The sequence below is a fragment of the Burkholderia sp. SRS-25 genome (assembly GCF_004343765.1).
Lineage (GTDB): Bacteria > Pseudomonadota > Gammaproteobacteria > Burkholderiales > Burkholderiaceae > Burkholderia > Burkholderia contaminans.
The window spans coordinates 282,011-339,681 of sequence record NZ_PTXM01000004.1 but is presented as its reverse complement, the minus strand read 5'-3'; the positions used below and the strand labels follow the sequence as shown (position 1 = coordinate 339,681).

At 67.2% G+C, this 57,671-nt stretch carries 44 protein-coding genes and 1 pseudogene (1 of these 45 cut by a window edge); 25 read left to right on the top strand and 20 right to left on the bottom strand.

Annotated elements, in window-relative coordinates:
- The first annotated feature begins 78 nt into the window (after window positions 1-78).
- From C5O79_RS06195 to C5O79_RS06185, 3 genes are all read left to right on the top strand, one after another.
- Window positions 79-1,887, top strand: coding sequence for a winged helix-turn-helix domain-containing protein (locus C5O79_RS06195; protein WP_131931256.1), 1,809 nt, complete (start codon window positions 79-81; stop codon window positions 1,885-1,887).
- Window positions 1,888-2,118: 231 nt separating this feature from the next.
- Window positions 2,119-2,532 carry a DoxX family protein gene (locus C5O79_RS06190; RefSeq protein WP_046546725.1) on the top strand — a complete coding sequence of 138 codons (414 nt, stop codon included), beginning with the start codon at window positions 2,119-2,121 and terminating at the stop codon, window positions 2,530-2,532.
- Between the two features lie 89 nt (window positions 2,533-2,621).
- Entirely contained in the window at window positions 2,622-4,115 is a 1,494-nt protein-coding gene (locus C5O79_RS06185) for a mechanosensitive ion channel family protein (protein WP_131931254.1), read from the top strand.
- Window positions 4,116-4,149: 34 nt separating this feature from the next.
- Here C5O79_RS06185 and C5O79_RS06180 read toward each other — a convergent pair whose 3' ends face one another.
- The gene (locus tag C5O79_RS06180) at window positions 4,150-5,058 is read right to left on the bottom strand and encodes a LysR family transcriptional regulator (RefSeq protein WP_131931252.1); all 909 of its coding nucleotides are present in this window, start codon (window positions 5,056-5,058) and stop codon (window positions 4,150-4,152) included.
- Between the two features lie 119 nt (window positions 5,059-5,177).
- Between C5O79_RS06180 and C5O79_RS06175 the strand changes: the two genes are divergently transcribed.
- Window positions 5,178-6,083 carry an AraC family transcriptional regulator gene (locus C5O79_RS06175; RefSeq protein ID WP_046546727.1) on the top strand — a complete coding sequence of 302 codons (906 nt, stop codon included), beginning with the start codon at window positions 5,178-5,180 and terminating at the stop codon, window positions 6,081-6,083.
- 124 nt (window positions 6,084-6,207) lie between these two features.
- On the opposite strand, the gene C5O79_RS06170 is transcribed toward C5O79_RS06175, so the two are convergent.
- The gene (locus C5O79_RS06170) at window positions 6,208-6,885 is read right to left on the bottom strand and encodes a hypothetical protein (protein WP_131931250.1); all 678 of its coding nucleotides are present in this window, start codon (window positions 6,883-6,885) and stop codon (window positions 6,208-6,210) included.
- Between the two features lie 106 nt (window positions 6,886-6,991).
- Between C5O79_RS06170 and C5O79_RS06165 the strand changes: the two genes are divergently transcribed.
- Window positions 6,992-8,155 (top strand): aldose epimerase family protein, encoded by a 1,164-nt coding sequence (locus tag C5O79_RS06165; protein ID WP_131931248.1) that lies wholly within the window; start codon window positions 6,992-6,994, stop codon window positions 8,153-8,155.
- 27 nt (window positions 8,156-8,182) lie between these two features.
- Here the strand turns inward: C5O79_RS06165 and C5O79_RS06160 are convergent, their stop codons facing one another.
- On the bottom strand, window positions 8,183-9,040 hold the full coding sequence (locus C5O79_RS06160) for a PhzF family phenazine biosynthesis protein (RefSeq protein ID WP_122477598.1): 858 nt from the start codon (window positions 9,038-9,040) through the stop codon (window positions 8,183-8,185).
- Window positions 9,041-9,271: 231 nt separating this feature from the next.
- Here C5O79_RS06160 and C5O79_RS06155 point away from each other — a divergent pair, with 231 nt between their 5' ends.
- Entirely contained in the window at window positions 9,272-9,943 is a 672-nt protein-coding gene (locus C5O79_RS06155; RefSeq protein ID WP_236862410.1) for a CoA pyrophosphatase, read from the top strand.
- A gap of 32 nt (window positions 9,944-9,975) precedes the next feature.
- Here the strand turns inward: C5O79_RS06155 and C5O79_RS06150 are convergent, their stop codons facing one another.
- Window positions 9,976-10,947, bottom strand: a complete 972-nt coding sequence (locus C5O79_RS06150) for an AraC family transcriptional regulator (protein ID WP_124472785.1) — start codon at window positions 10,945-10,947, stop codon at window positions 9,976-9,978.
- A 94-nt stretch (window positions 10,948-11,041) separates the two neighbouring features.
- Here C5O79_RS06150 and C5O79_RS06145 point away from each other — a divergent pair, with 94 nt between their 5' ends.
- Window positions 11,042-11,872 carry an oxidoreductase gene (locus C5O79_RS06145; RefSeq protein ID WP_122477602.1) on the top strand — a complete coding sequence of 277 codons (831 nt, stop codon included), beginning with the start codon at window positions 11,042-11,044 and terminating at the stop codon, window positions 11,870-11,872.
- Between the two features lie 159 nt (window positions 11,873-12,031).
- Window positions 12,032-12,868 (top strand): alpha/beta hydrolase, encoded by an 837-nt coding sequence (locus C5O79_RS06140; protein WP_046546734.1) that lies wholly within the window; start codon window positions 12,032-12,034, stop codon window positions 12,866-12,868.
- A 111-nt stretch (window positions 12,869-12,979) separates the two neighbouring features.
- On the opposite strand, the gene C5O79_RS06135 is transcribed toward C5O79_RS06140, so the two are convergent.
- The gene (locus C5O79_RS06135; protein ID WP_122477604.1) at window positions 12,980-13,900 is read right to left on the bottom strand and encodes a LysR substrate-binding domain-containing protein; all 921 of its coding nucleotides are present in this window, start codon (window positions 13,898-13,900) and stop codon (window positions 12,980-12,982) included.
- Between the two features lie 165 nt (window positions 13,901-14,065).
- Here C5O79_RS06135 and C5O79_RS06130 point away from each other — a divergent pair, with 165 nt between their 5' ends.
- Window positions 14,066-14,716, top strand: a complete 651-nt coding sequence (locus tag C5O79_RS06130; protein WP_047852752.1) for a LysE family translocator — start codon at window positions 14,066-14,068, stop codon at window positions 14,714-14,716.
- A gap of 28 nt (window positions 14,717-14,744) precedes the next feature.
- On the opposite strand, the gene C5O79_RS06125 is transcribed toward C5O79_RS06130, so the two are convergent.
- The 3 genes from C5O79_RS06125 to C5O79_RS06115 all read right to left on the bottom strand — a co-directional run bounded on the left by C5O79_RS06125 (window position 14,745) and on the right by C5O79_RS06115 (window position 19,240).
- The gene (locus C5O79_RS06125) at window positions 14,745-15,461 is read right to left on the bottom strand and encodes a DUF3142 domain-containing protein (RefSeq protein WP_122477606.1); all 717 of its coding nucleotides are present in this window, start codon (window positions 15,459-15,461) and stop codon (window positions 14,745-14,747) included.
- Window positions 15,462-15,468: 7 nt separating this feature from the next.
- Window positions 15,469-17,640 (bottom strand): hypothetical protein, encoded by a 2,172-nt coding sequence (locus C5O79_RS06120; RefSeq protein ID WP_122477608.1) that lies wholly within the window; start codon window positions 17,638-17,640, stop codon window positions 15,469-15,471.
- 187 nt (window positions 17,641-17,827) lie between these two features.
- Complete coding sequence (locus C5O79_RS06115) at window positions 17,828-19,240, bottom strand: 3-deoxy-D-arabino-heptulosonate 7-phosphate synthase (protein ID WP_122477610.1); 1,413 nt, start codon at window positions 19,238-19,240, stop codon at window positions 17,828-17,830.
- An 89-nt stretch (window positions 19,241-19,329) separates the two neighbouring features.
- On the opposite strand from C5O79_RS06115, the pseudogene C5O79_RS06110 reads away from it, so the two are divergent.
- Window positions 19,330-19,497, top strand: a pseudogene (locus C5O79_RS06110) (EamA/RhaT family transporter); the annotation flags it as partial.
- An 87-nt stretch (window positions 19,498-19,584) separates the two neighbouring features.
- Here C5O79_RS06110 and C5O79_RS06105 read toward each other — a convergent pair.
- Window positions 19,585-20,346, bottom strand: a complete 762-nt coding sequence (locus tag C5O79_RS06105; RefSeq protein ID WP_122477612.1) for a fumarylacetoacetate hydrolase family protein — start codon at window positions 20,344-20,346, stop codon at window positions 19,585-19,587.
- 295 nt (window positions 20,347-20,641) lie between these two features.
- On the opposite strand from C5O79_RS06105, the gene C5O79_RS06100 reads away from it, so the two are divergent.
- Together C5O79_RS06100 and C5O79_RS06095 are read left to right on the top strand one after the other, a co-directional pair.
- The gene (locus tag C5O79_RS06100) at window positions 20,642-21,121 is read left to right on the top strand and encodes a universal stress protein (RefSeq protein WP_122477613.1); all 480 of its coding nucleotides are present in this window, start codon (window positions 20,642-20,644) and stop codon (window positions 21,119-21,121) included.
- Between the two features lie 13 nt (window positions 21,122-21,134).
- Window positions 21,135-21,326, top strand: coding sequence for a DUF2964 family protein (locus C5O79_RS06095; protein WP_046546744.1), 192 nt, complete (start codon window positions 21,135-21,137; stop codon window positions 21,324-21,326).
- A gap of 126 nt (window positions 21,327-21,452) precedes the next feature.
- Here the strand turns inward: C5O79_RS06095 and C5O79_RS06090 are convergent, their stop codons facing one another.
- The gene (locus tag C5O79_RS06090; protein WP_122478940.1) at window positions 21,453-22,637 is read right to left on the bottom strand and encodes a tetratricopeptide repeat protein; all 1,185 of its coding nucleotides are present in this window, start codon (window positions 22,635-22,637) and stop codon (window positions 21,453-21,455) included.
- Between the two features lie 438 nt (window positions 22,638-23,075).
- Here C5O79_RS06090 and C5O79_RS06085 point away from each other — a divergent pair, with 438 nt between their 5' ends.
- From C5O79_RS06085 to C5O79_RS06040, 10 genes are all read left to right on the top strand, one after another.
- On the top strand, window positions 23,076-26,843 hold the full coding sequence (locus tag C5O79_RS06085; protein ID WP_122477615.1) for a nitrate reductase subunit alpha: 3,768 nt from the start codon (window positions 23,076-23,078) through the stop codon (window positions 26,841-26,843).
- Window positions 26,840-28,369, top strand: a complete 1,530-nt coding sequence (gene narH / locus C5O79_RS06080; RefSeq protein WP_122477617.1) for a nitrate reductase subunit beta — start codon at window positions 26,840-26,842, stop codon at window positions 28,367-28,369. Before C5O79_RS06085 ends, narH begins: the two co-directional genes overlap by 4 nt.
- The gene (gene narJ / locus C5O79_RS06075; protein ID WP_047853642.1) at window positions 28,369-29,076 is read left to right on the top strand and encodes a nitrate reductase molybdenum cofactor assembly chaperone; all 708 of its coding nucleotides are present in this window, start codon (window positions 28,369-28,371) and stop codon (window positions 29,074-29,076) included. The genes narH and narJ overlap by 1 nt, the downstream gene beginning before the upstream one ends.
- 26 nt (window positions 29,077-29,102) lie before the next feature.
- Complete coding sequence (gene narI, locus C5O79_RS06070) at window positions 29,103-29,786, top strand: respiratory nitrate reductase subunit gamma (RefSeq protein ID WP_122477619.1); 684 nt, start codon at window positions 29,103-29,105, stop codon at window positions 29,784-29,786.
- A gap of 9 nt (window positions 29,787-29,795) precedes the next feature.
- Entirely contained in the window at window positions 29,796-30,581 is a 786-nt protein-coding gene (locus C5O79_RS06065; RefSeq protein WP_122477621.1) for a peptidylprolyl isomerase, read from the top strand.
- A 14-nt stretch (window positions 30,582-30,595) separates the two neighbouring features.
- Window positions 30,596-31,864, top strand: a complete 1,269-nt coding sequence (locus tag C5O79_RS06060; RefSeq protein ID WP_122478942.1) for a nitrate/nitrite transporter — start codon at window positions 30,596-30,598, stop codon at window positions 31,862-31,864.
- A 131-nt stretch (window positions 31,865-31,995) separates the two neighbouring features.
- Window positions 31,996-33,729: a site-specific integrase gene (locus C5O79_RS06055; protein WP_122477623.1), complete on the top strand. Its 1,734-nt coding sequence runs from the start codon at window positions 31,996-31,998 to the stop codon at window positions 33,727-33,729.
- A gap of 344 nt (window positions 33,730-34,073) precedes the next feature.
- Window positions 34,074-34,397 (top strand): TfoX/Sxy family protein, encoded by a 324-nt coding sequence (locus C5O79_RS06050; protein WP_046546746.1) that lies wholly within the window; start codon window positions 34,074-34,076, stop codon window positions 34,395-34,397.
- 89 nt (window positions 34,398-34,486) lie between these two features.
- Window positions 34,487-35,398 (top strand): hypothetical protein, encoded by a 912-nt coding sequence (locus C5O79_RS06045; protein ID WP_122477625.1) that lies wholly within the window; start codon window positions 34,487-34,489, stop codon window positions 35,396-35,398.
- A gap of 454 nt (window positions 35,399-35,852) precedes the next feature.
- Entirely contained in the window at window positions 35,853-36,551 is a 699-nt protein-coding gene (locus tag C5O79_RS06040; protein ID WP_236862411.1) for a lysozyme inhibitor LprI family protein, read from the top strand.
- 53 nt (window positions 36,552-36,604) lie between these two features.
- Here the strand turns inward: C5O79_RS06040 and C5O79_RS06035 are convergent, their stop codons facing one another.
- The 5 genes from C5O79_RS06035 to C5O79_RS06015 all read right to left on the bottom strand — a co-directional run bounded on the left by C5O79_RS06035 (window position 36,605) and on the right by C5O79_RS06015 (window position 49,076).
- Window positions 36,605-37,951, bottom strand: a complete 1,347-nt coding sequence (locus tag C5O79_RS06035; RefSeq protein ID WP_122477629.1) for a hypothetical protein — start codon at window positions 37,949-37,951, stop codon at window positions 36,605-36,607.
- Complete coding sequence (locus C5O79_RS06030; RefSeq protein WP_122477631.1) at window positions 37,948-44,262, bottom strand: AAA domain-containing protein; 6,315 nt, start codon at window positions 44,260-44,262, stop codon at window positions 37,948-37,950. Before C5O79_RS06030 ends, C5O79_RS06035 begins: the two co-directional genes overlap by 4 nt.
- A gap of 17 nt (window positions 44,263-44,279) precedes the next feature.
- Complete coding sequence (locus C5O79_RS06025) at window positions 44,280-44,924, bottom strand: 4Fe-4S single cluster domain-containing protein (protein ID WP_122477633.1); 645 nt, start codon at window positions 44,922-44,924, stop codon at window positions 44,280-44,282.
- A gap of 3 nt (window positions 44,925-44,927) precedes the next feature.
- Complete coding sequence (locus C5O79_RS06020) at window positions 44,928-46,751, bottom strand: AAA family ATPase (RefSeq protein WP_131931246.1); 1,824 nt, start codon at window positions 46,749-46,751, stop codon at window positions 44,928-44,930.
- 147 nt (window positions 46,752-46,898) lie between these two features.
- A complete protein-coding gene (locus tag C5O79_RS06015) occupies window positions 46,899-49,076 on the bottom strand; it encodes a DUF4132 domain-containing protein (RefSeq protein WP_122477638.1) in 2,178 nt (725 codons plus the stop codon).
- A gap of 687 nt (window positions 49,077-49,763) precedes the next feature.
- Between C5O79_RS06015 and C5O79_RS06010 the strand changes: the two genes are divergently transcribed.
- Window positions 49,764-51,188: a PLP-dependent aminotransferase family protein gene (locus tag C5O79_RS06010; RefSeq protein ID WP_122477641.1), complete on the top strand. Its 1,425-nt coding sequence runs from the start codon at window positions 49,764-49,766 to the stop codon at window positions 51,186-51,188.
- A gap of 162 nt (window positions 51,189-51,350) precedes the next feature.
- Here C5O79_RS06010 and C5O79_RS06005 read toward each other — a convergent pair whose 3' ends face one another.
- The 5 genes from C5O79_RS06005 to fdhD form a co-directional block, all read right to left on the bottom strand.
- Window positions 51,351-51,608 (bottom strand): MoaD/ThiS family protein, encoded by a 258-nt coding sequence (locus C5O79_RS06005; protein ID WP_046546751.1) that lies wholly within the window; start codon window positions 51,606-51,608, stop codon window positions 51,351-51,353.
- A gap of 51 nt (window positions 51,609-51,659) precedes the next feature.
- Window positions 51,660-52,229: a molybdenum cofactor biosynthesis protein MoaE gene (locus C5O79_RS06000; protein ID WP_046546752.1), complete on the bottom strand. Its 570-nt coding sequence runs from the start codon at window positions 52,227-52,229 to the stop codon at window positions 51,660-51,662.
- Between the two features lie 46 nt (window positions 52,230-52,275).
- Window positions 52,276-53,400, bottom strand: coding sequence for a GTP 3',8-cyclase MoaA (moaA, locus tag C5O79_RS05995; RefSeq protein WP_122477643.1), 1,125 nt, complete (start codon window positions 53,398-53,400; stop codon window positions 52,276-52,278).
- Window positions 53,401-53,611: 211 nt separating this feature from the next.
- Window positions 53,612-54,826, bottom strand: a complete 1,215-nt coding sequence (gene glp / locus C5O79_RS05985; RefSeq protein ID WP_122477648.1) for a gephyrin-like molybdotransferase Glp — start codon at window positions 54,824-54,826, stop codon at window positions 53,612-53,614.
- Window positions 54,823-55,704: a formate dehydrogenase accessory sulfurtransferase FdhD gene (gene fdhD, locus C5O79_RS05980; RefSeq protein WP_122477650.1), complete on the bottom strand. Its 882-nt coding sequence runs from the start codon at window positions 55,702-55,704 to the stop codon at window positions 54,823-54,825. The genes glp and fdhD overlap by 4 nt, the downstream gene beginning before the upstream one ends.
- 428 nt (window positions 55,705-56,132) lie before the next feature.
- On the opposite strand from fdhD, the gene C5O79_RS05970 reads away from it, so the two are divergent.
- A complete protein-coding gene (locus tag C5O79_RS05970; RefSeq protein ID WP_122477652.1) occupies window positions 56,133-57,533 on the top strand; it encodes a cytochrome ubiquinol oxidase subunit I in 1,401 nt (466 codons plus the stop codon).
- A 3-nt stretch (window positions 57,534-57,536) separates the two neighbouring features.
- Window positions 57,537-57,671, top strand: the 5' end (the start) of a protein-coding gene (gene cydB / locus C5O79_RS05965; protein WP_122477654.1) for a cytochrome d ubiquinol oxidase subunit II. Its footprint extends 873 nt past the window's final position; only the first 135 of its 1,008 coding nucleotides appear in the window; it begins with the start codon at window positions 57,537-57,539; its stop codon lies beyond the right edge, outside the window.

The following is a 57,671-nucleotide window of genomic DNA, read 5'->3' as shown; positions in this document are numbered from 1 at the left end:
TAAATACCGTAGCATTGACGCGAAACCGGCGCGGGGTTTAAACCGTGCGCCGTTGAATGTCACCATCAAGAAATTGCGATGATCCGAATTGGAACACTTCACGTTTTTCTCGACAGACGTGAAATTCGTTCGAACGGCAAGCTGTTGCGCATCGGTAGTCGCGCATTCGAGATTCTCGAGCTGTTGATTCGGGCGAACGGCGCACTGGTATCGAAAGACGAAATCATGCAGCGCGTTTGGCCGCACACCGTGGTGGAAGAAAACAACCTGCAGGTGCACATCGCGTCGCTGCGCAAGGCGCTGGCCGACGACCGGAACCTGATCGTGACGGTGCCGGGCCGCGGCTATCGGCTCGTCATCGAGCAACATGACGACGACGGCGCGCCCGTGCGCCCCGCGATGTCGCGGCCGTCCATCGCGCCCGGCGCGCTGTTCGGCCGCGAGCGCATGGTCGACGAGGTGCTGGCCGCGTTGCAGGACGCACGCATCGTGACGCTGGTCGGCGCGGGCGGCATCGGCAAGACGCGAATCGCGATCGAAGCGGCAGCGCGCGCGGACGCGCGTTTTCCTGAAGGCACCGTGTTCGTGTCGCTCGCGACGGTCGCGTGCCCGCGCTTCGTGCCGGATGCGCTCGCGGGCGCGTTCGGCATCGCGCAACCGACCGGCGCGCTGACCCTCGAAGCGGTGCTCGCCGCGGTTGCGCGTCGCCGGATGCTGCTCGTGCTCGACAATTGCGAGCACCTGCTCGATGCCGCGGCGCGGATCGCGAGCGCGCTGACCGATGCGGACGACGGCCTGTGCGTGCTCGCGACGAGCCGTGAATCGCTGCGCATCCACGGCGAGCGCGTGTGCCCGGTGTTGCCGCTCGACGTGCCGGACGAAGGCGCGGCCGATCACGATGCGATGCGCGCGAGCGCCGTGCAGTTGTTCGCCGCACGCGCACGCGCGGCCGATCCGCGTTTTCCGCTCGATGCGCGCAGCCTGTCGCTGATGGCGTCGGTCTGCCGTCGGCTCGACGGCTTGCCGCTCGCGATCGAACTGGCCGCGGCGCGTGCCGCCGTGCTCGGCATCGACGTGCTGGCTGCCCATCTCGACGATCATTTCCGGCTGCTGACGGGCGGTTTTCGCACCGCGCTCCCGCGCCATCAGACGCTGCAGGCGATGTACGACTGGAGCGACCGGCTGCTGGGCGATGCCGAGCGTCTGCTGTTGCGATGGCTCGGCGTGTTCCGCGACGGTTTCTCGATCGAGGCCGTGCGCGCGGTGGTCGGTCCGAACAGGCTGGCCGGCGCCGACCTGCTCGATACGATCGCGGGCCTCGTGTCGAAATCGCTGCTGATCCTCGAGACCGCGCACGGCGCGCCGCGCTACCGGCTGCTGACGACCACGCGTGCGTACGCGCAGCAGCAGCTCGACGCGCATGGCGACGGCGCGGCGGCCGCGCGTGCGCACGCCGGCTATTACCTCGAGTTGTTCCTGCAAGCGGCGCATGGCGGTGGCGCGCGGGGCAGCGAGCACGGCGGCCTCGCGCGGCTCGATGCGGTGCGGCGTGAACTCGGCAACCTGCGTGCCGCGCTCGACTGGGCATTCTCGGCGAACGGCGATGCGGCGCTCGGCATCGCGCTCGCGGCCGTCGCAGTGCCTTGCCTGTTCGACCTGTCGCTCGTCGACGAATGCCGCGAACGGGCGCGCGTGGCGCTCGATGCGATGCGCGACACCGACACCACGGCAGAGGCCGCGGATGCGCGCGTGCGCTTGCTCGCCGCGTATGCAGCGGCGCTCGCGCATACGGCCGGATCGACGCAGGCGGTGCACGACGCGTGGTCGGAAGTGCACGCGCTCGGATTCGATGCGGCCGAGGCGGAGCTGCCGGCGCGCGAGGGCTGACGGCGGATGGGCGGGGTGCCTTCCGCGCTTCAGAACGTTTCAGCGCGGCGCAAGGACACGGGCACGCGGCACGCGTAGATTGCGAGCGTAAGGCGCGGCCATCGCGGCACGCTTGCGTGGCGATCCTGTGCGCGCGCCGAGATATCGCGACGCCATTCGCCAGGCGGGCGTCGCGACACGTGCGGCGCCTCCTGCGCCGCCGCGTGCCCGCCCAACCGGACGAACTGCCGCATGACACCTCCCGAATCCGACCTTTCCCGCCACGCGGCCGATCTCGGCCTGCTGTTCCTGCGCGTCACCGCCAGCGTGCTGCTGCTCGTGGTTCACGGCTTGCCCAAGGTCTTTCACTACACGTCGGAAGCCGCCGCGATCGAGGATCCGTTTCATCTCGGCCGCACGCTGTCGATCCTGTTTGCGATATTCGCGGAAGTGGTGTGCCCGGTCTTCATGATCGTCGGCGTATGGCCGCGGCTGGCCGCGCTGCCGGTGATGATCATCACGCTCGTCGCGCTGGTGTTCGTTCATCCGGACTGGTCGCTGCGCGATGCGCAGTTCGCGTGGATGCTGCTGATCCTGTTCGGCACGATCGCGATCGCCGGGGCCGGCCGCTATGCGTTGCCGGGCATGGTGCGCCGGCGCGAGTAGCGCGGCCGCGGGCACGCCCGCGCCCATCATCCCGCCGCAGCGGCGGCGAACCGACCGTCACGCTGCCGTCGCCATCGTTCCGTTCCGATATGCTGAATCTCTCCGACACGGCGCTCTACGGCGCGCCGATCGTGCTGGCCGATCTCGCCGCGTGGCGCCTGTTCGGGCGCGGCCGCGGCGCGACCCGGGCAGTGTGGCGCTGCGCGGCATTCGCCGCGCTGAGCGCCGTGCTGTTCGCGCACGGCGTGAGCCCGCTCGCCGTTCCCGCCTCGGCCGCCGGCCTCGACCGCGTCGCGCTCCAGGCCATCTGCATCGTGTGGTGGCTGCAATGCGCGATCGTCTTCAGCCTGCTGCTCGATCATCTGCTGCTGCCGCCCGCGTGGCGCAGCCAGCGGCTTTTTCACGACATCGCCGCGGGCGTCGTGTTCGGCGCGGCCGTGGTCGCCGCGCTGGGCTACGTGCTCGGCCTGCCGTTGAGCGGCGTCGTCGCGACGTCCGGCGCGGTGGCGGTGATCCTCGGCCTCGCGCTGCAGAACACGCTGAACGACGTATTCTCCGGGCTCGTGCTGAATACCACGCAGCCGTTTCGGCTGAACGACACCGTGTCGATCGGCGAAATCGAAGGGCGGATCGTCGAGAGCAACTGGCGGGCGACGAAGCTGATCGACAGCCTCGGCAACCTGGTCGTCGTGCCGAACAGCGCCGCGGCCCGCGCCACCATCGTGAACCTCAGCGAACCGTCCGGCCTGCACGGCGTGACGCTCACGCTCGACGTCGATCCCGCGGTGCGGCCGGCGATCGTGGTCGGCGCGCTCGAGCGCGCGGCGGCCAGTTCGCTCGACGTGCTCGCGCGCCCCGCGCCCATTGCCGTCGTGAAGGCATTCGGCACCAACGCAATCCGCTACGAGCTCCTCGGTTACGTCGACGCGCTGCAGAAGACGACGGCCGTGCGCAACGCGCTGTACGATCTCGCGCATCGGCATCTGGCCGCGGCAGGCATCGCGTGGCGGCCGCTCGCGAGCACCGCGCCGGCAGCGGCGGCGGACGGGCACGACGGGCACGGCCGGCACGACGTATCGCGCCGGCTGCTGCTGTTGCGTGCGGTGGACCTGTTCGCGCGCGTCGACGACGACGATCTCGCCGCGCTGGCCGATGCGCTGGTGTCGCGTTCGTTCGGCCAGGGCGACGTGATTTATGCATCGAATTCGGATACGCGCGTGCTGACGATCGTCGAATCCGGTGTCGCGGCCGTATTCGTGCCGGGCCCGGCGGGCGACGTCGAGGTGCGGCGGATGGCGCCCGGCGATGCGATCGGGCAATCGGTCGTGCTGGCCGGCACGCGCCTGCATGCGACCGTGCATGCAGTGACCGCGATGGCCGTCCTGCAGTTGCGCAGCGAGGATTTGTCGGCGCTGATCCGCAGGAAGCCGGAGCTCGGCAGACTGATGTGCGAATCGGTGACCGAGCACATCGCGACCGAGGAAAGGATGATGATCCCGCCGGTAGAGAAGGCGCACGCGTCATTCAGCCTGATCGCGTGGCTCGAGAAGGAAATGAAGCGCGTGCACGATTCGATCGTCTGACGCGGGCAGGGGCCTTCGCCGGCGCCGAACGCGTTCAGGCGATCTGCAAAAGGCGATCGACGAGGTCGGGGCGATCGAGTTGCTCGACCCACCACAGGAGTGCGCGGCCGGCCTCGTCGCTGCGCCACGCGAGATAGCAATGCGTGGTGTCGCGCATGCCGGTCACGCGGCAGGCGACGAGCTTGCCGTCGGCGATCGCGCGGGCGGCGATGCATTCCGGCAGCGTGCCCACCGCCAGCCCTTCGCATTGCGCATCGAGCTTGGCCGCGAGCGTCGGCACCGCGAGATAGGGCTGGCCCGCGTCGATCGCAACCGATTGCGGCGGCAACTCGCGCGACGTATCGCTGATCACCGCGCCGCGATACTGGACGACCGTCGCCATCGACAGCGGCTCGGGAAGTGCGGCGAGCGGGTGGGTCGGTGCAACGGCGAACACGTGTTTCAGCGCGCCGATCGGGTGCGCGATGATGTTCGGCAGTTCGGGCGGCGCGCCGGCGGCGCCGACGACGAGATCCGCGCGGCGCGAGATCAGCGCGTCCCACGCACCGCCGAGCACTTCGGTCGACAGCCGCAGCCGCGTGTCCATCTCGAGGGCATAGAACCGGTGCACGAACGGCCACATTGCATCGAACGGCAGGATCTCGTCGACACAGATGCGGACCTCGGTTTCCCAGCCTTCCTGCGCGCGCTGCGCCTTCATCTCCAGCTGTTCGGCCGCATGCAGGAGCCGCCGGCCTTCCTCGACGACGATGCGGCCCGCGTGCGTGAGCTTCGCGCGTCGTCCGCTGCGGTCGAACAGCATGACGCCGAGATCGCTCTCGAGTTTCTGTACCAGGTAGGTCAGGGCGGACGGCACGCGATGCAGCAGTTCCGCGGCTTCGGCGAACGTTCCGGTACGGTCGATCGCATCGAGGGCTTCGAGCGCTTCGAATGACAGCTTCATCGCGAGTTCCGGTAGGGGCGGCTGGCGCATCATACCAGCGCGTGCCGCGCGGGAGGCAGCGCGCGTCATCGTGGTTTGCTAGACTGATGCGCCCCGTCGTTCATTGCACGCCTCCATTCATGACTGCCCCCCAACCGGACAATGCTTCTTCCGATTTCATCCCGGCCGACGTGCGGCAGACCATCGTCGCGCAAGCGTTGCCGAAGGGGCAGGTCGGCATCGTCCGGCTGAAGACGCTGCGGCGCAACAGCGGGCTCACCGCGCCTTACGAGCTGGAGAATTCGGATCTCATCGTGCTGCAGTTGCGCCCGTTCGGCGAACAGGATCTGTGGCTCGACGGCCGCCGCGCGCCGTTCGTCCCGTACGGCGCGGGCACGGTCACGATTCACGATCTCGACCGCAACTGGGTGGCCGATCTGAAGGGCGCGTTCGACTGCCTGCATTTCCACATGCCGCGCCCGCTGCTCGAGGAAACGGTGGACGACATCGGCGGCCGGCAGCGGCCGCGGCTCTACCTGCCGCCGCACCTGAGCGCGCACGATCCGATCATCCATTCGCTCGGCCAGTCGCTGCTGCCCGCGCTCGCGCGGCCGGGCGAGGCATCGCAGATCTTCATCGATCACGTCGGGCTCGCGTTCCAGGCGCACGTGGCCCACCGTTATGGCGGCGTCAGCGAGCGACGGGAGAAGACGTACGGGAAACTCACGCCGTCGCAGGCGCGCCGTGCGAAGGAGCTCCTGCTCGAGCATCTCGACGGAAACCTCGGGCTGGCCGACGTGGCGAGCGCATGCGGCCTGTCTCGCGGCTATTTCGTGAAGGCGTTTCGTCAGACGACCGGGCTGCCGCCGCATCGCTGGCTCATCGTGCAGCGCGTCGAACGGGCTAAGGAGTGGATGCTCGATCCGAGCCTGCCGTTGAGCATGATCGCCGACGCGTGCGGCTTTGCCGATCAGAGCCACTTCTCGCGGACCTTCACGCGCCTGACCGGCGTCAGCCCTCGCCGCTGGCGCGCGGACAATACCTGATCGTCCTGATGCGGGGCCGGCTAGGCGAGGTTGGCCTCGTCATTCGGTATCGGAACGTGTGCATCCTGACCGGCTCGATTGGGCGGAGTGCGAGGCGGGCGCGGAAGCGGCGTGCGCAGGGTGCTTATGCGTAGAAGCCGATCAGCATCTCGAGATTGCGTTGCGCGTGCTGCTCGAGCGGCGCGAATTCCGCCGATCGAAACAACGGGGCCTGCGCGCGCAGATGTTCGAGCGCCTGCTTGCGGCCGGCGCGGAAGGCTGCCGACGGTGCATCGGGATCCTGCGCCCACTCGCGCGCGATTGCGCGGTCGTATTCGCGGAGTCGGTCGGGTGCCGCCGCGAGGATCGCGAGATCGGCGTCGAGGAAAATTTGCGCGGCGCGCTGCAATTCCGGATCGACGGCGAACCCGTCAGGCAGCCGGTGCGACTTCGTCGCCAGCACCAGGTCGCGGGCAACGGACACGTGCGATGCATGCGCGTGCAACCAGGCTGCGTCGCAATGCTCATGCGTGACCTGCGCGAGCCATTGCGCGCTGAGCGCTTCGTTGTCCGCGTACGCCGGCAGTGTCGTCGCGTAGACGATATCGTGCGCCCACACGGCGAGCTCGATGGCCGGCCACAGCGGGTCCGCACGATACGGCGCGAGGTGCGCGAACAGTTCCGCCAGATGCGCGAGCGTGTGATAGAAGCGCTGCGGCTCGCCGTACGCGCGCTCGACGAGCGGCCACACGGCCGTCGTGCCGAAGCACGCGTCGCAGTCGGCGCGCAGTATGCGCGCGATATCGGAATCGAGGGCGTTCATGGCGGCGATCGGCTCGGGCGGGCGATGCGCGAAGCATAGCAAACGTGGCCGCGAGCGGGCATGCCGCTTGCGCACGCGTACCGATCGCACCGTATCGGAGGTTGCCATGAAACGAATCCGGCCGCGCTGCCCGCTGCTCGCGATCTGCGCGTTCGGGGCGCTCGCGCTGCACGCAGACTTCGCGTCGGCGGCGCCCGACGTATCGATCAGCCGCGCGGATGACGGAACGACCGCGGCCGGGCAGCCGGTGAGCCGGTACACGCTGGCGAACAAGCGCGGCGTGACGCTGAAAGTCATCACGTATGGCGGCATCGTGACCGCACTGGAGGTGCCGGACCGGGCCGGCCACGTTGCCGACATCGTGCTCGGCTTCGATTCGCTGCACGACTACGAAGCGCACAACGGCAACATCCATTTCGGCGCACTGATCGGCCGGTATGCGAACCGCATTGCCGGCGGGCGCTTCCCGCTCGATGGCCGGACGTGGACGCTGCCGGTCAACGATGGGCCGAACACGCTGCATGGCGGCCCCGGCAGTTTCGACGCGAAGGTATGGACGGTTACCGGTACGCGCAGCGACGCGAGCGGTTCGAGCGTCACGCTGCGCTACGTGAGCCCAGACGGCGAGAACGGCTTTCCCGGCACGTTGACGACCGACGTGACCTACACGCTGACGCGTGACAACCTGATCCGGATCGACTATCGCGCGACGACCGACAAGGATACGGTCGTCAACCTCACCAACCACAGCTATTTCAATCTGGCGGGGCAGGCGGGCGGCAGCGTCGAGCGGCAACTGATCGAGATCGCCGCCTCGCGCTTCACGCCGACCGACGATACGTCGATTCCGACCGGTCAACTGGCGAGCGTGGCGGGTACGCCGATGGATCTGCGCCAGCTGACGCCGATCGGTGCGCATTTGCGCGACGCAGATCCGCAGCTCGTCATTGCGCATGGGTACGACCAGAACTGGGTGCTCGACCAGGGCGGCCAGCCGGCGCCGGCGTTTGCCGCGCGCGCCTATGACCCGGCGTCGGGGCGTTTTCTCGAGTTGTACACAACGCAGCCGGGGCTGCAGTTCTATACGGCCAACGGATTGAACGGCAGCGTCGCGGGCAAGGGCGGGACGGTCTATCGGCAAACCGATGCGTTCGCGCTGGAGGCCGAGCATTTTCCCGATTCGCCGAATCATCCGGCATTCCCGACGACGGTGCTCAAGCCCGGCGAGACGCTGCACGAAGTGACGGTGTGGCGGGTCGGGGCGCGATGAGCCCGGGTGCGGGCCGGATCGTCTCGGCTACACGTTGACCACGCCGCGCCCGAGTTCGATCACGCGCCCGCCGACGCCGATTTCACCGCTCGCATTGACCGACAACCGCAGCCGGCAGGGCCGGCCGATGGCGTCGCCCTGTTCGACCTGAAACGCAGCCGGCAGGTCGCGCTTCATCGCAAGCAGCCAACCGCCCAGGTTCGCGCAGGCCGACCCCGTGCCCGGATCTTCCGAGACGCTCCCTTGCTTCACGAAGAAGTAGCGCGACACCACCGTCCCCGGGCGCTCGGGATCGAACGCGAAGACGTAGGCGGTCTTGCGGCCGAGGCTGCTGGTCGGCCAGATATCGAGGCATGCACTGTCCGGCTGCGCGCGGCGCACGGCGGCGGGGTCCTTGAGCGCGACCAGCAACTGATCGGCGCCGGTGTCGATCCAGATCGGCGGGGCGAGCAGATCGTCTTCCGTCAGCCCCAGCAAGGTCGCCGTCCGGGCGTCGGACAATTCGCACGGCGCCGTCTTCGGCATGCCTGCGTGCGGCGCGGTGAACGTCCACACGTCGTCATGCGCGTTGACGTCGACCACGCCGGCCTTGAACTCGAGCGCGAGCGCGTCGCCCGCACCCTGCAGGTCGCGCACGACATGCGCGGTGCCGAGCGTCGGATGGCCGGCAAAGGCCATCTCATGGCCCGGCGTGAAGATGCGAACCCGCGCATGGGCGCGCTCCGACGGCAGCACGAAGGTCGTTTCGGACAGGTTGAACTGCACCGCGAGTGCCCGCATGGTCGCGTCGTCCATGCCGCGCGCATCTTCGAATACGCAAAGCGGGTTGCCACCGAAAGTCGATTCGGCGAATACGTTCAGCAGGCGGAAGGCAAAGGAAGGCATTTGAATCTCGTGTGGGTGCGGCAATCGACGGACCGAAGGGGCACGTTTGTCGACGGCTTGCGGCAGAGCGGCGGCGGCATGCCGTCGCGATGCATTGCGTCATTGTGCCCGCAAGATGCGATGAAGGGGCGGCATACGGGCTGTCCGCAATTCATGCATGATCGGGTTCTCCGGTTGGCCGACGGAGATCGGGTTTGATCGTTCAACTATCCGCAACGTGCAGGTTCAAGCGTGGAAGGGGAAGACATGGGATCTGACGAAAGCGCTTCGAATACCGGTGGCGCTCAGGTGAGTACCGGCTCGCCGCAGGCCGTTCTGGACGCGATCGTCCGTGGCGTGGAAAGCCACGGCATCCCTGCCGGCACCGATTGGCCGACCGCGAAGCAAACCCTCGCGGACAACGATGGCCAGTGGAAATTCTCGGCGGTGCTGGTCGCGATCGTCGCACGGCGCGAGCCGACGGTCCTGCTGACCAAACGCGCATCGGACCTCAGCGAATACTCGTCGCATGTGAGTTTCCCGGGCGGACGCCCGGCCGAGTCCGACCGCGATATCGGTACGACCGCCTTGCGCGAGGCGTTCGAGGAAATCCGCCTCGCACCCGATGCGGTCCATGTGGTCGGCAGCTTGCCGATCCACAAAACCAGAAAGCGCAATCACGCGATCTTTCCCGTGATCGGCATCGTGCCGGAAACGGCGATATGGGAGGCGGCGCCCGCGGAAGTCGCGGAGATCTTCGAGTTTCCGTTCGCCGTGCTGCTGAATCCGGACCTGCTGCGGCAATACACCGACGGCGAACGCATGGGCGCATGGTACTGGGCGGAGCAGGCGCAGGACATCTGGGGTGTGACGGCGCTCATCCTGAGGTCGCTCGCCGGTCTGGTACGCGACGCGATGCGTTGACGGCATGCGTGACGGTCGCATGCCGACGCACGTCAATGCGACGACACGAATTCCGCATCCTCGAAGGCTTCCGGAATCGCGAAGCTTTCGCGCATGCGCTGCGTTTCCTTCGCCGGCGTCAGGCCGAACAGGCGCTTGAATTCGCGGCTGAACTGCGACGGGCTCGCATAGCCGACCGCGTAGCCGGCCGCCTCCGCCGTCAGGTCCTCGCGCACCATCAGCAAGCGCGCCTGATGCAGCCGTGTCGACTTCAGGTACTGCATCGGCGACACCTGCGTGATCGCCTTGAAATGGCTGTGAAAGCTCGGCACGCTCATGCCGGCTGCGTCGGCCAGTTGCGGCACGTCGAGCGGCTGCGCGTAATCGGCGTGGATCACGCGCAGCGACCGGCCGATCCGGCCGAACTGCCCGCGCATCGCCAGCGCGCTGCGCATCGCGCTGCCCTGCGCGCCGGTGAGCACGCGGAAATACAGCTCGCGCAGCAGCGCCGGGCCGAGCACCGCGGCGTCGAGCGGCCGGTGCAACGCCTGGACGAAACGCAGCACCGACGCGTGCATCGTTTCATCCATCTGCGTCGACATCATGCTCCTGGGCGCCTGCACGGGCTCCGCCGTGCCGGCGCGGTCGATCTGCGCCGCGAGTTCGGCGGCCAGCGTGAAATCGAGGTGCAGGTACAGCGCGAGCAGCGGGCGCTCGGGCGTGGCGTCGGTCTCCATGCTGAACGGCACGGGTACGGACACGGCCAGATAGTGGTGCGCGTCGTACAGATAGCGCTCGCCGCCGAAGTAGCCGCGCTTCGATCCCTGGCACACGATCACGATGCCCGGGTCGTACAGCACCGGCGTGCGCGACAGCGTGCGGTTCGAACGCAGGATGCGCACGCTCGGCAGCGCCGTCACGTTGTAGCCTTCGTCGGGCGCCAGCGTGCGCAGCAGCGTCACCAGGCGCTTCCGGTCGCGCGGCGGCAGCGACGGGGATCGGGCGGGGATGGGATCGGCGCTCATAGTTTTGTGCAAGAAAATCAGCGGAATCAGGCTTATTCGACATAGCTCGTCAGACTAGTATGCACGTTCCAATCGACATTCGGGAGAAGCTCAAATGGCATCCGGCAAGCTCATGCTCATTACTGGCGTCAGCAGCGGCTTCGGCCGCGCGCTCGCGCAGGAGGCCCTCGCGGCGGGCTACACGGTCGTTGGCACCGTGCGAAGCGCGCAGGCGGCGCAGGATTTCGAAGCACTGTCCGCGCAGGCGTTCGCGCGGGTGCTCGACGTGACCGACTTCGATCGCATCGACGGTGTCGTCGCTGAAATCGAGGCGAACGTCGGGCCCGTCGACGTCCTGGTGAACAACGCCGGCTACGGGCACGAAGGGATCATGGAAGAATCGCCGCTCGCGGAGATGCGCCGGCAGTTCGACGTGAACGTGTTCGGCGCGGTCGCGATGATGAAGGCGGTCATCCCGACCATGCGCGAGCGGCGGCGTGGCCACATCCTCAACATCACGTCGATGGGCGGCCACATCACGATGCCGGGCATCACTTACTACTGCGGCAGCAAGTTCGCGATGGAAGGCATCACCGAAACCGTCGGCAAGGAGCTCGAACCATTCGGCATCGCGGTGACGGCCGTGGCGCCGGGTTCGTTCCGCACCGACTGGGCCGGCCGCTCGATGGCGCGCACGCCGCGCTCGATCGCCGACTACGACGCGCTGTTCGACCCGATCCGCCAGGCGCGCGAAGAGAGGAGCGGCAAGCAGCCGGGCGATCCCGCGAAGGCCGCGCGGGCGATGCTCGCGGCGATCGCGGCGGACCATCCGCCCGCGCACCTGCTGCTCGGCAGCGATGCGCTGCGGCTGGTACGCGGCAAGCTGGTGGCGCTGGACGCGGAAATTCGCGCGTGGGAGGCTGTGACGGTGTCGACGGACGGTTGACGTGCGGCGATGCACGATCGTTCGCCCGTAGCGGATTCGTCCACGTCGATGAAATTGCCGACGATCATTTGCATCCTGGCATCATCGTTTAACAAACCTGTTCGATAATGGCTGCCGGCCACTACGCCGAATTCAACCACCTTACAGGAGTCCATCGCGATGCCAACCGTCACAACGAAGGATCACGTCGAGATTTTCTACAAGGACTGGGGCCCGAAGGACGCGCAGCCCATCGTCTTCCATCATGGCTGGCCGTTGTCGTCGGACGACTGGGACGCGCAGATGCTCTTCTTCGTCCAGAAGGGCTATCGCGTGGTGGCGCACGACCGGCGCGGCCACGGTCGCTCGGCGCAGGTGTCGGACGGCCACGACATGGATCATTACGCGGCGGACGCGTTCGCGGTCGTCGAAGCGCTCGACCTGCGCAATGCGGTGCACATCGGCCACTCGACCGGCGGCGGCGAAGTGGCGCGCTACGTCGCGAAGCACGGCGAGCCGGCCGGCCGCGTCGCGAAGGCGGTGCTGGTCAGCGCGGTGCCGCCGCTGATGCTGAAAACCGAAGCGAACCCGGAAGGCTTGCCGATCGAGGTGTTCGACGGCTTCCGGAAAGCGCTCGCCGACAATCGCGCGCAGTTCTTCCTCGATGTGCCGAGCGGCCCGTTCTACGGGTTCAACCGCGAAGGTGCAACCGTGCATCAGGGTGTGATCCGCAACTGGTGGCGACAGGGGATGGAAGGCAGCGCCAAGGCGCATTACGAAGGCATCAAGGCATTTTCGGAAACGGACCAGACCGAAGACCTGAAGTCGATCTCCGTCCCGACGCTCGTGCTGCATGGCGAAGACGACCAGATCGTGCCGATCGCGGATGCCGCGCTGAAGTCGATCAAGCTGCTGAAGAACGGCACGCTGAAGACGTACCCGGGCTACTCGCACGGGATGCTGACGATCAACGCCGACGTCCTCAACGCCGACCTGCTGGCTTTCGTGCAGGCGTAACGGTGTGAGCGCAGGCCCGCTTCGGCGGCCTGCGCTGCCGTTGCGTGCCGGTGGCGCGCGGTAGCGCCCGTCACGCCGTCGGCGACGCGGCCGGGTCGCCGGCCGCAGCGGTCAGCCCGGACCGTTGAAGCGGATGCCCGGAAACGTCAGGCGCGGCATCCGGCGCTCCAGGAACGCGAGCAGGTCGCGCACCTGCGCGGCCTTGGCGGAGTCTTCCGGCCAGACGAGGTAGTACGCGTCCCCCGTATTGACGGCGGTCTTGAACGGCAGCACGAGCTGCTTCTCGTCGATGGCCGTCGCACACAGCGCGAGATCGCCGATCGAGAGGCCGTGGCCGGCAATCGCCGCCGCGATCCCCTGTTCGAGCATGTCGAACACCTGCCCGCGTGTGATGTCCACATCGAGATCATGGCCGCTGCCCTTGAGCCAGCGGCGCCAGTCGCGCCGGTCGGGCGACGGGTGGATCAGCTCGCACGCCGCCGGATTCGTGCGCGCGACCGTCGCGGTCGCCCGCGAGCACACCGGAATCAGCCATTCGTCGAACAGCTTCACGCACTGCGTGGCCTCGCCGAACTTGCCTGCACCGAGCAGGATCGCGCAATCGTAGGATTCGCTGAAGAAATCGACGGTATCGACGTCCATCCACACGCTCGCGATCTGCACCTCGAACGCGGGCCGGGTTTCGCGAAACGCGGCCAGCGCGTCGAGCAGCCAGCGCATCGTGAGCGTGGACGGCGCCTTGAGCCGCAGCACGTCGCGCTGCGACTGGAACAGCACGCAGGCTTCCTCGATCTGCCGGAAGCCGCGCCGCAGCCCCGACGCGAAGATGTGCGCCTCCGCCGTCACGGTCATTCTGGGGCCGTGACGGACGAACAGCTTTCGGCCGAAATACGCTTCGAGCGTCCTCACGTGCTTGCTCACCGCGCTTTGCGTGAGGCTCAGTTCCTCGGCAGCCAGCGTAAACGAGCCGGTGCGCGCGGCGCTTTCGAACGCGCGCAGCGCGTAGACAGGAGGGAGCGGTTTGGCCTTCACGGGTTTTGAATATGAATAAAACTCATGTCATCCGGCAGGATTTTCCGTTTTTCAACAGCTTGGCGGGTACGCAATACTTCAGAAAGCCGTGCGATCCGGTGCACTGAAGCACGATGATGCCACCGCGGCGGGCACGCGCGTCCATTCATCCAACAACTTTTTGTCATGGCACTTCATTACCCGCTGCTGTTCGCCTATCTCGCCGCGATCGTGCTGCTCATCGCGACGCCCGGCCCGGTCGTCATGCTCGTGATCGGCACCGTCGCGCGGCGCGGCTTCCGCCAGGGGATGCTGACCGCGGTCGGCGCGAATGCCGCGAGCCTCGTGATGATCGCGGGGGCGATGCTGATGGTGTTCGGCGTCGTGCTCGTCAGCGAGCGTCTGTTGACCGGGCTGCACGTGGCGGGTTGCGTGTTCATCATGGTGCTGGCCGTCCGGACGCTGCTCGGCGAATGGCGCGCCGGCCGGACGCGCGACGGCAACGACGTGCGGGAAGGCGAACCGGCATCGCAGGCGCGCGGCTTGCCGGGCGTCGTGCGCGGCTTTCTCGTCGGCATCGCGAATCCGAAGGACCTGCTGTTCTTCGTCGCGTTCTTTCCGCAGTTCGTCGGCATCACGCCGGATTCGCGCGTGAGCCTGGCGATCCTGGCCGCACTGTGGATCGCGGTCGATTTCGCGATCCTGACCAGCTACATGGCCGCGATCAACCATCCGCTGATTCATCGCAGGCAGCGATGGATCACGGCTTCGTCGGCAGGCGCGCTGCTCGTGATTGCGCTCGCCGGGCTCGGCAGCACGATCGCGGGCGTCGCGTAAGCGATCCCGATTGACAGCGGCAGTCGTATCAGCCGTTGCGCAAGAACACGACGTAGCCGCGGAACCACGGGTTCGTCGCGAGGTACGGCGGCGCGTCCCATTCGCCGCCCTGGATGATGCCGATGCGAAACGGCAACTGCAGCCGTGCGACGCGCGGCAGGTAGTCCGCATAGTCGGGGATCGTGCGGCGGCCCTGGTAGGTCTGCACGACCACTTCGTCGACGATCCCCCTCAGCTGGTTGACCTGGTCGGTATCGATGCGGCTGCTCCAGTCGAGCAGCCCGGTGATGCTGAGCCGATAGTCGGCGGGCAGCGTGTCGCGCAGCGACCGCAGGAATTCGAGGTAATCCTGCAGGTGGCGCGTGCGCGCATCGAAGTCGATCTGGATGCCGGTGATCGTGCGGCCCGACGCGCGCCAGCGCATGAGCTGCGCGAGCATGATCTGCGTGACGCGCGGCGTCCAGCGCAGCGTATGCGCGCGATAGACGAGCCACACGCGCGCCTGCGGCGCGGGCGGCAGCGCCACGCCCTGCGCGATCACGCGGACCTCCGACTCGTCCCGCGGCGACGCCTCGATCTGCCCTTGCAGCACGTAGACGCTGCGTGCGCCGTGCACGACCGCCTGCGGCTTCACGCCTGCCCACAGCCAGAACGCGTCGTACCGCGCGGCGTCGACGGTGCCGGCCAGTGCGATGCGTCCGGCCAGCAGCAGTGCGATGCACGCCAGGCATGCGATGCGCTTCACGCGGCGCTTACCAGTAGTAGCGGAGCTTCTGCGCCCACGGCGTGCCCGCGTAGCTGGCCTTCAGCGTATCGAACCAGCGCTTGCGCACGTTCTTCGGCACGTCCTTGCCACCGCATTCGTTGGAGCCGCCCGGTGCATAGCACTTGATCGCACGGTAGTACGCGTAGGCGCGGTCGTTCGGGTTCGCCTGCGAATCGGCCATCACCGTCACGTAGCTCGACATCCGCTCGTACGGCTTGCCGTCGAACTGCGACGGCCCGGCACCGAGCGTCGGCGGGATGCGCGCGGCGGCCGTCGTCGACGCATTGCGTGTCCACAGCGGCACCGGATCGCTTTCGAGGCCGGACGCGGGCGGATGCAGGCGCACGAAATCGGCGAGACAGTTCAGCCCTTTCGGATCGGCGGGATTCTGCTGGAGCGCCGTGGCGATGTCGTTCGCGGACGGGCACGTATAGCCGTCTTCGTTCCTGGCGCCGGCCGCGATGAACGGCTTCAGCGGATCGGCCGGCTTGCCGGGCACCAGCGCGGCATCGGCGATGAACTCGGCATAGTGCGAGCGGGTGAGCTCCTTGTACAGCAGCGTGTACAGCGCGGTGTCGCGCAGCGCGCCGCCGGTCGCCTGGTTTTGAGCCTGCGCGCGCAGCAGGTCCGCATTGGCCGAGCGTTGCAGCAGCACGGCGCGGATCGCGGCGTTCTGCACGGGCGAATCGTCGGCGAACGCGTCGTTGACGAGCCCGGCCTGCTCCAGGTTGATCGCGAGCGCGAGTTCCAGCGCCTCGCGCTGGAAGCGGAATTTCGCGAGCGGGATCAGGTCGCGCCACAGTTGGCGCGCCTTGTCGGACTGGCCGCTATCTTCCAGCGCGAACCCGCGCAGCGCCTGCTGGCTCAGGCCGAAGTAGTCGAGCGGCTCCGCGGGCGTCTGCGGCAGCAATGCGAGCGCGGCGTCCGGCTTGTGCCCGATCTGGACGTACCAGGTCGCGAGCAGGTAGTCGTACAGCGCGGGCGCGTTCGCGAACCGCGGCTTCTGCGCCTGCAGGTCGTCCAGCGTCAGCGGCTTGGCGCGGCTCGAGTCGCTGTTTTCCGACGTGCGCATGCGCAGCAAGTCGACGGTCGCGAGCACGGTCGGCGACTGGATCTGGCTCGCGTCGAATTCCGACCCGAACAGCAGCTTGCTGTCGAGTTCGTTCGCCAGCTGGATCAGCGGCACGTTCGACGTCGCCGGCGACCAGCGCGCGAGCGCGTGGCCGTACAGGTCGGCCTGCTGCGTGACGTTCCCGCCGAGCCACGCGACACGCCGCAGCAGCCCGTTTGCGGAGGTCGCGTAGCGCCCCTGCGGGTACACCTTCAGGTAAGTGCGAAACACCGTATTCGCGGCGTCGAGCGACACCTTCGTCACGCGGCCGCGCGTCGGCGTGGGGCTGTCGTTGTCGAACACGGTGGCCTGAGCGGCGTTCAGCTGCGCGCGCCCGGCCATATAGAGCCCGGTTTCCTTCAGCCACGGGTTCGCGCTGTGCGACGCGCTCGCGAAGGCCCGGGTCGCGGTGAGGAAGTCGGCGCGGTAGAACGCGTTCGTGCCGTCGAGGTACGCGGCGAACTGCTGGCCGAGCGGCGACTTGACGGGCGGTCTGGCCCATGCGGCACTCGCGCCGCCGGCAGCGCAGGTCTTCTGCGCGATGTCGGCGCGCGCCGCGCGCAGGCGCGTGGCTTCATCGGCGGGGAGGCTGCCGGCACTGCCGAGCGCGTCGTTGAATGCGTCGGCGCCCGAAGCCATGCTGCGGCAGATGCTGCCTTCGCCGTCGGCGTACTGGTTCGACGGTGTTCCGGTATCCGCTGCGCCGCCGGTCTTGTCGGGCTCCTTCTGCCCGATATAGATCCATCCGGAGAAGTCCATCGGGAACGGCACGATGATCTGGTTGATCCGGTCTTTCGCCGGGATCGTCTTCGGGTCCGGAAACGCCTGCGCGACCTTGGTGCTGTCGACCATCATCAGCATCGCGTTGATGCGTGTGTCGTTGGCCGGGCTCAGCATCGGCACGTTGGCGCAGGAGTAGGTGGTCTGCCGGAGCGTGGTCGGCGCATAGCAGCCGTCGTCGCCACTGGCGTGGGCCGCCGGAATGCAGAACAGGCTGGCCGCCAGCGCGGCGAACAGGTTTCGGTGCAGCAATGGGCTTTTGGGCATTTTTTTCTTGTGCCGGGTAGGGGGCCGCAGCGGCCGGGTCTCTCAGGTGAGGCGTTTCGCCCCGGCGCGTATCGTACCGCAACGGTTGCACGAATTTCACCGGTGCGCGCGGCGGCCCGGTGCATCGGCAACCAGTGCGCGCCGGACGGCTAGTCGTGTCGATCGCCGGTCCGATCCGGCTCCCGCGTCACGCGTACGCGCTGCTCGCCACACCGCCTTCATCGACATCGTCGATCGCGGCCCGCAAGTCGTCGATCGCCACCATCAGCTCGCGGACCTGCCGCAACGACGGGTACTGGTGCAGCACGGCATGCCATTGCGGCAGCGTCAGCAGCGCGTGCCAGACGACACCCAGGCCGCCCGGGTCGGCATTCGGCCGCTGCACGAGCGCGCTCGCGTATTCGAGGCTCGCCTGCGCCGACAGCAGCTGCATCCGGCTCGCGGCGCCCAGCAGGCGTGGCGTTGCATCCGCGGACGCATCGCAGCAATAGAGCACTTCGCGTGGCAGCGTCGCTTCGTCGGTCGTCAGCGCGCGCAGCGACGCACCCTGCACGCGCACCGTGCCCTGGTGCGTCTCGAACGAATAGATCGTGTCCGGGTCGGCCTGCGCGAGCAGGTTCAGGCCGCGCAGCAGCCGCGGCAGGTCGGTCGTGGCGGCGTCCGCGGACGCTTTCGCTTCGACGAGGAAGCGCACGTTCCACACGGGCGCCGGATCATCGCCGCGCGTGCGTTCGATCAGGATCGCGTCCCATTCGGTTTTCGCGCGATCGTGGCGGCCCGGAATCGATGACGGCACGCGCATCGACGTCACCACGCGGTACGTGCGGCGTGCGTCGACGGCGTCGAGCCGGCGTGCCAGCGCGTCGAGCGCCTGTGCGGCCAACGCTTCGACGGCTGCGCCGCGCTGCTGCGACGCGACGCCCTGCGCGACGGCGACGGTGCTGCCTTCGAGCGGGCCCTGGCGCACCCAGAGCGCCCGGTAGCGACGCACGTGCTCGTCCGATGCCAGTGCGTCGATGCGCAGCATGCGTTCGAGCGCGGGGCTGTCTTTCAGCTTGACGATGTCCTGCTCGAACGCGGCGTCGGACGCCATGTCGGGCAGCGCGAGCAGCTGCCGCAGCGTGTCGTGCAGGTCGGCCCACGACGCGGCGGTGGCGGCCGCATGCAGCCGCGCGAGCCCGTCGCGTTGCCATGGGCGGGCGCTGCGCTCGAGCTTGGCCGGGTGCGCGATTGCGTTGACGGCCGAGTGCAGCGCGCGACGGTCCTGCTCGGCGTGCGCGGACAACGACGCGTATTCGCGCACGCTCGGCGCATCGTGCCGCAGCACCGCGGCCTGAAAGGCGGGATCGCCGGCGTGCGTGTCCATTGCATCGCGGATCATCTGCGCGAGGGCGTCGACGAAGCGCTGCCGCAGTATCGCGTCGGGCGTCTGTCCGTCGCTTCGCATCCGGCGCGCTTCCTCGATCACGATCGCGAGCGTGGCGGCCGGGTTCGCGGCGTCGGCCGGCGACGACGCGCTGTCGAGCGGCGGCAGCCGGTAGCGGCGCGCGACGATGCGCAGGGTCTCGTCGAGCAGGGCGGGAAGCGGTGTCAGCGACATGGTCGGTATCGGCTTGAAGGCGATGCGCGTGCCCGGGGTTGGGGTGTGGCGGGCTTGATGATGTGCAACGTTATCACGCCGGGACGGGCGGCACGACGGCGCAGGCATGCCTGCGCGTGCCGATCGGCATCGGCATCAGCATGGCGCTGCTCGGCGAATCGCTATCGGCATCGGCGTGGGTGGGACTCGGATGCGCCGTCGCGGGCGTGGCTGCGATGACGCTGCCGTCACGGCAGCGCGGGCAGCCACGCACCTGACAACGGTCACAAAACACGCCACGCGTCGATCTTCATCGTCACGCTGCGATCAGCGATCAGCGCAGCCGCTCCCGCGCACCACACGCATCATGCCGTCAACGTCACCGACAGGCTGCCGAGTTCGCCGAAGCGCACCGTCAGCGCATCGCCGAGCGGCACGTCGATCGCGCCCGCGTACGAACCGGTCGTCACGATCTGCCCGGCGTGCACGGCGTCGCCGCGTGAGGCGAGGAAATTGACGAGCCATACCAGCGGCTTCAGCGGATCGCCGTCCGGATGGCGGCCGTCGATCGCGCGGTTCAGCGCGCCTTCGAACGACAGCGCCAGTGTCTCGAGCGGCACGTTCAGCCCGTCGGGCACGACCGGGCCGACGCACAGCCCCTGGTTGAATTGCCCGTCGGCCAGCAGCTCGAACTTCGATGCGCGCGTGGGCTCCGCATAGCGGCAACCGAGCACTTCGAGCACGATGCGAACTTCGCGGATCGCATCGCGCACGTCCTGTTCGTCGTAAGGCTGTTCGCGCGCAGGCAGGTCGCGATCGAGCACGAATGCGATTTCCGGTTCGATCCGCACGATCGGGCCGCCGACGACGCGGTACGGCGCGTCGGCCTCGCGAATCGTCGACGCGAAGATCGGCGCGAGGATCACGCGGTCGGGCGGCGGCAGCGCGCATTTCCAGCCGCCGACGGGTTCGCCGAGCAGGTCGGCCACGCGCTGCTGGATCGCGAGGGCGGTCTCGACGTTCTCGGGGCGCAGCGCATCGGGCAGCAGCGGGCCGGGCGAGCCGGCATGGCGGGCGGCGACGAGATGCTGGGCGGCGCCGTCCACGCGTTCGGTAGTCGTTGTCATGTCGGTTGAGCGAGTTGAAAGTGGGCCGGCAAATAAGGGCCGGACGAAAGTCGCACATTCGATGATAGCGCTTTCGGCACGATGACCGCTCGATCCCGCTGCTTCGGCTTCCGTGTCGGGCAGGTTGGCGACCTTGCCGCAGGCGAGCGGTATCGGCATCACGTCGCGACGCTTTGCCGCACGGGCGGCGTCGAGGCGACCTTGATCGCCATCAACAATCGAACCTGCCATCCGCCGATGATGGTGACAAGGCCGCGCGACCAGACGCGCGGCATCTCACCCCAGCGAGGTTCGCATGTACAAGAAGATCATGGTGGCCGTCGACGGCAGCGCGTCATCGAAGCAGGCGCTTGCCGAGGCAGTGAAGGTCGGGCTGGCAAGCGACGCACACGTCAGCGTCGTATATGTGGTGGACAAGTCGGTGCTGTTCACTTATGCGGGCCGTTTCGATCCGCACGCACTGATCGAGGAGATGCGTGACGACGGGCGCAAGGTGCTGCGCGAAGCCGAGCAACTTCTCGTGCGGGCCGGTGCGAAGGGCGAGGCCGAACTCGTCGAGACCGAAAGCATCGGCGAGGACATCGCGGAGCGCCTGCAGCGCTACGTGAAGGAAGGCGGGATCGATCTCGCGGTGGTCGGCACGCACGGGCGGCGCGGGATCCGGCGCGTGCTGCTCGGCAGCGTCGCGGAGCGCTTCGTGCGTGGCTCGAAGTGCCCGGTGCTGCTGATTCGCGGCGACGATCGCGACGTAGCGGCTACCGCCGCGGCTGCTTGACGCGGCGCGCGCGATGATTCGCCGCCAGTCCCGGATCGTCGTCGCGGCGATCGCGGTGTTCGTGTCGCTCGCGGGGATGATGGCCGTCGTGTCGGGTCTGCTGTTCGACAATGCGATGGCGCTGCGCGGCGGCGGAATCGCGCTGATCGTCGGCGTGGCCGGCTTCGTCGTGATGCTCAATCCGGGCGTGAAAGGCGAGGAGTGACGGCGGCGAGCCTGGCCGGCCTCGTCCCGTGACGGCGCCGGACGAGGCCGGCAGCCGCTCTCCACCTGTACGACGGCGGATGCTGCAGCGCCATCCGTCCGCTTGCCTGCCCGCTCGAGTCTGTCGTTACTCGCCTGCGATACGCGGCGCCTTCGCGTCATCCTGCCCGAGCGGTATCGCCAGGCGCTTCAACGTTTCTTCCAGGTCCGGGTTTTCCGGCTGAACCTTCCGCGCCTGCGCGAACGCATCGCGCGCGTCATGCTCGCGGCCCAGTTTCCACAGCACCTCACCCTTGTGCGTCAGCCCGGTCGCATGGGCTCCGCGTGCGTCCTTGTCCGTGTCGCCGTCCTTCGCGAAGATCGCGATCGACCGGTCGAACCACGCCAGCGCGTCGTCGTTGCGGCCGAGGCGATACAGCGCCCAGCCCTTGCTGTCGAGCGCGTAGGGGTCGTTCGGCGATTGTTCCAGATGCGCATCGATCATCGCCATCGCACGATCGATCTTCAGGCCGGCGTTCGCCAGGTCGTAGCCGACGCTGTTCAGCACGTCGCCCGAGAAATGACCCATGTCGAGCGCGGTGTCGATGCGGCCTTCGTCCCGTTCGGCAATCGCCAGCGCGACCATCTTGGCCGCGATCTGCTGCCGGAGTGCGGGGCCGAGATGCTCGCCGTTGGCGACCAGGCTGCCGAGGTACTGCGTGTAGAGATCGGGCGCACCTGGGGCGTGCGCATGGTTGGCGATGTCCGTGCCCGGCCCCGCACACCAGTCGGTGTCCGCGGGCGCGCGCAATCTTGTGCGGCGCAACCTGAGCTTGCGGTCCACGTTCGACTGCACGAAGACGGTATATCCGTTGGGATCGATGCGCCCGCAGACCAGGTATTCACCGATCACGTCGAGGACGTAGGGGAATGAGCCGTAGGGCCGCCCCGTATCGTCGTCGATCACGCGAAACGTCCCGCCGCTGTCGCCTTCGCCGACGACCGGTTCGAGCGCCCACTCGCTCTCGGGATGACGTGAGGGCAGACGGATTCGCACGGTGCGTCCGGCGGCATCGGTCGTGCCGAACACGACGCTTTCGCCGCCTTCCCGATGCGGAGGCAGCCCCGCGATCACCTGCCCGGGCAGCAGCAGCCGGTACCGCGCATTGGGCAGCGGCCTGTGCGTGACCGGGTCGCGCAGCACGAACCGATGCACGTAGCCCCCTTGGCCGAACGACGCGGTCGGCGGGATATAGGTGCGCGCGTGGGCAGCGGGCAGGACGGCGCAGCTCAAGGCCGCGGCCACGAGCGCGGCGAGAAGTCGGGATGTCATGAAATGGTCGTTCTTGTCGGAATCGGTTTTATTGTTCGACGGCCGGAATTGGACATGCACTGAACCTGTCGTGCCACCTTCGACCAGCAACGGGCCGCGGCGTGCGAACTCCGTTGCGGCGAGCCGGGGCGCTCAGTGCAATTCCATGTGGCACCCGCGCGCCACAACCGATGCGGGGAAGCGGCGGGCGGATGACGCACGAATGCGGCCCGCAGCATAGCAGGTGCGTACGGGGCGCCCGCCCCTTGGGGTTTTGTCGAAGCGCGCCGATCACGATATCGTGATTTGTATCAAGTCATGATATGTCGATCCACATGACAATCGGCTCGACCACGGTGAGACAGGTGTAAGGATCGCCCTCCGATCGACCTTTACTTCTGTTGTTTCACCTTCTTAAATAATCAGGGTCTGCCAAAAGACCAGAAAAACGAGATCCCCATGAGCCATTTCCTGGACAGATTGCGTTATTTCTCCACCACGCGGCCACGCTTTTCCGACGGACACGGCGCCGTCACGGACGAGGACCGAAAATGGGAAGACGGTTACCGGAAGCGCTGGCAGCACGACAAGATCGTCCGGTCGACCCATGGCGTGAACTGCACGGGCTCGTGCTCGTGGAAGGTCTACGTGAAAGGCGGGATCGTCACCTGGGAAACCCAGCAGACCGACTATCCGCGCACGCGACCCGACATGCCGAACCACGAGCCGCGCGGCTGCTCGCGTGGTGCGTCGTACTCCTGGTACCTGTATAGCGCGAACCGCCTCAAGCATCCGATGGTGCGCAGCGCGCTCGTGAAGCTGTGGCGCGAACGCCGCCGCACGCTCGGCCCGGTCGAAGCGTGGCGCTCGATCGTCGAAGACGACGCGGCACGCTGTTCGTACCAGAGCCGGCGCGGGCTCGGCGGCTTCGTGCGCGCGAGCTGGGACGAGGTCAACGAGATCGTCGCGGCGGCCAACGTGCATACCGTCGAGCGGCACGGCCCCGATCGCGTGGTCGGCTTCTCGCCGATTCCGGCGATGTCGATGGTGTCGTACGCGGCAGGGTCCCGCTACCTGTCGCTGATCGGCGGCGTGTGCCTGAGCTTCTACGACTGGTATTGCGACCTGCCGCCCGCGTCGCCGCAGACCTGGGGCGAGCAGACCGACGTGCCGGAATCGGCCGACTGGTACAACTCGACGTTCATCATGATGTGGGGCTCCAATGTCCCTCAGACGCGCACGCCGGACGCGCACTTCCTCGTCGAGGCGCGCTATCGCGGCACCAAGGTCGTGTCGGTGTTCCCCGATTACTCGGAAGGCGCGAAATTCGGCGACCTGTGGCTGCATCCGAAGCAGGGCACCGACGCGGCGCTCGCGCTCGCGATGGGGCATGTGATCCTGAAGGAGTTCCATCTGGCGGGGAAGAGCGACTACTTCGCCGACTACTGCAAGCGCTACACCGACATGCCATGCCTCGTGCGCCTCGTGCCGCACGGCGACGGCTACGTGCCCGAGCGCCTCGTGCGCGCATCCGACTTCGACGATGCGCTCGACGAGGCCGCGCATCCGGACTGGAAGACCGTGATGATCGACGATGCGACCGGCGAGTTCGTCGTGCCGGTCGGCTCGGTGGGGTTCCGCTGGGGGCAGCAGGATGCAGCCGACAAGGGCAAGTGGAACCTGCGCAGCGAGACGTCGAAGGGTGCGGCACTCGCGCCGAGGCTGTCGTGCACGGTCGCGCACGACGAAGTCGTCGACGTGCTGTTCCCGTATTTCGGCAACCAGCCGCGCGCGCATTTCAACTCGACGCAGCATACGTCCGAACTGTCGCGCCGGATCGGTGTGCGGCGCATCGCGACGCGCCACGGCGAGATGCGGGTCGCGACCGTCTACGACCTGTTCGTCGCGAACTACGGGCTCGACCAGGGCCTCGGCGGCCGCGACGTGGCCGCGAGGTACGACGACGACCTGCCTTACACGCCGGCCTGGCAGGAAGCGATCACCGGCGTGAAGCGCGCGGACGTGATCTCGGTCGCGCGGCAGTTCGCGGAAAACGCGCACAAGACGCAGGGCAAGTCGATGGTGATCATCGGCGCCGGGATCAACCACTGGTTCCACATGGACATGTCGTACCGCGCGATCATGAACATGCTGATCATGTGCGGCTGCGTCGGCAAGCCGGGCGGCGGCTGGTCGCACTACGTGGGCCAGGAGAAGCTGCGGCCGCAGACGGGCTGGACGGCGCTGTCGGGCGCGCTCGACTGGAACCGCCCGCCGCGCCAGATGAATTCGACGTCGTTCTTCTACGCCCACACCGACCAGTGGCGCTACGACCCGATGGACCCGGCCACGCTGCTGTCGCCGCTCGCGGACAAGTCGCGGTTCCACGGCGCGCCGATCGACTACAACGTGCGCGCGGAACGGATGGGCTGGCTGCCGTCCGCGCCGCAGCTCGCGGTGAACCCGCTGAAGGTCGGCGCGGCGCTCGGCGATCCCGCGCATGCCGGCGCGGAGATCGCGCAGCAGCTGAAGGCGGGCACGCTGAAGATGGCGAGCGAGGATCCGGACGCGCCGGAGAACTTCCCGCGCAACCTGTTCGTGTGGCGCTCGAACCTGCTCGGCTCGTCGGGCAAGGGCCACGAGTATTTCCTGAAGCATCTGCTCGGCACCACCCACGGCGTGCAGGGCGAGGATCTCGGCGCGTCGGGCGGCACGCGTCCCGAGGAAGTGGCGTGGCATGACGACGCGCCGCGCGGCAAGCTCGACCTGCTCGTGACGCTCGACTTCCGGATGTCGACGACCTGCATGTACTCGGACGTCGTGCTGCCGACCGCGACGTGGTACGAGAAAGACGACATGAACACGTCCGACATGCACCCGTTCATTCATCCGCTGTCGGCGGCCGTCGATCCCGCGTGGGAATCGAAGAGCGACTGGGAGATCTTCAAGGGGATCGCGAAGCGCTTCTCGGCGCTGTGCGACGGGCATCTGGGCGTCGAGCGCGATGTCGTGCTCGCGCCGATCGCGCACGACACACCGGGCGAGCTCGCGCAGCCGTTCGACGTGCAGGACTGGAAGCGCGGCGAATGCGAGCCGGTGCCGGGCCGCACGATGCCGAACGTGAGTGTCGTCGAGCGCGACTATCCGAACACCTACGCGCGCTTCACGTCGCTCGGGCCGCTGATGGACAAGCTCGGCAACGGCGGCAAGGGCATCGGCTGGGACACGAAGGACGAGGTGAAGCTGCTCGGCGAGCTCAACTACAAGGTGGCCGACGGCGCGGCGCACGGGCGCCCGCGCATCGACACGGCGCTCGACGCGGCCGAGGTGATCCTCGCGCTCGCGCCCGAGACCAACGGCGAAGTGGCGGTGAAGGCGTGGCGCGCGCTGTCCGGTATCACGGGCATCGACCACACGCACCTGGCCGCCGCGCGCGCGGACGAGAAGATCCGTTTCCGCGACATCCAGGCGCAGCCGCGCAAGATCATCTCGTCGCCGACGTGGAGCGGGATCGAATCCGAGCACGTGTCGTACAACGCCGGCTACGTGAACGTGCACGAGCTGGTGCCGTGGCGCACGATGACCGGCCGCCAGCAGCTCTACCAGGACCATGCGTGGATGCGCGCGTTCGGCGAATCGCTGTGCGCGTACAAGCCGCCGATCGATACGGGCAGCTACGAACACATGGTCGGCAAGCGCTCGAACGGCAATCCGGAGCGCGTGCTGAACTTCCTGACGCCGCACCAGAAGTGGGGGATCCACAGCACGTACACGGACAACCTGCTGATGCTGACGCTGTCGCGCGGCGGCCCGATCGTGTGGATGTCGGAGGACGACGCGAAGGCGATCGGCGCGGTCGATAACGACTGGATCGAGTGCTACAACTCGAACGGCGCATTGTGCGCGCGGGCCGTGGTCAGCCAGCGGATTCCGTCCGGGATGGTGATGATGTACCACGCGCAGGAGAAGATCGTGAACACGCCGGGCTCCGAGATCACCGGCACGCGCGGCGGCATCCACAACTCGGTCACGCGCATCGCGCTGAAGCCGACGCACATGATCGGCGGGTATGCGCAGCTGTCGTACGGCTTCAACTACTACGGCACGGTCGGCTCGAATCGCGACGAGTTCCTGATCGTGCGCAGGATGAACAAGATCGACTGGCTCGATGGCGAAGAGACCGCGGTCGACCCCACAACGCAAGTCCGGTCAGGAGAAACGTCATGAAGGTACGCGCACAGATCGCGATGGTGCTGAACCTCGACAAGTGCATCGGCTGCCATACCTGCTCGGTGACCTGCAAGAACGTGTGGACGAGCCGCGAGGGGATGGAATACGCGTGGTTCAACAACGTCGAGACGAAGCCGGGCATCGGCTATCCGAAGGAGTGGGAGAACCAGGACCGCTGGCGCGGCGGCTGGAAGCGGCGCGCGGACGGCAGGATCGAGCCGCGTCTCGGCAGCAAGTGGCGGCTGCTCGCGCAGATTTTCGCGAATCCGCACCTGCCCGAGATCGACGACTACTACGAGCCGTTCACGTTCGACTATGCGCACCTGCAAGAAGCCGGCAATACGCGCGCGATGCCGGTTGCGCGGCCGCGTTCGGTGATCAGCGGCCAGCGGCTCGAGAAGATCGAGTGGGGGCCGAACTGGGAGGAAATCCTCGGCGGCGAATTCGAGAAGCGCGCGAAGGACACCAACTTCGAAGGGGTGCAGAAGGACATCTACGGGCAGTTCGAGAACACCTTCATGATGTACCTGCCGCGCCTGTGCGAGCACTGCCTGAACCCGGCGTGCGTCGCGTCGTGCCCGTCGGGCTCGATCTACAAGCGCGAGGAAGACGGCATCGTGCTGATCGACCAGGACAAGTGCCGCGGCTGGCGCATGTGCGTGTCGGGTTGCCCGTACAAGAAGATCTACTACAACTGGCAGAGCGGCAAGGCCGAGAAGTGCATCTTCTGCTATCCGCGCATCGAGGCCGGCCAGCCGACCGTGTGCTCGGAAACCTGCGTCGGGCGCATCCGCTATCTCGGCGTGCTGCTGTACGACGCCGACCGGATCAGCGAGGCGGCCAGCGCCGAGAACGAGAAGGACCTGTACGAAGCGCAACTGTCGCTGTTCCTCGACCCGGACGACCCGGCCGTGATCGCGCAGGCCGAACGCGACGGCGTGCCGGCCGCATGGATCGACGCGGCGCGCCGTTCGCCGACCTACAAGATGGCGATCGACTGGAAGATCGCGTTCCCGCTGCATCCGGAATACCGCACGCTGCCGATGGTGTGGTACGTGCCGCCGCTGTCGCCGATCAACGCGGCCGCGAACAGCGGCGTGCTCGGGATGAACGGCTACCTGCCGGACGTCGAATCGCTGCGCATTCCGCTGCGCTACCTCGCGAACCTGCTGACGGCCGGCGACGAGGCGCCCGTGAAGCTCGCGCTCGAACGGCTGCTCGCGATGCGCGCGTTCATGCGCGCGCGCCACGTGGACGGCATCGATGCGCGCGGCGTGCTCGACCAGGTCGGGCTGTCGCTCGCGCAGGTCGACGAGATGTACCGCTATCTCGCGATCGCGAACTACGAGGATCGCTTCGTGATCCCGACGACGCATCGCGAGTATGCCGAGAACGCATACGACCTGCGTGCATCGTGCGGCTTCTCGTTCGGCAACGGCTGCTCGGACGGCCGTTCCGAGGCGAGCCTGTTCAGCCCCAGGAAGGGCGGCAAGACGATTCCGATCCACGAGGCTTCCCGATGATGAGCGCCGCACCCGATCCGACCTATGCGGCGCTTGCGGCGCTGCTCGACTATCCCGACGAGGGGCTCGTCGCCGCGCTCGACTCGATCGACGCGCACCTGCGCGACCACGCGCGCCTGCCGGGAACGGTGCGCGCGGGCCTCGACCGGTTCCTTGCCTACGTGCGCGAACGTGACCTGCTGACGCTGCAGGAGAACTACGTCGGGCTGTTCGACCGTGGCCGCGCGACGTCGCTGTACCTGTTCGAGCACGTGCACGGCGAATCGCGCGATCGCGGGCAGGCGATGGTCGACCTGCTGCAGATGTACGAGCGGCACGGGCTGTTCCTGAACGGGGGCGAGCTGCCCGACTACCTGCCGGTGTTCCTCGAATACCTGTCGCGGCTGCCGGCGCCCGACGCGCGCGAGCTGCTCGCGGAAACCGGCGAGATCCTGCGCGCGCTGGCCGGCCAGCTTGCGCAGCGCGGCAGCCATTACGGCTTCGTCGTCGGTGCGCTGCTGCCGATGGCCGGCCTCGCACCGGCCGACGCGCCGGACACGAGTGCCGCGGGTGTGGCGGACGACGTAGCCGCAGAGCGGCCGAGCGCCGCCGACTACCGCGCGCTCGACGCGTCGTATGCGGACGAGGCCGTGCGCTTCGTCGGTGCGGCCACGCCGGCGGAGGAGCCGGTGCGTTTCTACGATCAACGGCCAGCGCGGCGCGCATAGGCGCGCCGGTCCAACAGGGGAAAGCCATGAACGACTACCTGCATCAATTCCTGTTCGGGATCTATCCGTACATCTGTCTCGCCGTGCTGCTGCTGGGCAGCCTGATCCGCTTCGACCGCGAGCAGTACACGTGGAAAAGCGATTCGTCGCAGTTGTTGCGCCACGGCATGCTGCGGCTCGGCAGCAACCTGTTCCACTGGGGCGTGCTGGTCGTCGTGCTCGGGCACTTCGGCGGCTTTCTCGCGCCGCACTGGCTCGTGTCGCCGTTCCTTTCGGCGTCCGGGCACCAGTTGGTCGCGATGGTGGCCGGCGGCGCGGCCGGCGTGGCCGCGATCATCGGGCTGACGATCCTGATCTGGCGGCGCCTCGGCGACCCGCGTATCCGCAAGAACAGCCGAAAGTCCGACATCCTGATCGTGCTGATGTTGTGGGCGCAGCTCGCGCTAGGGCTCGGCACCGTCGTGCTGTCGACGCGCCACATGGACGGCGCGATGTTCGAGCAGTTGACTGACTACGTGAAGGGCGTCGTCACGTTCCGGCCCGACATCGCGAGCCTGCTCGCCGGCGTGCCGCTGACGTACCGGCTGCATATCCTGCTCGGCTTCACGATCTTCCTCGTGTCGCCGTTCACGCGGATGGTGCACATCTGGAGCGGCATCGCGTCGGTCGCGTACCTGCTCCGCCCGTACCAGATCGTGCGCAAGCGCTGAGGAGGCACGATGAACGACGTTCTCACAGAAGTCCCGGCCGCGCTGCGCATCAACGGCATTGCGATCGATGGCGCCGCGGTCGCGGCCGAGGCCGCGCATCACGGCGACGCGCCCGATCCGTTCGACGCGGCACGGCGCGCGCTCGCGGTGCGCGAACTACTGCGGCAGCGCGCGGTGTCGCTTGCGCTGCTCGACGAAGGCGCGCCGCTCGACGACGCGGCCGTCGACGCGTTGCTCGCGCGCGAGCTCACGCACGTGCCCGAACCCGATCGCGCGGATTGCGAGCGCTACTACGCGCAACATCCGGCGCGCTTTCGCCGCAACGACATCGTCTATGCGAGCCATGTGCTGTTCGCGGTGACGGACCGCGTGCCGCTCGCGCCGCTGCGGCAGCGCGCGGAAGCGGCGCTCGCCGATGTGGTGGCCGCACCCGATACGTTCGAAGCGCTCGCGCGCGTTTCATCGAACTGCCCGTCGGCGGAAGTCGGCGGCAGCCTCGGGCAACTGCTGCGCGGCGACACGGTGCCGGAATTCGAGGCCGCACTGTTCGACACCGACGGTATCGGCGTGCTGCCGAAACTCGTCAATACGCGCTTCGGCTTTCACATCGTGCGCATCGAGCGCCGTGTGCCGGGCGACGCGGTGCCGTTCGACGAAGCCGCCGCACAGATCGCCGCGTACCTGTCGGCGCGCGTGCGGGAGCGGGCGATGCGGCAGTACGTGGCGGTTCTTGCAGGCGGCGCGCGCGTCGAAGGCGTCGCATTCGACGGCGCGAACGGGCCGCTGGTCCAATGAAACGGGGTGTGCGCATGTCAGCTCAACAACAAGGTAACGTGGTGCCGGCCGGCGGCGCGCCGGCGATTCCGCTGCGCGCGTGGTCGGTGCTGGGCGGGAGCACGCTTGCGTTCATGGTGTGTTTCGTCGTGTGGATGATGTTCGGCGTGCTCGGCGTGCAGTTGCGCACCGATCTCGGGCTGAACAGCACGGAATTCGGGCTGCTCACGTCGACGCCCGTGCTGACCGGTGCGCTGATGCGCTTGCCGCTCGGCACGTGGACCGACCGCTTCGGCGGCCGCATCGTGATGACGGTGCTGCTCGTCGTGTGCGCGGTGCCGGTCTACATCGTCAGCTACGCGACGCAGCTGTGGCAGTTCCTGCTGATCGGGCTGTTTCTCGGTTGCGTCGGCGCGTCGTTCGCGGTCGGCACGCCGTATGTCGCGCGTTTCTTTCCTCCGCAGCGGCGCGGGCTCGCGATGGGTGTGTTCGGCGCGGGCACGTGCGGCGCGGCCGTCAACCTGTTCGTCACGCCGCTGCTGCTCAACGCGTACGGCTGGCGCGTCGTGCCGCGCGTCTACGCGGTCGCGCTGCTCGTCACGGCCGCGATCTTCTGGGTCGCGTCGGCGCCGGATCCGGGCGCGGGCAAGCGCGGCGGCTCGTGGCTCGATTCGTTCAAGGTGCTGCGCGACCCTCGCGTGTGGCGGCTCTGCCAGTACTACTCGATCACGTTCGGCGGCTTCACCGCGCTGTCGCTGTGGATCCCGCAGTACCTGAAGAGCGAATACGGGATGTCGCTCGTGATGGCGTCCGCGTTCGCGGCCGGCTTCTCGCTGCCGGGCTCGGTGCTGCGCGCGCTCGGCGGCGCGCTGTCCGACCGCTTCGGCGCGCATGCGGTCACGTGGTGGGGGCTGTGGGTCGCGTGGATCGCGCTGTTCCTGCTGTCGTATCCGGCGACCGACTTCGTGATCCATACGATCGACGGCACCGCGACGCTGAACGTCGCGATGCCGGTGGCCGGCTTCGTCGCGCTGACCTTCGTGCTCGGCGCGGTGTTCGCGCTTGGGATGGCGTCGACCTTCAAGTACGTCGCCGACGATTTCGCGGACAACATGGGCGTCGTCACGGGCATCGTCGGGCTCGCGGGCGGGCTGGGCGGCTTCCTGCTGCCGATCCTGTTCGGCATGCTGCTCGACCTGCTGCGCGTGCGCACGACCTGCTTCATGTTCCTGTACGGGATCGTGTGGGTGTCGCTGATCCTGATCTACCTGTCGGAAGTGCGGCGCACGCCCGTCACGGGCTGAGGGGTTTCGATCGATGTGAGGCGCGTGGGCGCGGGGCCGGAGCGATCCGGTGTCGCGCTGCGTCGCCCGTCGCGCCCGGAACGCCGCGCGCGACGTATCCGGCCGCGCGCGCTTCTGTCAAACTGGCGGCCATGAAACCGCGCCTCGCTTCACCGCCTTCTCCCGATTCCGCGCCTGCGCCCGCAGGCTTTCCCGACGCCGACGAACTGGCCGCGCTGCGTGCGTGGTACGCGGGCATGACCGTGCGCCAGGCCGTCGAGCGCTACCTGCCCGATCGGCTCGGCGAAGGGCGGTCGGCGCGCGGCGTGATCGGCGGCATTCGCCGTCGCCTCGTGCGCGTCGCGCGGCAGGTTGGCCGGCCCGATCTCGCGGAGCGGCTTGGTCATCCCGACAGCGAGCGCACGCGGGAAGCGAAGGCGGCCGCCGAAGCGATCGGCCAGCTGCGTCATGCGCGCGCGCCGGTCCCGCAGATCAGCGACGACGTCGGCCTGTGGCTACCCGCGCGTGCGGTCGTTGCGCTGCGTGCGCACGGGATCGCGACGCTCGCCGATCTCACGGTGCGGATTCCGCGCCGGCGCCAGTGGTGGCGTGCGATCGCGGGCCTCGGCGTGGCCGGTGCCCGGCACATCGAGGCGTTTTTCGCCGCGCATCCGGCGCTGACGGAACGGGCGCGCGCGCTGATCGCGGCGACGCCGCGCGGCGCCATCGTGCCGTGGGAGCAACTGAAGCTGCCGCACGAGGTCGACGGCTCGGCCGGCACCTTCCGCGCACCGCGCGCAACCAGCACGCTCGACGCGGACAACGATTACGCGGCCGTGCATGCGTGGCTGTCATTGCACGAATCGGCCGCGACGCGGCGGGCGTACCGGAAGGAGGCCGAGCGGCTGATTCTGTGGGCGATCGTCGAGCGCGGCCGCGCGCTGTCGTCGCTGACGACCGAGGATGCGGTCGCATATCGTGCGTTCGTGCGGCGCCCGACGCCGCACGAGCGCTGGGTCGGGCCCGTGCGGCCGCGCGGTGCGCCGGACTGGCGGCCGTTCTCGGGCGCGCTGTCCGCGCGCTCGGCTGCATACACGCTGTCGGTGCTTGGCGCACTGTTCCGCTGGCTGATCGAGCAGCGCTACCTGCTCGCGAATCCGTTCGCGGGCGTCAAGGTGCGCGACACGCGCGGCGCGACCGCACTCGACACGTCGCATGCGTTCACGGAAGGCGAGTGGCTGCTCGTGCGCACGATCGCCGACGGGCTCGAGTTCCGCAAGGCCACGCCGGCCGCGCCGCAGTCGGGCTGGACGCCGGCCGCCGCCCAACGGCTGCGCTTCATTCTCGATTTCGGCTATGCGACCGGGCTGCGCGCGAGCGAGCTGGTCGGCGCGACGCTCGGCGACATCGAGACCGATGCGCACGGCGACGCGTGGCTGAAGGTGATCGGCAAGGGCAGCAAGGCCGCACGTGTCGCGCTGCCGCCGCTTGCGCGCACAGGGCTCGACCGTTTCCTGGTCGCACGCCGGCTGCCGGTCACGCCGTCGCGCTGGCGGCCCGACACGCCGCTGATCCCGAGCCTCGCGGAAGACGGCGCGGCCGCGATCACGAGCGTGCGGCTGTGGAAGGTGATGCAACGTTTCTTCGCGCAGACGGCCGATCAGGTCGAGGCCGACAACCCCGCGCTCGCGCAGAAGCTGCGGCAGGCAAGCCCGCACTGGATGCGTCATACGCATGCGACGCACGCGTTGGCGCGCGGCGCGGAGTTGACGACCGTGCGCGACAACCTGCGGCATGCGTCGATCTCGACGACGTCGATTTACCTGCATGGGGACGACGTGAAGCGGGCGCGGCAGATGTCGAGCGCGTTCGCGGCCGACAAGTAGCCGTGTCGTGCCGTCGGCGCTGCGTCCGAAGAGGCGGCGCGGTTGCAATCCGTCACGCGGCGCCACGTGTTTCCGCGGCCGCCGGCCGCTCGATCGCCGGCCGGCCCGTGCCGCTCTCCCGGCACGTCGGCGAAGCCCGCTTTTTGTGAAGCGCTATCGGGCGGTTCACCGCACCGTCATGCAACTGTCAGCGATGTCGGGCAGGGGCGGGCGATCGAGATCGCACGTGCCTGCCTGAATGCGCGCTCCACCGACCAGCGGGCGACGCACCGCAGCATATCCGCAACCAGGCGGAACGGTCGGCAGCATGCCAGGGTCATAACCATTTTCCCCGGGAGTAGCGAATGGCATCGAGCCAAGGCACCGTTGATTTCATCGTCGAGCAGATGGCGGCGGCCGGCACGGTATCGGCGCGCAAGATGTTCGGCGAATACGGCATCTATTGCGACGGCAAGATGGTCGCACTCGTCTGCGACGATCGGCTGTTCGTCAAGCCGACGGCCGAAGGCCGCGCGTTTCTCGGCACGTGCGAAGAGGGCCCGCCGTATCCGGCCGCGAAGCCGCACCTCGTCATCGCCGGCGAGCGCTGGGACGATCGCGAATGGCTGTCGGCGCTGATCCGGATCACCGCCGCGCAGTTGCCGGTGCCGGTGAAGCGGCGCCGATAACGGCGCGTTCGGATGCCATGTTGCGCTGCGGCCAGGCGTATTCTGTGACACATGTGCGCGACCATCGCGCATCCGGCGGGAGCACAAGAATGAAGACATCCGGACATTCGCGCGGCACGTGGCTTGCTCGCTGCGCCCGGCACGCGCTCGTCGCGGCCCTGTGCGTGGGCTGGAGCGCGCTGTCGTTCGGCGCGGACGATGCGGCGACACTGCTCGAGCGTTACCGCAGCCTCGGCCCGCAACTGAAGGACAACGCGTTTCATCGGCCGCTGGTCCTCGAATCGGCGGAAGCGTCGTCGTCGCTGAAGGGCGACATCTACGCGGTGGTCGACTATCCGTACGCGGTGGTGAGCGGCCAGCTCGACGATCCCGCGCAGGGCCCCGCGAACTGGTGCGCGGTGCTGATCCTGCACCTGAACACGAAGTATTGCCACGCGTCGACCGGCAGCAACGGCCCGGTGCTCGACGTGAACCTCGGCCGCAAGATCCAGCAGAAGCTGCCGGACACCTACCGCGTGCAGTTCCGCTATCGCGTGGCAACCGCGACGCCCGACTATTTCCAGGTCGACCTGACCGCCGACAGCGGCCCGATGGGTACGAAGGATTACCGGATCGCGCTGGAGGCCGTGCCGGTCGGCGCATCGCGCACGTTCCTGCATCTGACGTATTCGTATGGCTTCGGCACGGTCGGCCGGATGGCGATGAAGACCTATCTCGCGACCGTCGGCAGCGACAAGGTCGGCTTCACGACCGTCAGCGGCGGATCGGCCGCGCAGCCGCAATACGTCGGCGGCGTGCGCGGGCTGCTGGAGCGCAACACGATGCGCTACTACCTCGCGATCGACACGTATCTCGCGACGCTCGACAAGCCGCTCGACCAGCGCCTCGCGCGCTGGTTCGACGCGACCGAGCAGTATCCGCAGCAATTGCACGAGGTCGAGCGCGGCGCCTATCTGCAGATGAAAGCGCAGGAGGTGCAGCGGCAGCAGGCGGTGCGGTAGGCGGTGCGTATGCGTGATGGCGTGCAGCGAGCGGACACCTTCGTGTATGGCGCCCACGTGGCTGGAGCGACGTGCAAGGATCCTTGGGTGCAAGTTGCGGACACAATTCGGCACCGTTTTCTCAGGAACGTGTCGGGGGGATTATTCGCAATCACTATCCGGAAATCACTTAATGCCTCGCGCGCTATCTGTTTGTCCGTGTGACTAGGCGGAGTCAGTGCATTCGATGGAGGCGTGTCTTGTCACGCTTCCGAGTGACTATGGAATAAGATCCTGTCGTGACCGAACGAAGGGGAGTAAGGGCAACGCGGGCACAATAGATTAGGGAACCTGTCGGGACCTGCTCGAATCACGCTTGGCGCAACCGCCGAAGGTCACGTTCAAAAAATAATCACGACGTTCGCATCGGGGAAATCACATGGGAGTAATAGGAAATAGTTTGGTCGGCATAGGTGTGCTTGCATCGCTGATCGGTATTGGTGGTTTTATAGACACGCGCAAGGTAGATCGAAGATTCAAGACCGGCTATAAGAACAACGAGCCGGATTCTAGAAATTTTGGCCGGTCGGGCAAGATTTTGTTATGTGGTATCGGTCTATTTGTATTCGGGCTAGTGGTTAACCGCATGTCGGATTCGGACGTGCAAGCGACCGGAAACGAAGTGACGCACGAAGGCCGGGCACCGGCGGATCTCCCCATCGCAGATTCAGCTAAACCGACAACCGAGAATGTGCTGTCAGAGGTGCATGCATCAACTCGATCGGCATCCCGTGTGTCCAAGTCTGAACGTCCGTCATTCGAAATATCCGAGCAGAGCAGCGGCGTCTCCGAAGCGCCAGCCGATCGTGCAGTGCAAACGCCTACTTTCGCGACCGGTTTCGACTGCTCACGAGCATCGCACGATGATGAAACGGCTGTCTGTCATGACCGGGGTTTGGCCGCAATGGACCAGCGGTTGACTCAGTTGTATGCGGCCGCATTGCAAACCGTCTCGGATCCGGAGGCTCTCCGGCAATCCGAGTTAGGCTGGATAGCTACTCGACATCAATGTGGCAAGGACCTTGATTGCTTGCGTCGCGTATACGGCGAGAGAATCGGTCAATTCGTCGGATCGGTAGGTTCGAAGCCTTTGCTTCCCGAGGACGGGAAATAGACTCACTTCGGCATGGAAGCCCCGGCGCACGGCGAACGCCGCGCCCGGGAGACTTACTTCAGTGTACGCATCGCTGCTTCCGTGCCGGACGCATAGTCCAGTTCGGAAACCACCTTGAGCGGTACCTCGCCCACCCCCATCGCGCGTTCGATCAGCAAGTCGTCGCCATGTTGGGCCAGCAACGCCTGCAATCGGCCGAACTCGCCGCACCACAGCGTTTCGACATCCTTGTCGCGGGCAACGTCGCGATTCGCGACGAGGGATACGGCGCGAACCTGCAAGCGGCCGGCCTGAGCCTGACCGCCGACTTCGACACCATAATCCGGCAGCGAAGGCTTCTTGACGACGACCCGGCCGTCCTTCGCCCATGCGGTCGCCATGCCCTCATGCACTTCGTAGCCAAGTCGCGCGAGGCCGCTCAGGATCGCGTTGCGCCGCGCCTCCGCTGCCTGTTGCTGCCGCACCTGTGCGATCAGGTCCTGCCCGGTTCGGGTCAACTCGGCCACGAGGTCGGGCGAGGTGGCGATATCGCACTGCCGGGCGCGTTCGACAAAATTCGCGGTGTCTGCCGTGTTGCAGACCCGAATCTCCGCCGTCAGTTCTTCCAGTGCCGCTATCGCCGCGCGACGTGCGCGGGCGGCCTCGATGGCACTCGACAGGTCGAGGATCAGGCTATCGAGCAACAGGCTCTTTCGCGCGTCGTTTACCTCGTCTTCGAGCGCGTCCAGTCTCGACGAGAACCCGGCAGCGGCTTGCGGATCCAGAAATAGCCGTGCCTCCCCGATCTGTCGATCGAGACGGTCGACCGACGGATCACGAGATTCCGCCCGTTGCGCGGCCTTCCAGGCCTCGAAGTCCGCCGACGCTTCGGCGGGCATCAGGCGATTCGCCAGCGCCCGTTGCGCATCGTTGAGTGTGCGTCCCGCAGCCGGCGTCAGGAGGGCGAACCCTTGCGCAAGCAGCGTATCGGCATGCTCGAGCAGGTCGCCCGAGCGCAGGCGATCGAGCTGGCCATGCAGGTCGGCCGGAATCTCGATCCCTTTCGCTTCCAGTGCGCCAAGCAATGCCGTCGCGCTGTGCCGTCCTTGCCGTCGGCGTTTCGCTTCCTGCTCGACCCGTTCGACTGCCACCTGCTGACGCCGGACGAGATCCGCCTTCAGGAAAGCAATCTCGTCGGGCACTTTCTTCTGTAAATCCATGAACGCGTCGACGGCGATCAATGCGCCCAGCGCTTCACGTCGAGCCTGGGTCGCCGCGATCTCGTCGTCCGACAGCGCGCCGGTACGTCGGCCTTCGGCGATCCAGGTGGCGATGGCCTGGTCGAGGCGCTGCAGATGTCCATCGCAGATCGCGACGATTTCTTCACGCGTCACGATCCGGACGACTTTCGGGCCGCTCATGCGATCACCTCCTGGTTCAGCGCCTGCGCGACGGCGGCTTTCAGGCGAGCCTTCTCTGTTTCCGGTGCGTGGTACCAGGCTTGCGACGACACGCGATGCAGTGTCGGAATGGCGCGTCCGAGCACCGACGGCCGCCAGATTTCCCGGGCGCGGGCATGTTCGAGCAGCGGATGGCGCGGCGCATCGCACTCGATGCCGATCGCATAAAGACCGGTTTCCGGATTGGCAATCGCAAAATCAAGCCCGAAGGCGTCGCCTTCCTGTGCGGGCACCGGTGACAGGCCGAGTTCCTGCAGATAGGCCAGCACCTCTTCCGCGAAACCGTCGACGGCGCCTGTCTGCCGCAACTTCGCGTGCGCCCGTTCGCTGCACATGCGGCCGAGCAATGCGCGGCCAGCGGGCAATTCGCCGTTCGACATGGCGCGTGCGTATTCCATATAGCCCTGAAGATAGTCGCGCGGAATCGCCGGCTTGCGCTGCGTCGTGAGCATGTCGGAGATCTCGCGGATGGGCATCGACGTGATGAGCACGACTTTGTGGCGCGCACGCGTCACGGCCACGTTGAGACGCCGCTCGCCACCGCTCTGGCCCAGCACGCCGAACAAGCGCCGGAAGGTACCCTGGCCGTTGCGCCCGAAGGTCGTGGAGAAGACGATGATGTCGCGTTCGTCACCCTGGACGTTCTCGACGTTCTTAACGAATACGGCCATGTCCTCGCCGCGATCGGTTCGCTCGAGTTCCTCGCGATATGCATCGCGGAATGCTTCATCCTCTTCCGCGCGCAGTTCCAGGCGCTCCAGAATGAGGTCGGCCTGCTTGCGGTTGAACGTGACCACGCCGACGGAGGGGCGCTGTGCGTAGGGTTGTTGCCACAGTTGGGCCAGATAGGCGACCACGCGATCCGCTTCGTCGCTATTGGTCTGCTGCTCGTAAAGACCATTCACCTGGATGAGTTCGAGCGGTTTCACCTCGCGCACCGTGGCATCCGGATGGCGCACCGGCACGCTGAGGTTGTTCTCGTAGAACGCGGCGTTTGAATAGCCGATCAGCTCCCGATACGCCGAACGATAGTGAATCTGCAGCGTCGACACGGGCAGCGCGCTCCGTGCCAGTTGCAGTACGTCAGGGCAGTCCTTGATTTCGCGTCGGTTCCAAGTGTCCTCGAAGCGCTCGCGTTCGTCTTCCGTCGCGGCCTCGTCGGGTTGCTCGCCGTCGAAGACGTCGGTCTCGTCGCTTTCTGCCCGGCTCGAAAAGAACGCCGTGGGCGGCATTTGCTTCTCGTCGCCGCTGACGATCGACAGGTTGCAGCGAAACAGCGTCGGAATCGCGTATTCCACCGGCATCTGCGAGGCCTCGTCGTAGACGACGGAATCGAACAGCCCCGATTTCAGCGGTAGCACGCGGCTGGCGACGTCGGGGTTCATCAGCCAGACCGGCCGCAGCGCCATCAGGCCCAGCCCCGTACCGAGTTCGATGAATTCGCGCAGGCGCCGGGAGCGCCGGCCGGTCAAACGCGTCACGTCTTCCCAGTCGCGCGCCGAGCCCAGTCGGCTGTGGTCGATGCCGTTGCGAAGCATCTCGCGGTTCAGGCGCCGCATTTCCCCGTCGGCGGCTGCGAGCGCGTCGATCTTGGCGGCCGTTTCACTCTGGTCGAGCAGCAATTCGGGATTGTCCTGCTCCATGCGCCGCTTCCATCCGAGCCGCGCCTCGCGGTTGATCATGCGCCGCACGGCGTCGTCGAGGCGTTCAGGCGGCACACGCGTCAGCGCGTCTTCGTGGTCGCGCATGATCGCAAACACGTCGAGTGCGTCGGCGCTGACATGTCGTGCCCGGGTGCGGAATTGCTGGTACGCGGCCAGCGTCGGCAACGCATCGCCGATTCGGTTCAACGGCGCCTGATAACTGATGTTGTCGGCGATGGCCTGCCGACAGGCGGTGACGAGTTCTGCCGAGAGCCACTCCTCGATCAGCCTCAGTGCCCGAAGACTATGCTGGCGCGCGTTGTGCCGCACGAACGCGGTTTCGAAGCCGTCGAGCAACTGTTCGACGGGCGCCCGGTCGCCGGTCATCACGGCCGAGTCGAACTCGTCGCCGCGCGGTGCGATCGCCAGATGCTGCGCGAGTTCGCGGATTTCTTCGAGCTGGCGCAGGCGCGTCAGGCAGGCATCGGCGAGCGCCGGCCCGCAAGCGGGCTCGACCGTCTCGAGGTGCAATGCGCGGCTGATCGTGTTCAAGGTGTCGCGCAGCGGCCGCCAGGTCTTTTCGAGCCGCGTGGCGGCCAGCAGCTTGCGGAGCGTCTCGTCGGTTGCGGGCGCGCCGCAGCCGGTGACGAACTTCATCAGGCGGCCACGCCGCAGATACGTGACCGGGTTGAGGCGGCGCAAGAGAGAGGGCGCGCGAGTCGCCAACGTCGCCTGGGCCTCGAGCTTTCGGAGCGCGGGATCCGGCAGGTGCGCGGCGGTAGCCGACAGCACGGCATCGAAGCCGCTGGTCTCGACGGCCAACAGGTCGCGATGCAGGGTGCCGAGCGCCGTGTAGTAACGGTGACCTTCCGCATCGGCGTTGTCGGCCGGTCGGAACAAGGGCAGCCATTGAGCCAGCCGTTTGCGTTGCGTCTCGTCCAGCGCGACGAGGCGACCGGCGTTGGCATCGAGCCAGGCCCGATACGGGGCGGGGTCGTCGACATCAAAGCGCGCGGGATGGGCGGCGAGCGTCTCGATTCGCAGGCGCTCCGCGTCGAGGAAAGCCGCGAAGACCGAATTGAACGCATCGAGCGTGGCGGCATCGGTCGCGAACGACTTCAATTGCGCCAGCGGGCTGCCCTCGAACTTCGACGGTAGCCAGTAGCGGGCGAGCGGTGCGCAGTGTTCTTCCAGCGTGGTCAGTGCCGAAATGTCCAGCGTGGCAAGCCGGGTACGCAACTGCGGCACGCTGACCGGCGGTGTGCCGGCTTCGAGCCGGATCAGTTCGCCGAGCAGCGCCCGATAGCTGAGGCCGGTCGATTCGTCGACGCGATGCAGCGCGGCATGCTGACGATCGAGTTCGCCCTCGAGCGCCTCGATTCTCGCGGCCATGCGTTCACGCTGACGTATCGAACCGTGGTCGAACACGGCACCGCGAAAGATCGCATCCAGTTGCTCGCGGACGGCTCGAATCGTCGGCTCGCGGTCCTTGTTGACGTCGTTGAGCATCACGATGCGATCGCCCAGGCCTTCCGCGACGAGACGCTTGCGAACGACTTCGAGCGCGGCATGTTTCTGGCAGACGATCAGCAGGCTTCGGCCTTGCCCGATCGCGTCGGCGACCATGTTGACGATCGTCTGGCTCTTGCCGGTGCCCGGCGGCCCTTCGACCAGCAGTCCGGGGCCCTGACGCGCCTGCAGGATGGCCGCTTCCTGCGACGGATCGCTCGCCACAGTTAGGAATCGGTCGAGCTCGGTCGACGTGGCCTCGGGCGCATCGTAGTCGGATTTGTCCTTGAGCCGCAGCATCGATTCGAGTGCCGTGCCGGAAGGCGACAATTGCTTGAGCTGCCGCAGATCCTCGCCGATGGCCTGGCCGGCGAAGTCGACGTGAAACAGCACGCCGGCGCAGGCGAGACGCGTCGCGCCGGCGGGCAGGTCGAGGGTCGGCAGCGGCAGCGCGCCGAGTTTGCGGCTATCCACGTCGGCCAGCAGGCCGAACGCATCGACCACGTCGGCCGCTTTCAACGCGGAACGTCCGAGCACCTCGTCGGCTGCGACACGCCACGCCTTGACGGCTTCGCGTCCCAGCAGGCCCTCGAGCGCGGGATTCAGTCGAACCTCTTCACGCTCGCCGTCAAAAGCCATCGCCACCTGGCGTCGCGTGCCAAGCTCCATCAACAGTTTGACCGGCCACAACAGGACGGGGGCGATACGAGGGCGCGTCGTGCTGCGATGATCCTTGTAAAGCAGGAACGGGAAGCCGAGATAGAGGCCATCGATGCCGGTATCCCGCTTATAGAGCGAGGTCTGCCGATACAGCGTGTTCAACCGGCCTTCGAGCGTTCCGCTTGCACTGAATACGTCCGGATCCACCGATACCGTCTGGACATTGCGCTGGAGCAGATGGTCGAGCAGTGCGATGCTGGCGAATCGCTCGCCGTTCAGTTCGTTGAGATCGACCCGCCCCGTGGTCTTGCCGATGGTCATCCGTACCAATGGGCCGCGCAATACGGACGTGGCGACTTTTTTTTCGAAGAAGTCGAGGATCTGCGACACGTATTGCTGCTTCTGCGGCTCCAGCCACTGCTCGGCGGGCACCGACAACAGAACGACCACTTCGTGCAGCGGCAAGCGACGTTCCAGCCGGAACTGCTCCGCCCATTCGTCGACTGTCGGGTTTCCGGTTCGCGCGAATCCGGCGATGCGGTCGTCGACGGCATGGAACAGTTCGACGCGCGGCAGCGCAAGCGCGACCCTGGCAGCCTCGCGATCGAAGACCAGAATCTGCTCGCGCTCCGCGATGACCGCCGCCTGGTCGAGGATCTCGTCGACCGAGCGAAACTGCGAAATGGCCGCGCTCAGCAGAACGATCAGGTCTTCCTCGCTGAGGACGCGTCGTTCCGACAGCGACAGCAGGCCGTGATGATCGGAATCCGGCAACAGCAGGCGTCGCTCTTCCCATTGCGCGGCCAATTGGGCGCGCGAGGTAGAGAGCAGCGCGATGCGCACCAGGTCCTCGTTCAGTTCGATGCCAAGCTGCGCGGCCCGGTGTCGCACTTCATCCGCTCGAGCACGCAGCCTGGACAGCCAGCTTTCCGTGCCCAGCCGCGCCAGGAACGTCGGCACCGGCCCGGTCACCAGGTCGTAACCCTCCAACGGGTTGTGCAGCAACCAGCCGGGCGTGACGATGTCGCCGCGCAAAATGAGCGGCATGTCGGGATTCAACAGCTTGAGCGCGATCATCAGGCGGCAGTCGTCATCGACGCCGTCGAGTTGCGCAACCTGACGCAGGCCGACCAGCACTTTCGCACCGGCACCGGCTTGTTCCGCCCATGTCAGGACGACGCCGCGATTCAGGTGGTCGCGTGCCGCTTCCCAGTTCTCGCGTTCCGCCGCAGCGAGCGCGAAGATCGCCGGCTTGCGATACTGGCGGGCGCCCAATGCGATGCTGGCGCCTTCGTCGCCATCGGCATCGATCGTCGCTGCCGACGGTGCATCGACCGGTTTTCCGTCCAGCCAGGCCTTGACTTGCGGCCATTGCCAGCGTTGATGTCGGTCACGCGCGAGCAGGCCCCGCAGCAACAGGTGAAGCGAGGGATCCAGGTCGTCCGGCAGTGTGACGCCGTTGGCCAGCACGTGAATCAGGAACGCGCGCGGGTTGATGCCCTCGAAGCAGCGGCCGTCGGTCAGCTGCTCGAGCAGGATCATGCCGAGGCTCCACCAGTCGGACGCCGCGGCGACACCGCCGGCAATGGCCTCGGGCGCCATGTAGCGCGTCGTTTCGAGCGGCGAGACGATATCGAGATCGAATTCGGACAGCCGTGCCGAACCGAAGCCGCTGATGACGAGATCCAGCGGTTCGCGGCTGCGCACCAGCAGCGTGCCGGGCCGCAGGTCCCGGTGCCGCAGCCCAACGTCCGAAAACGCCTGCAGGGCCTGGCCCAGTTCATCGACGACATGGCGGATCGTCGCGCTATCGCGGACGGCCATGCCGAGATCCGCCAGCGTTCCGCCGCTCATCTCCTCGGCGACTTCGTACGCACGTTGATCCCAGCGTCCGGTAGCGATGATCTCCGGCACGTGCTCGCGCGGCAGGCGGCGCACCACGTCGTAGACCGCCGGATCCGGCTCCGCGCCGGGTCGATACAGCGTCAGGACGGCCTGCCTGCCGGTTTCGTCCTGCTGGGCCACGTAGCGTTCGCGCACGCCGTCCGTGCTGGAAATCTGACGCAGCAACCGCCAGCCGTCGATCCGCGTTTCTGCGACGGGCGCCGGCGGCGCGACCTCTGCCGAGCTGCCGGCAGGAACCTCGGCGCCGACGCCCAGCCGCTGCGTGCCGGCTGGCGTGGCCGGATCCGCGCCGCATTCGAGGCACATGAGGTCGCCGTCGTTCATCGGATGGCCGTTCGTGCACGACAACGAGGGCGGCATGGCGGATCCGGGAGCATCCGCAGCTACCTGCTGGCTGACCGTCTCGACCGTGACCACATCCTGGGGGCGCCAGCCGTTCGCCCGGATCGGGACGCCAGACAAGTCCCAGTTGCAAACGGCATCGCCGACCGTGCCGGCACAGTACCACTCGTCCACCGACCGCTCGGTTCGGCAATTCGGGCAAAAACGCATCATGGCTGACATTTCCTGTCTTATCTGTTTCTCGCCTTGTCGGCGCTGATCCGGACGTGATGCCCCTGATCGGTCAATAGGTCTCTCAATCGTTCAAAATCGTCCCGGCCCGGTATCCCCGCGAACCAGACGCTACCGTCCTCGTCGAACATGACATCCAGAGCCTTGCCCGTGTGCCGTGGCGCGCGTTCGTACTGCGCAAAACGCGCGTGGCCGAGTGCCGTCAGGCAATGCAGTCGCTGATTGTCGCTGCCGCGCAGCGCGCGTGTCTGCGGCGCATCGATGTCGAACGGATCGGAGATCAGCGCATCGATCAGGCCGTCGGTGCGTACCAGTGTATCGGCCAGGGATTCAATCGGGTGGCCGCTGTAGACGAGGATGTCGCCAGCCGGCAGTTGCCGCAGGCCATGCAGGAGCGCAATCAGTGCCTCGGGCTGATCGAACGGCTCACCGCCCGAGATCGTGATGCCGGTGGCGTCGGGCAGCCAGGTGCGGACTTGCGCCAATAGGGCATCGACGGTGGTTTCGCCCCCGGCGTGTGCCCAGGTATCCATCGAAATGCAGCCCGGGCATCGGATCGTGCAACCTTGAAACCAGATGCCGATCCGCTGCCCGGGCCCGAGCGTCGTCACCGGAAAGTGCAGGCGCGAAACGCGGATATTCATGGCCTACCGCTTCTGCAACAGGAACGCACCCGAGTCGATGCCCGAGATGACAAAGCGGTCGCCGGCGGCGGCATCCTGATCGAACAGGCCGCGTGCAAGCGGGTTGAGCAAATGCGCTTCGATCTGGTTGCGGATGCCGCGGCCGCCGTTGGATAGGTCGCCAAGGCAATGCGCCTGCAGCGCGATCCTGGAATTGTCGTCCAGGTCGACGGCGATACCCTGGGAGCCGACGTCGTCCAGCACGGCACGAACCATCTGCTCGAAGATCTCCGTCGCGACATCCTCGCGGATGAAGTCGAAGACGATGATGTTTTCGCCGATGCGGTTCAGGATCTCGGGCCGGTTCAGGACCAGTTTGAAATGCTGCTGGATTTCCCCGAGCACCTTCTTCTGGATTTCCGCAAAGTCGTTGCCTGGCTGGATATTCGCTACGCGCTGCCCCGATTCGTCCTGGCGGTAAATGCCGAGATTCGACGTGAAAACGATCAACGCTTCGGAAAAGTACACGCGGTCGCCGCGCCCTGACGTCAGCACGCCGTCATCGAGGATTTGCAGAAACTTGTCGAGAATGCGCGGATGCGCTTTTTCGATTTCGTCGAAGAGCACCACGCTGAACGGGCGTTCGCGAATCGCATTCGTCAATTCTCCGCCGACGTCGTAGCCGACGTAGCCGGGCGGCGCGCCGATGAGCCGCTGGTCGGCGTGTTCCGCGCTGAATTCCGACATGTCGAAGCGGATGTAGGCACTCTCGTCACCGAACAGCAGGCTCGTGATCGTCTTGGCGAGTTCGGTTTTCCCGACGCCGGTGGGGCCGGCGAGGAAGGCGACGCCGCGCGGCCGGTTGCCTTTCCGCTGAGTGCCCACCCCCGTCATGGCGCGCTTGACGAGGTCGAGCATGTGCGTGACTGCGTGCGCTTGCCCTTTGACACGCCGGCGAATGAACGCGTCCGCATGACGGATCTTGTCGCGGTCGATTTGCTGCCACGGATCCTCGGTGACACCCACTTTATAGCGCCGCACGGCGTCGGCAATTTTGTCGAGGGGCACCTGCTCGACGCGGGCGAGCGTGGCGATCGCATTCATGTCGGCGAGCAGCAATCCCTCGGATCCGTCGACGAAGGCCGATGCCGCCTCGGCAAGATGATCCGGTGCAGCGGCCTGGGCACCGGGTACGCCGCGCAGTAATGCGCCGGCCAACGCCCGGCGGGCGCCACTGTCGGGTTTCGACACGGGAATATGCCGGATGCGCGGATTGTCGATCAGCAACCAGTCCGGCAGATCGCCTTCCTTGTCGACGATCCAGATCACGGCATTGAAAAACGGACGGCGCAGTTCTCCCGCAGGGCGGGGGGCCGCCATATGCGCCAGCACCAGGGCGCGTGTGAACAGCGTGTGTTCGGCCGGAGTCAGCGTTTCGGCACGAATCGCCAGTCGAGAAGCAAAATCGACGACGAGGGCAATCGGCGGGCCGGGCAGCGGGACCAGGCGTTCAACGCATGCGGTGAGTGCATCGATGCCGCCCGGTGACGTGCCATCGACCGGTGTCAGGCCGAGACGTCGCAGGGTTTCATCTGCCGGCTCCGTGGGCGACACCCGGCTGTCGGGCACCGTGAAGCCTGAAATCGGATTCCAGACGACGAGTTGCGCATAACCCGCCTCGCGGAGATTGTCGCCGAGCGTATTCACCAGCGACTGCGCCGTCACCACTTCGGGGGCAACTTCACAGGCCTGTAAATCGCGGACGTTTCCCGATAGCACGAACTGGCTTTTCAACGGGAGGAAACGCAGCAGATCCCTTAACCATCTGGGTTTGACGTAGGCAGGCATGTCGTGATGGCGCGCAAAGAAAGCGAAAGCAAAACGTTATCATAGCCGCCCGACCGATATATGCCGAATGAATAGGGCTAACGGAAACGAGTCGATAGTTTTACAGGCGTCGAGAAATGAATCTCGACGGCGCCATTCATTTCCGGTTTAGTCCAGCAGCCCCGCGACCACATCGACGATCCGCTGCAACAGCGCTTCGTCGTAAGGCAGCCAAGGCACCGCGCGCAGCGGCGACGGCGGCGGCTCGATCGCGGGTTCGACGGGTTCGCCGTCGCGCATCACACGCCCGGTCGCACAATGCACCGACCACGCGCCGACGCGCACATGGCGCTCGTCGAGCGTCACCCGGCCTTGCGCGATCGGTTCCGCGAACACGAGCGCGAGCACCTGCTTGCGATGCCGCGCCATCGCGCCGAGCGGCAGGTCGGACAACCGGTGCAGGCGCTGCTCGCGCTCGCTCCGCGCGGCGCGCTGGCGCACCGGATCCGCCAGCGTGTCGGCCGCGCGCGTCGCTTCATCGTCGAGCGCGAATGCGGCGACGCTGACGAGCAGGTCGACCGCACGCGCCACCTCCGAGAACACGACGGGATCGATTTCGCCGATCGGCGCGGCCATCCAGCGCCGCTCGCGCCTGCGTTCGACGTGCAGCCGGCCCGACGTGCCCTGGCCGTCCGTGCCGGGAAAGAGCCGCGCGGCGACGCTGAAGGTTGCGCGCACGTCGCCGAACTCGCGCGCGAGGCCGTCGTCGTACGCGCGGATCGACCAGCCTTCGCGGCGCGCGACGCCGATCAGCGGGCGGCTCGCGAGGACATGACCTTCGAACATCGCGGAATGACTGTTCGCGGTGTCTTCGTCGGCCGGCACGTAGAACTCGCGGAACGCCTGCCGAACGGGCTGCCGGATCGCTCGGCCGACGATGGCGCGCTGCCACGCGAGCCGCTCGTCCGCATCGGCCAGCAGCGGATGCCAGAGCCGGATCTCGCTGTCGGCGTCGAGCTCGCACACCGCGCCGGCCGCGTCGCGCAGCACGACCTTGCCCTTCGCGACGTCGGGCATGAACGAGACGGTCGCGCCGTCACGCGCGCGTGCCTGCCAGATCGTGCGGGTCGAGAACGCGGCGCCGGCCGGCGCATCGACGAGGCGCTCGCGCCATTCGGCATGGCCGAGCGTCATCGACTGCCAGAAACCCGCTTCCATGCAGGTGGCGAGCATCGTGAGCTGCTTCTTGTCGGGCTTCGCGTCGAGTGTCATGCGCAGCGCGGTGTGCGGCCGCTCGCCGAGCGCGCGTTCAGCCGGCTTCAGGTTACGCGCGAGCTTCTTCTGCACGCCCGCGTGACGCACGGTGGCCAGCGCATCGCGTAGCGCACGCACGCTCTCGGGTGTCGGGATCGTCTCGACCGCATGGCCGAGCGCGATCGCGAGCGATTGCGACGGCGCGGTTTTCGCGGCGGTCGGCGCGACGCACACGCCGGTCAGCAGCGGCCCGATCAGCGGGGGGAGCCACGGCGCGTCGCGATAGGCCGCGACGCGCGCCGCGCGTGCGACGACCTGCGCGTCGTCGGTCGTGAACGCGCGATCGGCCTGATAGGGGACTTCACCCGCGTGAATCGCGGCGACGTGCCGCGCGGCTTCGGTCAGCGTATCGCGCGCGAAGTCGACGTAAGCGGGCTCCTCCGCGAGCGTGGCGGCCGGATCGTCGGCATTGAACCACAGCCGCTTCGGCGCGAAATAACCGTCGTTCGTCGCGGCCAGCGCGAGCAGCGCCGCCGGCCCGAGTTCGGGCAGCACGTCGAGCTCGCGCACGCGAAACGGGGAGTCGGTATTCGACTGCGCATACGCATCGCGCAAGGCCGTGATGTCGCGCCGGCCGGCGAACGACTGGAGCGCATATTCCCCGTACACGGAGAGTCGTTGCAGACCGTCGTTCTGCGGTTCGTCGAGGATGCGCGCGAGTTCGGCCTGCAGCGCGGGCGCGGGCAGCGCGTCGAGACACGACAGTTCCTGTAACGCGCGCCGCCACGCGCCGGCCGGAATGTCGCGGAACAGTTCGAGCGCGGCCTCGGCATCGACGAGCGGCGCGAGTTCGAGCGCGTCGATCCGGGTGCGTAGCCAGCGCGCGAATTCGGCGCGCGGATCGTCGTACGCGTAGTCGTGCTGCGCGACGTGTTCCTCGGTGCGGCGCAGCGCCGGCCACACTGCGCCGAGCGCGTGCGCGTCGAGCGTCGACAGATCGAGCGGCGCGCCGGTGAAGCGCGGGTGGTCGGCGCTGCCGGTCAGTCGAGCGACGAGCGGGTCGACGATGGGCGGCTGGACAGATTGGGTCATGATGTTCGGCGGCCCTCGCGTGGCGGCATCGGATCGTCTTGGGTGTGGTGTTTGGCGTCAGCGCGGGCGCAGCCGCTCGACCATCTCGTGGATGACGATATGGCGGATCGCGCGCAGCAGGTGCATTTCGCCGCCGAGCGTCGCTGTGTTCCGTCCCGACGGCGAAATTCAGGAAGAAACCGTGCGATCGACGAGTTTTTGGCGGGCGATAGGCGGAATTGTATGAAAAACCGTGTGATCGCACAGTTTTTGTTCCCGATTTGCCCGGCAACGTGTCCCGCCACCGAGTGCACTCGTCACCGCTGTCCCGCCGTTCCGTAAAGTCACGAACCTCCGTCCGGCGTCGCCGCGTGTGATTTGCCGGCATCGCGGCCCATTTCATAAGACATACAGTTCCCCCGCAATGCGCGAATCGCGCCGAACTGTACTCTTGTTCGCGCGAACGATGTGTGTACTCGTCGCCAACTGTTCTGCTCTTAAGATTCCATCATCAAGTGCACAGTGCCGCAGATCCAGTCGCACCGGAACCCTGTCGGCGCATCTTCAAGAGAGAGCCAGTGCGATGGAAAAGGCAAAACCGGAGGGAAGGATCAGGAATCACGACGGCCCGGTCGGCGGGCGCAACACGCGCGTATCGGACGCAAACGGCAGGGCAGCCCGGCTGCGCCGCCCGGCGGGAGGCGCGCGATGAAACTCTATGAAAAACTCGCGGACGACATCGAGCGCCTGATCCGCCAGGGCGTGTACCGGCACGGCGACCGGATTCCGTCGGTGCGGCAGGCGAGCCAGCAGCACCGGATCAGCATCACGACCGTGCTGCATGCATATCTGCTGCTGGAAAGCCGCGGGCTGCTCGAAAGCCGGCCGCAGTCAGGCTATTTCGTGAACCTGCGACGCGACGACAGCCATGCGCCAGTGCGCGAGCTGCGCCCGTCGAAGCCGATCGCAATCTCGTCGTCGGTGGACGTGAGCCGGCTCGTGCTGTCGACGCTGCGCTCGATCGGCACCGACGACGCGGTGCCGCTCGGCTCGCCGTATCCGGACCCGAGCCTGTTTCCGTTCGAGAAGCTGAACCGCTACGCGTATGCGGCCGGCCGCGACAAGTCGCTGTGGGGCGTGACGGACGGCTTGCCGCCCGGCCATCCGCGGCTGATCCGCCAGATCGCACGCCGCTATCTGGAAAACGGAATGTCGGTGGACCCGAACGAGATCATCGTGACGGTTGGCGCGACCGAGGCGATCAACCTGTGCCTGCAGGCCGTTGCGAAACCGGGCGACACGATCGCGGTGGAATCGCCGACGTTCTACGCGATGCTGCACGCGATCGAGCGGATGGGGATGAAGGCGATCGAGGTGGCGACGCATCCGGAATACGGGATCGACATCGCGGCGCTGGCCGCGATCGCGAAGTCGCAGCCGATCGCCGCGTGCATGGTGATGCCGAACTTCCAGAACCCGCTCGGCTTCCAGATGCCGGACGAGCGCAAGCGCGAGCTGGTCGAGTTCGCGACGAAGACCGGGATGCCGCTGATCGAGAACGGCGTGTACAACGAACTGTATTTCGGCGATGCGCATCCGAGTTCGCTGAAGTCGTATGACCGCAGCGGGATCGTGCTGCACTGCTCGTCGTTCTCGAAGAGCCTGACGGCCGCGTACCGGATCGGCTGGGCGCTCCCGGGCCGCTATCGTGATCAGGTCGAGAAGCTGAAATTCCTGAACACGCTCGCGACGCCGTCGTTGCCGCAGCTCGCGATCGCGGAGTTTCTCGAACGCGACGGCTACGAGCATCACCTGCGGCGCCTGCGCAAGGCGTACGCGCAGCAGGCGAACCTGATGCGCGCGATGGTGTCGCGGTTCTTTCCGGAAGGCACGCGCATCTCGAGCCCGGCGGGCGGCTACGTGCTGTGGATCGAGCTGCCTGCGCAGATCGACGCGATGCGGCTGTACCAGCTCGCGCTGGAGCAGGGGATCACGATCGGGCCCGGCTACATGTTCTCGATCACGGACAGCTACCGGAACTTCATCCGGTTGAACTACAGCAGCCCGTGGTCGCCGGAGATCGAGCAGGCGGTGATCACGGTCGGGAAGCTGGCGGCGGCGTGCATGCGGTGAGCGGGCGCGCGCGGTCTCGTGTGCTTCAACGATGAAGCCGGCCTGGTGCCGGCTTCGTCATTTCGATGGTATGAAGCGATGGCCGCGCCGAAGACGTATCCGGTGGCATCCGTCACCACTGCCGCTCGTAATCGAGCGCCCCCGAGGTTCGCCTGACCGATGTCACCCGCCCGTCACCGGCGGGAAAAACGCCACCTCGCTGTCCTCCCGCACGACGAATCCCCCCGTCACCATCTCGAGATTCACGGCGGCCCGCACGGGCCGGTCCATCCGCAGCGCGTCCGCGCTGCGCGCGTCGCGTGCGGCCAGCGTGTCGCGCAGCGCGTCGACGGTAAGTTCGCGCGCATCGATCTCGACGATTTCCTCGTCGAGATCGAGTTGCTCGCGAATGCTTGCAAAGTATTTGATCGTGAGTTTCATTGCGTAGTCTTTCGAAGGAGCGGCGGAATCGGAAAACACGGCGCGACGCAATCAGCCCCAGCGCCGCATCGCCTGGTCGTCGTGCGCTTTCGCCTCGACCCAGCCGGATACGCCGTCGTGGCGGATCTCCTTCTTCCAGAACGGTGCGTGGGTCTTCAGGAAATCCATCAGGAATTCGCACGCGTCGAACGCGGACCCGCGATGCGCGGCGGCCACCACGACCAGCACGACCGCCTGGCCGAGCGGGATGCGCCCGACGCGATGCACGATCCTGATCGTTTCGAGCTGCCAGCGCGCGCTGGCTTCCTCGACGATGCTCCACAGCGCCTGTTCGGTCATCGTCGGATAGTGCTCGACCTCGAGCGCGATCACGTCATCGACGTCGCCTTCGTTGCGCACGACGCCGAGGAAATTCACGACCGCGCCGACATTCGGATTGCGAACGATCGGTGCGAGCTCGGCGCCGGCATCGATCGGCGCGTACTGCACGCGGACTTCGAAGCCCGCGGCAATCGACGGTGGCGGTTCGGGATGCGGGTCGGGCGCGTTGTCGGGAGCGGGGCTGCCCGCTTGCAACGGATCGTCCGGCAGCCCGGCACGGGATTCGGTGAAGCTCGTCATGACGGTTCTCCTGTAGGCGGTGCGTGCGGGGTCGCGCGGCGGCCCCTCAGCCGCCGACCAGCGACATGCGCACGGTCGGATAGGTCTTGCCCGGCGCGCGGGCCGGCCGTGCGGCCCGGCGCTCGGAATAGCGGTCGTCGCGGTGCGTCCAGCGATCGCGCACGGCGGCGGCGAGGTCGGCGCTCGCCGCTGCGTCGTCGAGCCACGGCCGCAGGTCCGTGCCTTGCGTCGCGAACAGGCACGTGTAGAGCTGCCCGTCGGCCGACACGCGGGCGCGAGAGCAGGTGCCGCAGAACGGATGCGACACGCTCGCGATGAAGCCGACTTCGCCCGCGCCGTCGATGTGCGCGCAACGAATCGCGGTCGCGTCGTGCCCCGGTTCGCCGACGAGCACGAGCGGATAGTGTTCGTCGATCAGTTCGCGCATCCGCGCGGCCGTCACGACCTTGTCGCCGGACCAGAAGCTCGCGCCGCCGACGTCCATGTACTCGATGAAGCGCACGGCCACACCGGCATGCCGGAAGTGCCGCACGAGCGGCAGGATCTGGTCGTCGTTCGCGCCGCGCTCGATCACCGCGTTGACCTTGACCGGCGCGAGCCCGGCCGCCTGCGCGGCCTCGATGCCGGCCAGCACGCGCGACACGGGCACGTCGGTGTCGCTCATCCGGCGGAACACCGCGTCGTCGAGCGCATCGAGGCTGACCGTCACGCGCGACAGGCCCGCGTCGCGCAGCGTGCGTGCCTTCGCGGCCAGCAGCGAGCCGTTGGTCGTGAGCGCGATCTCGACGGGCTTGCCGTCGACGGTCGTCAGCGCGGCGAGGCGTTCGATCAGCGCTTCGAGGTTGCGGCGCAGCAGCGGCTCGCCGCCGGTGATGCGGATCTTTTCGACGCCGAGCGACGTGAACGCACGGGCGATCTTTTCGAGTTGCGCGAACGACAGCCGCTCGGACGACGGCATGAACGCATAGTCGGCGCCGAAGCTTTCGCGCGGCATGCAGTAGCCGCAGCGGAAATTGCATTGATCGATCACGGACAGGCGCAGGTCGCGCAGCGGGCGGCCGAGCGTGTCGGACGTGCGGGGGAAAGCGCCGGGCGATGCGCCGCCGGACAGTGCGCCAGCGGCCGGCGCGGCGGAAACGATGGCATTCACGATCGGTTCGTCTGCCTGCAAGAAGTAAGCGATGGGGCGTCGCCGGTCGGCCGTGCGTGTGCGGACGGGCAGGCGCACGGCGCGTGACGAGCCTCATCGTGAGGATAGTCCGCCGGGTTTTCGCGGCAGGGACACAATCGCGCCCGAATCGTAGGGATACAGTTCGCCGAGCGGCCGGCGTGGCCGACGCGGCGGCGAATGCCGTGAATCGGGCGGGTGAGCGGTGTCGCGCTCATGCGAGCCAGTGCGCGAATTCGTAATACGGCACCGCGTCGCCGCACGCGATGCGCTGCCCGGCCGGCAGCCGGGCCAGCCCGCTCGCCTGCACGAGCGACTGCAGCGTGCCGGCGCCTTGCTGGCGCAGCGTGTCGAGCGCGGGCGTGCCGTCGAGGCCGACGATGCAGTGCACGCGCACGAAACGCTCGCGCTGCGGATCCGGTTCGAAGTCGGCGTCGATCGGCAGCGACGGCACGATCGGCATGCGTGTGTTGCGCCCCTGCAGCCGGCGGATCAGCGGCGCGACGAACAGCGCGAACGCGGTCATCGCAGCCCCCGGATTGCCGGGCAGCAACACCACCGGCTGCGTGTCGAGCCGGGCGAGTGCCACCGGCTTGCCCGGTTTCATGCGCACGCCGGCGACGATGAACGACGCACCGAGCGCGTCCAGCGCGGGGCGCAGCAGATCCTTGTCGCCCACCGACGCGCCGCCGACGCAGATCACCAGGTCGCAGCCCGCGTGCAGGTCGCGCAGCGCACGATCGACGGCGGGCGCCGTGTCGGCCGCATGCAGGCTCATCACGACCTCGGCACCGGTTCCCGAGACCAGCGCGGCGAGCATCGGCGCATTGCTGTTGTAAATCTGTTGCGGCGCACGCGGCTGCCCGCACGCGACGAGCTCGTCGCCGGTCGTCAGGATGCCGACGCGCAGCGCCGGGCGCACTTCGACGCGCGCCAACCCCTGCGCGGCGGCCACGCCGACATGCATCGGGCCGATGCGCACGCCGGCCGGCACGAGCAGGTCGCCGGCGCGCACTTCCTCGCCCTGGCGGCGGATGTGCGAGCCGCTGCGCTGCGGCGCGTCGAACGCGACCCAGCCGTCCTGCTCGCGTGCGTGCTCCTGCATCACGACGGTGTCCGCACCGGGCGGAATCACGCTGCCGGTGAAGATGCGCGCGGCCGTGCGCGGGGCCAGCGGTGCCGGCGTGTCGCCCGCATAGCAGCGCTGCGTGACGTGCAGCGGCTCGCCGTGCGCGAGATCCGCGTGACGCACGGCGTAGCCGTCCATCGCGCTCTGGTCGGCCGGCGGCTGGTCGAGCACGGCAGTGAGCGGCGCGGCCAGCACGTGGCCGGCGGCTTCCGCGACCGGGATGGACGTGGTGGCGCCGAGCGGCGCGAACGCACTGGCGAAATGCTGCTGCGCGGTATCGAAATCGGTCAGGGGTTTCATCGGGAAAGCGCCGGATGCGCTTGAGCGAGCGCGGGTTGATCGGAGTGAGACGGGGGCGCGGCGTCGGGCGACACGTACTCGACGAAGCCGTCGTTGCGGCAGAAGCCGACCAGCCGCACGCCGGCTTCGCGGGCGACGTCGATCGCGAGCGAGGTCGGCGCCGAGATCGTCGCGATCATCGGGATGCCGACCCGCGCGGCCTTGCGCACCAGTTCGTAGCTTGCGCGGCTCGACAGGAACACGAAGCCGTCGTGCAGGTTGGCGCGGCGCCGCGCGAGCCGGCCGATGAGCTTGTCGAGCGCGTTGTGGCGGCCGACGTCCTCGAACACGTCGAGCACGGCGCCGTCGCGGTCGCACCACGCGGCCGCGTGAATGCCGCCGGTCTCGCGCATCAGCGTCTGGTGGGCCGGCAACGCGCGCGCGGCACGTTCGATCGCTGCCGCGCCGATACCGGCGGCCGTGCCGGCGGCGGCGATGCGCGGCGGGTGCAGGTCGAGCTGCGCGATGCTTTCGATCCCGCATACGCCGCAGCCGGTGCGGCCGGCCAGCGCACGCCGGTGCGCCTTCATCGCCATGAATGCCTGCTGCGACACGGTCAGCCGCACTTCGGCGCTGCCGGCCCGGCATTCGCTTTCGATGTCGAAAACGTTCGATGCGCGCTCGACGATGCCTTCGCTCAGCGCGAAGCCGAGGCCGAACACGTCGAGGTCGATCGGGGTGGCCATCATGACCGTGTGCGCAATGTCGTTGAACACGAGTGCAACCGGCGTTTCGTCGACGACGCGATCGACGGTGTCGCGCGCTTCGCCGGCACGGTGACGCGTCACCTGACACGCGGTGCTGCCGGTCGGATCGTCGCGGCGGATGCAGGACTCCATGCGGTGTTCTCCAGGCGGATCGGCCGGCGGGCCGGCCGGGTCGGGCGGGTACGCCGGACCAGGGGAATCGGGATGCTGCCCGGCGGGCGCGGCCGAGAGGGCGCACCGTCGCTTCGGGCAGGCGTTTCATGGGATGTTAAGGGGGATGACAGGCGCACCGGATGCACAGCGCCGCCACGCGGAAAGCAGTACAGCTGACCATCCCGCCGGCACGAAATGTGTTTTCCGTGCACACATCTTCGGCGGCGTAAGCAGCACAGTTTCAACGCACGTTCGAACGATTGCGAGTATCGTTGCAAACGCGATATCGTCATTCACGCTTCGATGCCATGCGAGTGACCGTTTGTCTTCGCATGTGTTGTCGCCAAGCCGTCGCGCGATTTCCTGCTTCGAGCGTACGTCCTCACAACCACGAGCAAATTACGGTCATGGAAATCTTCGATGCGTTCCATCTCGCCCGCTTGCAATTCGCGTTCACGGTGTCGTTCCACATCGTGTTTCCCGCGATCAGCATCGGTATGGCGAGCTTCCTGGCAGTGCTGGAATGGCGCTACCTCGTCACCGGCGATACCGCCTACAAATCCATGTTCCAGTTCTGGTCGAAGATCTTCGCGATCGGCTTCGGGATGGGCGTGGTCTCCGGCGTCGTGATGGCGTACGAGTTCGGCACCAACTGGGCCGGCTTCTCGCGCGTCGCGGGCAACATCACGGGCCCGCTCCTCACGTATGAGGTGTTGACGGCGTTCTTCCTCGAAGCCGGCTTCCTCGGCGTGATGCTGTTCGGCTGGCAGCGCGTCAGCCCCCGCGCGCACTTCTTCGCGACGCTGATGGTCGCGGTCGGCACGCTGATCTCGACGTTCTGGATCCTCGCGTCGAACAGCTTCATGCAGACGCCGCAGGGCTACAAGATCGAGAACGGCCTCGTCGTGCCGGTCGACTGGTTCAAGATCGTCTTCAACCCGTCGTTCCCGTACCGTCTCGTGCACATGACGATCGCGGCGTTCATCGTCGCGGGCTTCATCGTCGCCGCGTGCGGCGCGTGGCACTTGCTGAAGGGGCGTCGCGACGAGCCGGTGAAGCGCAGCTTCTCGATGGCGCTGTGGATGCTGCTGGTGCTCGCGCCGATCCAGATCGTCGTCGGCGATGCGCACGGGCTGAACACGCGCCAATACCAGCCGGCGAAGATCGCGGCGATCGAGGGGCTGTGGGAAACCGAGAAGGGCGGCACCGCGCTGAACCTCGTCGGGTTGCCCGACATGCAGGCCGAAACCACGCGCTATGCGATCCAGGTGCCGCACCTCGGCAGCCTGATCCTCACGCACAGCTGGGACGGCGAGATTCGCGGGCTGAAGGAATTCCCGCCGCAGGACCGCCCATATTCGCCGATCCTGTTCTGGACGTTCCGGATCATGGCGGGCCTCGGGATGCTGATGCTGCTCACCGCGCTGCTGGGGCTGCTGCTGAGAAAGGGCGGGCGCCTGTATGAAACGCGCTGGTTCCAGTGGTTCGTGGTGGCGATGGGGCCGTCGGGCATCGTCGCGCTGCTGGCCGGCTGGATCACCACCGAGGTCGGGCGACAGCCCTGGACCGTGTACGGCGTGCTGCGCACTGTCGATTCGGTCTCCCCGCTCACCGCGCAGCAGGTCGGCGTGTCGCTGCTGGTCTTCGTGGTCGTGTATTTCCTGGTGTTCGGAACGGGTATCTATTACATGATGAAACTGATGAAGCGCGGGCCGGCTGCCCAGGCCGGGTATATCGAGCTGCACCGGCACCCGGGGCTGCGCAAGAGCGCGCTGTCCACGCCGCTGAACGTCACCGAAGCGGAGTAAGCCATGCAAATCGATCTTCCTGTCGTGTGGGCCGCGATCATCGGCCTCGGCGTATTCATCTACGTGATGCTGGACGGCTTCGATCTCGGCATCGGGCTGCTGTTTCCGTTCTTCGATGCGAAGGCCGAGCGCCAGGTG

Excerpts from the sequence above, each read along its gene's own strand:
- C5O79_RS06010 (WP_122477641.1), top strand. The coding sequence starts at position 49,764 with ATGAAACTCTATGAAAAACTCGCGGACGACATCGAGCGCCTGATCCGC.
- C5O79_RS06140 (WP_046546734.1), top strand. The coding sequence starts at position 12,032 with ATGCCAACCGTCACAACGAAGGATCACGTCGAGATTTTCTACAAGGAC.
- C5O79_RS06100 (WP_122477613.1), top strand. The coding sequence starts at position 20,642 with ATGTACAAGAAGATCATGGTGGCCGTCGACGGCAGCGCGTCATCGAAG.
- C5O79_RS06095 (WP_046546744.1), top strand. The coding sequence starts at position 21,135 with ATGATTCGCCGCCAGTCCCGGATCGTCGTCGCGGCGATCGCGGTGTTC.
- C5O79_RS06090 (WP_122478940.1), bottom strand. The coding sequence starts at position 22,637 with ATGACATCCCGACTTCTCGCCGCGCTCGTGGCCGCGGCCTTGAGCTGC.
- C5O79_RS05970 (WP_122477652.1), top strand. The coding sequence starts at position 56,133 with ATGGAAATCTTCGATGCGTTCCATCTCGCCCGCTTGCAATTCGCGTTC.
- C5O79_RS06180 (WP_131931252.1), bottom strand. The coding sequence starts at position 5,058 with ATGAAGCTGTCATTCGAAGCGCTCGAAGCCCTCGATGCGATCGACCGT.
- C5O79_RS06025 (WP_122477633.1), bottom strand. The coding sequence starts at position 44,924 with ATGAATATCCGCGTTTCGCGCCTGCACTTTCCGGTGACGACGCTCGGG.
- C5O79_RS06045 (WP_122477625.1), top strand. The coding sequence starts at position 34,487 with ATGAAGACATCCGGACATTCGCGCGGCACGTGGCTTGCTCGCTGCGCC.
- C5O79_RS06105 (WP_122477612.1), bottom strand. The coding sequence starts at position 20,346 with ATGACAACGACTACCGAACGCGTGGACGGCGCCGCCCAGCATCTCGTC.
- C5O79_RS06085 (WP_122477615.1), top strand. The coding sequence starts at position 23,076 with ATGAGCCATTTCCTGGACAGATTGCGTTATTTCTCCACCACGCGGCCA.
- C5O79_RS06035 (WP_122477629.1), bottom strand. The coding sequence starts at position 37,951 with ATGAGCGGCCCGAAAGTCGTCCGGATCGTGACGCGTGAAGAAATCGTC.
- C5O79_RS06005 (WP_046546751.1), bottom strand. The coding sequence starts at position 51,608 with ATGAAACTCACGATCAAATACTTTGCAAGCATTCGCGAGCAACTCGAT.
- C5O79_RS06060 (WP_122478942.1), top strand. The coding sequence starts at position 30,596 with ATGTCAGCTCAACAACAAGGTAACGTGGTGCCGGCCGGCGGCGCGCCG.
- C5O79_RS06195 (WP_131931256.1), top strand. The coding sequence starts at position 79 with ATGATCCGAATTGGAACACTTCACGTTTTTCTCGACAGACGTGAAATT.
- C5O79_RS06015 (WP_122477638.1), bottom strand. The coding sequence starts at position 49,076 with ATGACCCAATCTGTCCAGCCGCCCATCGTCGACCCGCTCGTCGCTCGA.
- C5O79_RS06030 (WP_122477631.1), bottom strand. The coding sequence starts at position 44,262 with ATGATGCGTTTTTGCCCGAATTGCCGAACCGAGCGGTCGGTGGACGAG.
- fdhD (WP_122477650.1), bottom strand. The coding sequence starts at position 55,704 with ATGGAGTCCTGCATCCGCCGCGACGATCCGACCGGCAGCACCGCGTGT.
- C5O79_RS06145 (WP_122477602.1), top strand. The coding sequence starts at position 11,042 with ATGGCATCCGGCAAGCTCATGCTCATTACTGGCGTCAGCAGCGGCTTC.
- C5O79_RS06150 (WP_124472785.1), bottom strand. The coding sequence starts at position 10,947 with ATGAGCGCCGATCCCATCCCCGCCCGATCCCCGTCGCTGCCGCCGCGC.
- C5O79_RS06170 (WP_131931250.1), bottom strand. The coding sequence starts at position 6,885 with ATGAACGCCCTCGATTCCGATATCGCGCGCATACTGCGCGCCGACTGC.
- C5O79_RS06120 (WP_122477608.1), bottom strand. The coding sequence starts at position 17,640 with ATGCCCAAAAGCCCATTGCTGCACCGAAACCTGTTCGCCGCGCTGGCG.
- C5O79_RS06050 (WP_046546746.1), top strand. The coding sequence starts at position 34,074 with ATGGCATCGAGCCAAGGCACCGTTGATTTCATCGTCGAGCAGATGGCG.
- C5O79_RS06000 (WP_046546752.1), bottom strand. The coding sequence starts at position 52,229 with ATGACGAGCTTCACCGAATCCCGTGCCGGGCTGCCGGACGATCCGTTG.
- narJ (WP_047853642.1), top strand. The coding sequence starts at position 28,369 with ATGAGCGCCGCACCCGATCCGACCTATGCGGCGCTTGCGGCGCTGCTC.
- C5O79_RS06185 (WP_131931254.1), top strand. The coding sequence starts at position 2,622 with ATGCTGAATCTCTCCGACACGGCGCTCTACGGCGCGCCGATCGTGCTG.
- C5O79_RS06165 (WP_131931248.1), top strand. The coding sequence starts at position 6,992 with ATGAAACGAATCCGGCCGCGCTGCCCGCTGCTCGCGATCTGCGCGTTC.
- narI (WP_122477619.1), top strand. The coding sequence starts at position 29,103 with ATGAACGACTACCTGCATCAATTCCTGTTCGGGATCTATCCGTACATC.
- C5O79_RS06020 (WP_131931246.1), bottom strand. The coding sequence starts at position 46,751 with ATGCCTGCCTACGTCAAACCCAGATGGTTAAGGGATCTGCTGCGTTTC.
- C5O79_RS06130 (WP_047852752.1), top strand. The coding sequence starts at position 14,066 with ATGGCACTTCATTACCCGCTGCTGTTCGCCTATCTCGCCGCGATCGTG.
- C5O79_RS06115 (WP_122477610.1), bottom strand. The coding sequence starts at position 19,240 with ATGTCGCTGACACCGCTTCCCGCCCTGCTCGACGAGACCCTGCGCATC.
- C5O79_RS06175 (WP_046546727.1), top strand. The coding sequence starts at position 5,178 with ATGACTGCCCCCCAACCGGACAATGCTTCTTCCGATTTCATCCCGGCC.
- C5O79_RS06055 (WP_122477623.1), top strand. The coding sequence starts at position 31,996 with ATGAAACCGCGCCTCGCTTCACCGCCTTCTCCCGATTCCGCGCCTGCG.
- C5O79_RS06160 (WP_122477598.1), bottom strand. The coding sequence starts at position 9,040 with ATGCCTTCCTTTGCCTTCCGCCTGCTGAACGTATTCGCCGAATCGACT.
- C5O79_RS06190 (WP_046546725.1), top strand. The coding sequence starts at position 2,119 with ATGACACCTCCCGAATCCGACCTTTCCCGCCACGCGGCCGATCTCGGC.
- narH (WP_122477617.1), top strand. The coding sequence starts at position 26,840 with ATGAAGGTACGCGCACAGATCGCGATGGTGCTGAACCTCGACAAGTGC.
- glp (WP_122477648.1), bottom strand. The coding sequence starts at position 54,826 with ATGAAACCCCTGACCGATTTCGATACCGCGCAGCAGCATTTCGCCAGT.
- C5O79_RS06065 (WP_122477621.1), top strand. The coding sequence starts at position 29,796 with ATGAACGACGTTCTCACAGAAGTCCCGGCCGCGCTGCGCATCAACGGC.